We start from the raw sequence: 45,669 nt of genomic DNA on the forward strand, positions 1-45,669 counted from the left end.
GCCGCCGAGCTGGGAAAACGCGCTTCGGAGCCGTGGGCAAACGGCCCCGAAGCGCCCTCATGCCTATCACCACAGGTCAGCCCGCAGATTCCCCACCGCCGCATGCCCACCGACTGTCGAACCCCGGTGCACCTGCCCCAGCACTGGCCCTGGACACAACGGTGGCTGGCGATCTGGGACGGAGTCTTCCAGCAGGCACACGCGCCCCCGGTAGCCGCCTGACAGTCCACCGCCGCACAGGCCGACCGGAGACCCCATGTGGAAACGCTGGGCAGACCAGCGAACTCCTCATGCCCCCTCGGCGCCCAGACCCAGCAGCCACCCCGACCAGCGATCGGGCCAAACGCTCCACGGATCGAGGCGTAGTCGGTCTCGGCCAGGGATCGCTGGTTGAACGCGGCCGCCTCGGCCTGCCACTGCGTGGTGAGCCGGGTGATCGAGGCCGGCGACAGCCCGGCACCGGAGCCGAGGAAACTGCTCCAGCGCCGGCGCGAAGTCGCCGGGGGACAGTCCGTGCAGGTAGAGCAGCGGCAGCACCTCCGAGACCTTCGGCGACTTCCGGGACCACGCGGGCAGGATCGCCGAGGAGAACCGCTTCCGCTGCCCGGTGGCCTCGTCGACCCGCTTGTCGTTGACCCGCGGCGCGCACACCGGGATCGCGCCCGCCGCCGTGGTCACCTCCCGCGGCTCGTGATGACCGTTGCGGACCACCAGCCGATGGCCGTGCTCGTCGACCTCCTCGCGGAACGCCTCGACGTACGCGGCGACCTCAGCCTCCAACGCCGCGGCCAGCATCTGCCGCGCGCCGTCACGCACGATCTCGTCAAGCAACGACCCACCGGCCGGCTCGTTGGACGCCGCGGCGTCGTGGACTACTTTGAGCATGGGTGCACCTTCCCGAGCCGGCGCGCCAACGCCGACCCTGATCAGACTGTTACTGGGCTTCGATCTTGCTCGGGAGGTGCGCCCGCTTCATGTCACCTCGCCGAGAGCCATCCACAGGTTCTGATCATTTGCTCGTCTGGATCTGGAGCAGGGCACGCGTCCTTGGGGCGAAGAAGTCGTTTCCTTGGTCGTCGATGACGACGAAGGCGGGGAAGTTGTCGACCCGGATCTTCCACACGGCCTCCATGCCGAGGTGTTTGTAGTCGATGACTTCGACGCTCTTGATGCAGTCCTGGGCCAGCCGCGCGGCGGGGCCTCCGATGGATCCGAGGTAGAAGCCCCCGTGTCGGCGGCAGGCGTTCGCCACCGTCTGAGACCGATTGCCCTTGGCGAGCATGACCAGCGATCCACCGGCCGCCTGGAACTCCTCCACGTAGGTGTCCATGCGCCCTGCCGTGGTGGGACCGAATGATCCCGCGGCCATCCCGTTCGGTGTCTTGGCGGGGCCGGCGTAGTAGACGGGGTGGTCGCGTAGATATCCCGGCAGCGGTTCGCCTGCCTTCAAGCGGGCGCTGATCTCGGCGTGCGCGAGGTCGCGCGCGACGACGAGTTCACCAGACAACGACAGTCTGGTTCCAACGGCCAGTCCCGACAGCTTGGCTCGGATCTGGGTCATAGGCGCTGAAACATCCACCGCCACGACCTCCCCGACGAGGTGGGCATCGGTCACCTCGGGCAGGAACCGAGAGGGGTCCTCCTCAAGCTTCTCCAGGAATACGCCCTCGGCCGTGATGCGACCAAGGATCTGCCGATCTGCCGAGCATGAGACCGCGATCGCCACGGGGCAGGAGCCTCCGTGTCGCGGGAGCCGAACTACTCGCACGTCGTGACAGAAGTACTTGCCGCCGAATTGTGCGCCAATGCCGAGTTGGCGAGTGATGGAGAGGATCTGTTCTTCCAGGTGGAGGTCGCGGAAGCCGTGGCCTGAGGGTGAGCCCGAGGTGGGCAGTGTGTCCAGGTACCGGGCAGAGGCCAGCTTCGCGGTCTTGAGCGCGTACTCGGCGGAGGTGCCGCCAATGACGACTGCCAGATGGTACGGAGGGCAGGCCGCGGTTCCGAGAGCACTGATCCGCTCGGTGAGGAAGGAGAGAAGTCTCTGCTCGTCCAGGAGTGCTCGGGTCTCCTGGAACAGGAAGCTCTTGTTCGCGCTGCCGCCGCCCTTGGCCATGAACAGGAACTCGTAGGTGTCGTGGCCCTCGGCCAGGATCTCGATCTGTGCAGGCAGGTTGTTGCCCGTGTTGACTTCGCGGTAAGTGGTCAGCGGCGCGAGCTGTGAGTAGCGAAGGTTGAGCGTCTTGTAGGCGTGGTGGATGCCCCGGCTGAGATGGCGCGCGTCCCGTCCGTCGGTGAGCACACGGGACCCCCGCTGCCCGAACACGATCGCAGTGCCGGTGTCTTGGCACATCGGCAGGATGCCCTGGGCCGAGATCGCGGCGTTGCGGAGAAGGTCTGTGGCGACGTACTTGTCGTTCGTGCTGGCCTCAGGATCGTCGAGGATACTCCGCAACTGCTCCAGGTGCGAGGTGCGCAGCTGATGGGAAACACGGGTGAACGCGACGTCGGCGAGCCGGGTGAGGGTGAGGTCCGACACCTTCAGGAGTGTGTCCCCATAGCGATCGACCACCTCCGGTGGCGGTGCGTCGATGGCGACGAACTCCACCGTATCCTTGCCTCTGGGCAGGATCGGCGTGTAGTCGAAGTCCGGGTCGTCGTAGTCGGGCCTCGTAGCGAGTGGTCCAGGTTCAGTCGCCATCGAACGTCCTGTCGTTCTTGCCGTGCCGGTCCAGGATCGACTGGGCGCGGATGACGACCGGCGCATCCACCATCTGCCCGGCCACGGCCGTCACGCCCTGTGAGGCGTCCAGTACCGCGACGGCCCAGGCGACCTCCTCCTCGGTGGGGAGGAAGGCGACCTGAGTGGGTGCGACCTGGCTGGGATGGACGCAGAGTTTGCCACCGAACCCCAGCTCGCGTGCATGCGTGAGGTCTGCATTGAGCGCCTCGCTCTCGGTCAGTCGCGTGGTGACGCCGTCGATCGGCGCGGGCAGCCCGGCGGCCGCGCTGGCGTAGACCAGCTGAGAGCGAGCGAACTGTAGCGCGGGTTGTGACGCCGGATCCACTCCGATGTTGGCGGCGAAGTCGACGTTGCCGAAGACCAGGCCGGCAACTCCGGTGGCCGCGATCTCGTGGGCAGCCGCGAGCCCGAGCGGAGTCTCGATCAGGGCCAAGGTGGGGGAGTCACACGAGCTCACGAAGCGGCTGACATCGCCCGCGTCCTCACACTTCGGTAGCAGGACGAAGCTGGCACGCCCGGAGACCATGCGCAGGTCCGGTTCATGCCAGGCGGTGCCGACGCCATTGACTCTGACGATGGCTTCGCGCCCGCTAGCCAGCCAAGCCGCGGTGGACTGGCGGGCGCCTTGCTTCGAGGCCTCGGCCACTGCGTCCTCGAGGTCGACGATCACGTGGTCGGCGCCGGCGGCGGACGCCTTCGTGAAGCGGTCAGGTCGATCACCCGGTACGAAGAGGAGAGCTCCGCTCGGCGCGGACGGATCGGTTGTCAAAGAGGGCCACCTTCGGGATAGGCATGAATCCATGAAGTATGCATGATCTGTTGCTGTCACGCATAGTGTCGGCTAGCGTGGTGGCCACTACAAGGGTCGAAGGAGCATCGAGATGATTGACCTGCAGGGCTGGGTCGCGATCGTGACCGGCGGTGCGAGCGGCATTGGGCAAGCCCCGCGGAGCGGTTGGCCGAGTTCGGGGCCGGTGTTGTGATCGCGGACCCGGATCTCGAGGGCGCCCAGCGGGTGGTCAAGCCGATCGAAGCTGCCGGAGGAAGCGCCGACGTCGTTCGCGACGACGGACGTCACCCAGATCGTTGCCGTTGCGCGGGAGCGGTGCGGCTGCGATGTGCTGTCCTGGAACGCCGAGGCACCGGTGGTGGCGTGGACCTGCCGTTCGGCGGCTGGAAGGGCAGCGGGGCCGGCCGTGAGAAGGGGTTCGAGCGCCTGGCTGGCTACAGTCAGACCAAGGCCATCGCGGTGGGGACGCGATGACCGGGCTGCCACTGGCCGGCGTCACCGTTGTCTCGTGTGAGCAGGCGGTGGCTGCGCCGTTCGCCACTCGTCAGCTGGCGGACCTCGGGGCACGTGTCATCAAGGTCGAGCGTCCCGGCAGCGGAGACTTCGCGCGAGGCTACGACGAGACGGTCCTTGGCATGTCCAGCCACTTCGTCTGGCTCAACCGCTCGAAGGAGAGCATCGCCCTCGACCTCAAGCAGCCGCCAGCACTGGACGTCATGCACCGGCTCATCGACCGCGCCGACGTGTTCGTCCAGAACCTCGCGCCTGGTGCTGCCGAGCGGCTGGGCCTAGGAGCCGACGCGCTTCGGGCGCGCGATCCGCGGCTCATCACCTGCTCGATCACGGGCTACGGCACCAGTGGGCCCTACCGCCATGCGAAGGCCTACGACCTGCTGATCCAGTCGGAGACCGGACTGGTCTCAGTCACCGGAAGCGACGATGCACCCGCCAAGAGCGGTATCCCAGCGGCCGATATCGGCGCCGGCATGTACGGGTTCGCAGGGATTCTGTCCGCCCTCTATGACCGGGAACGCACAGGCGAGGGCACCAAGCTGGACATCAGCCTCTTCGACTCACTCATCGAGTGGATGGGCTACCCGCTGTACTACACGCGATACGGCGGAGAGGCACCCAACCGCACCGGCACCAGCCACGCGGCCATCGCTCCGTACGGCACCTACGCCTGCGCCGATGGCCAGAAGTACGTGCTGTCCATCCAGAACGAGCGAGAGTGGAAGGCGTTCTGTGACGTCGTGCTCGACATGCCCGAACTGGCAGAAGACTCGCGCTTTGACACCGGCAGCCGCCGAGTGAGCAATCGCGTCGAGCTCGATACCCTCATCAACCAGCAGCTGTCTCGGATCGACGGGGCCACCTTCGCTGAGCGACTCAACAGTGCACGCATCGCCAACGCGCGACAGCGCGAGGTCGCCGACGTCATCGACCATCCCCAGCTCACCGCGCGCCATCGGTGGCGCGAAATCGGAACGCCTGCCGGCCCCATCCAGGCGACGCTGCCCGCGATCACCGTCGAGGGCCGCGAACCGCGAATGGAACCGATCCCCAGCGTCGGCCAACACACCCACGACCTGCTCGAAGAACTGGGGTACAACGCCGTCGACATCCGTGCTCTCGAGAGGGATGGGACGTTCTGAACAAACACCAGAGCATCGCCGGGTATAATCTGCCCGGATGGTGCCTCATCAAGGCGGACGAAGCGATAACCGTGGTAAACACTGCGACCAAGCGGGACGTGATTGTCGATGAGCTGCGACGGCTCATCGTCTCGGGCGAGCTCGAACGCGGGAGTCGCCTGCCGCAGGACGAGCTCGCCAAGAGGTTCAACAGCAGCATTACCCCGGTGCGCGAGGCGCTGCGCGTCCTAGAGGCAGAAGGTCTCGTCGTATCAGCGCCGCATCGTGGGACCCGGGTTGCAGGGATCGACCTTGACCGGGTGAAGGCGACCTATATCGTGCGTCGTCTGACTGAGAGTTATGCCATGCGTCGTGCCGCCACCCGCTTTAGCCTCCGCGATATCAAGCGGGCACAGGAACTACTTCTCAAGATCGAGGATGCGGCTGCCGCCGGCAACGAGCTTTGCGTTCGGCAGGCGAATCGCGATTTTCACTTCTACTTCTATGATCGTAGCGGAATCCCTGGGCTGTCGGACCACCTCGCCTTGCTATGGGCGTCATTCCCGTGGGATCTCGTGATCGGCGCACCCGACCGTGCTGAAGCCTCCAGGAAGGAGCATCACGCCATACTCGAGGCGGTGCGCGCTGGCGATCCGGACAGGGCTGCCGCAGCCGTCGAGACGCACATCGCTCACGGGTTCCTCCCGATCGCTCGCCGCATTAGCGGCGAGGATGTGTTGGATCCATTCGATCCGGACACCGACTGAAGGCGGCTGCAAGAGTGGCGGAGACGACAGATCGGTGGAGCTTCTATCGCGAGTGGATAGAAGCTCAGGGCGATGTTGTCTTCGAACGTCTGGTCGATCTGCTTACGGAACGCGTTCCGAGGATGGTGCCCGATGACGTCGATCGGGCTCTACTGAGGGCATCTGTCATGTCACATCTGCCGTCGTTCCGGAGCTTTGGTTTGGTGGCTCGCCCTCAGAGGTGGGCGATACCGAAGCCGGCTCGCGCGCTCGTCATCGCTCAGGCGGACAGCGGCGCACCGCTGGAGTCGCTGCTGATGGCATACGAGATCGGCAAGGTCGAGATCTGGAAGGCGTTCCTGGAAGCCGTGCGGGCGAAGTCCCACGAGGCGCTGCCCGCGGACTTCCGGCTGGCGTTGCTCGAGGTCGTCATGAGTTGGACCTCCGACTACGTCCAGGACATCACCGCGCAGGTCGTCGAGATCTACTCCACGAGAACGGCTCATCTGAGCAACCGCGAGGGTGCCCGAGTCCGGGAAACGCTGGACAATTTCATCGCTGGAGACATTGACGTCGCGCATGCTGAGGAACTCCTCGGATACTCGATCGCCAGCTGTGCCCACGTCGCCTTTGTCGTCGCTACCGCGCCGGACCTTCCGGCCGGTCGATTGGACGCTGCGGTCTCCCATGTTGCGAGCATGCTGGGCGGTCCATTCCTGGCGATGGCCCTGGGTGCCCGGTCGGCGTTGGTGTGGGTCACGGTGCGCGAAGGTTCCTGGACAGCATTCGGGTCACGCCTGCCGTCGCGTCCACCCGAGGGGGCCATGGTCGCACTCAGCAGTGAGCAGTATGGCGCCGTCGGGTTCCGACGTGTTCGGGAGGAGGCACTCAGTGCCGCGCCTCTGCTGGAGGCCAATCCATCCGCATCGCCGCTGTGCTTCCCTGATGTCGAGGCCGAGACGCTGGCGCTTCAGGACCACCAGGCAGCGCGACGGTTGGTTCATCGGCAACTCGGCGCTCTACTCCACCAGTGGCCGGCCGGTCTCGACCTGATCCAGACAGTCCAGGTCTTCTTGGAAACCGGAGCCAGCCCGACGCGGACCGCCCGCCAGCTCCACTTGCATCCAAACACGGTGACGCAACGGCTCAAGAAGTTCGAGAAGGTCCGCGGTCGGCCGACCGAAGTCGGAGACCTTCCGCTCTGGCTCGCGCTGAGGCTTGCGCCTATGGTTCGCCTCGACCACGCGGCTGACGACTTCTGACCGGCGAGCTGTACGGAACCTGTCAACCCTTCTGAGACACGTTCTTGGGCAAACTACTGAGCCGGTTCGTCTTGTTCTCGGGCTTGTTGATCCAGGCGGTTTCGGGCAGTTTCGGCGGCTCGGGTGGCTTGCGGACGATCCGCTCCGGGCTGGCCTGGTAGGCGGCGTCCAGGACCCGCCCGCGGGCCTCGCGGATCGCGTGCGCGCGGCCGTAGTGGACGTCGGCGGGAGCATGTAGTCCGATCCCGAATGGCGGTGCTCGTGGGCGTACCAGCGGAAGAACCGGTCCGGTTCGGCTCGATCGAGGACGCCCGGGTGTTCTGCGAACTGCGCCTCGGAGTAGGGGTTGTCGTTGGCAGCAGTGCGGCCGGCTGTGGGACTTGGTCACGCCCAGGCCGGCGAGCAGGAACGCCACCGGTTTGGAGGCCATCGAGACCCTGTTGGTCATTTGATGCTCGGATGAGATCTGTGGTGGTCGTTGCCGTGTGCTGGTCAGGTTCGGGGTTTGGGATGATCGTGTCGCGGTCTGCTTTCCCTCCTCGTCTCGGCCGTAGGATCGGTGGCGCAATGTCGTTGCATCCCCAGCCGTGGCCCGAGCCCGCGGAAGAGATCACCCGAGCGGTCCTGGCCATGTATGGCGGGCGGCGGGCGCCGCTGCCGATCGCGGTGCGCGACGAGTTGGGTGAGTTGTTCGCCGATGCCGAGTTCGCCGCGGCGTTCGCCGATCGGGGTCCGGAGGGCTGGTCGCCGGGACGGCTGGCCCTGGTGACCGTGTTCCAAGCGGCGGAGAACCTTACCGATCGGCAGGCCGCGGAGGCGGTTCGGGACAAGATCTCGTGGAAGTACGCCCTGGGTCTGTCGCTTACTGATGCCGGCTTCGACTACACGATCCTGACGGAGTTTCGCACCCGGCTGGTTGAGCACGGTCTGGAGGCCCGGGTGTTGGACCTGCTCGTGGCACGGCTGGTCGACAAGGGACTGCTGAAGTCCCGGGGCAGGCAGCGCACCGATTCGACCCACATCATCGCGGCGGTGCGGCAACTCAACCAGATCGAGCTGATCGGCGAGACGGTCCGGGCCTGCGTGGAAGCCCTCGCGGTCGCTGATCCCGACTGGGTGACCGCGCGGTTGGACGCCGGATGGCAGCGCCGCTACGGCACGCGGGTGGATTCCTGGCGGATGCCGGCGTCGAAGACGAAGCGCGCCGCGTTGGGCGCCGACTACGCCCGCGATGGGGTGGCATTGCTGGCTGCGGTGTGGGACGCGTCCACGCCGTCGTGGCTGGCGCAGTTGCCCGCCGTGGGGGTCCTGCAACGGGTCCTGATCCAGAACGTGGTGACCGGGGTGGATCGTGGTGGGCGGGAGGTGATTCGCTTGCGGGAGGCCGACACAGACGGGCTCCCGTCCGGTAGACATCGAATCGTCTCGCCGTATGACATCGACGCCCGCTGGGGCGGCAAACGCGACCTGACCTGGTGCGGGTACAAGCTGCACGTCAGCGAGTCCTGCGACGCCGAGGCACCGGCCGGCCCGGCCGACCACGTGCCGGACACCCCACCCAACTTGATCACGAACGTGGCCACCACCGACGCGTCCATGCCGGATGTGGCGATGACCGAGCCCATTCACCACGACCTGGCCCGGCGGAGCCTGCTGCCCGACGAACACTACGTCGACTCCGGCTACCCGTCGGCGGACCTCCTCGTATCCAGCCTGACCGACTTCGGGGTCCGGCTGGTCACCCCGATGCTCGCCGACACATCGCCCCAGGCCCGCGCCGGGGAAGGCTTCCACCGCGGCGGGTTCACCATCGACTGGGGCGCCCGCGCGGTCACCTGCCCGACCGGTCAGTCCAGCGTCTCCTGGTCCCCGGCCAACCAGCGCGGCACCGAGGTCATCGTGGTCAAGTTCGCCGGCGAGGTCTGCCAAGCATGTCCGGTCAAAGCCAAGTGCACCACCGCGACCCAGGGTGGCCGGCAGTTGACATTACGACCCCGACCGGTCCAGCAGGCCCTCGACACGGCCAGAGCCGAACAGGCCACCACCGGCTGGCAACGCCGCTACGCCCGCAGGGCCGGGGTCGAATCCACCATCGCCCAAGCGACCAAGGTCACCGACATCCGCCGTGCCCGCTACCGAGGACTGCCCAAGACCCGCCTCGATCACAACGTCAAGGCCGCCGCCTGTCAAGCCCCGGATTTGATGGAGAGTTGGTTAGCTGGTTTTCAGGGGTGCGGTGACCGGGTGGGTCATCGCGTGGAGTGCCTCGTGTTCGGCGGGTGGGACGTGGCCGAGTTCGCCGTGCAGCCTGCGGTTGTTGTACCAGTCGATGTACTCGACGGTGGCCATCTCCAGGTCGTCGAGTCCGCGCCAGGGGCCCTTGTTGCGGACGAGTTCGGCCTTGTAGAGGGAGTTGAACGCCTCGGCCATCGCATTGTCGTACGAGTCGCCCTTGGAAGCCGACAGAGGCGACGGCGCCGGCCTCGGCGAGCCGCTGGGTGTAGCGGATTGCTCGGTACTGGACTCCCCGGTCGGAATGATGAACGAGTCCGCCCAGGTCAGCGCCTTGATTCTCGCGGCGCCACATCGCCATCTTCAACGCGTCGAGAGCCAGATCTGTGTAGAGCGACGTGGACACCTGCCAGCCGACGATCATGCGGGAGAACACGTCGAGGACGAACGCCGCGTACACCCAGCCCACGCTGGTGCGCACGTAGGTCAGGTCGGCGACCCACAGCTGGTTCGGACGTTCGGCGGTGAAGTCCCGTCTGACCAGGTCGCCAGGGCGGCTGGTCTCGGCCGCGGGGCGGGTCGTGCGTGGTGACTTGTCGCGCAGCAGCCCACGCAGCCCGGACTCACGCATCAGCCGCTCGACGGTGCACCGGGCCACCCGCACGCCGCGTCGGTGCAGCTCGTGCCAGATCTTGCGGGCGCCGTAGACGCCGTAGTTGGTGCGGGCATCGCTGGTGTTCCTTCCAGGTTTCGATGTCTCCATCAAACCCGGTGCGGAACAAGATCCGCACACCCGACGCGGCTGACCGGTGGACCTGGCTGATCATCGCCTGCCACACCCAACTACGCCTCGCACGCGGACTCGCCACCGACCTCCGCCGACCCTGGGAACGACCCGCCGACCCGGACCGACTCACCCCAGCCCGGGTCCGCCGCGGGTTTCGCCACATCCACCCGAAGACCACCCACCCCGCCAGCGCACCGAAACCCGGCAAGGCCGGACCCGGACGGCCACCAGGCTCGAAGAACCGACAACCCGCGCCCAGCTACGACGTCGGGACCGTGAAACGCGCCATATCCATCACCGAACAACGAAAGCAGACGGGTTAAACGCCAAGCCCAGCAGCAACTGGGGAGATTAAAAAAGCGCCATCAGCCCTCCTACCGTCCCAGCAAACCGAGCGCGGCCTCCACGATGGAGGAAGCGTCGATGCCGTGCAGCCGGTGGGCGTCGGCAAGGTCACTGGACTGCCCGAACTCCTCGACTCCAAGACACCTGATCGGGTCACCGCGCACGCCAGCCAGGAAGGAGAGTGTGTGCGGGTGCCCGTCGACCACGGTGACCAGCGGTGCGGGGTGTCGGCACGGGAAGAGTTCCTCCAGCAGGTCGGGACCGCCGGTCGCCTGCCGGTGGGCGCGTCGCTGGAGACAGCGGAATGCGAGGTCGGGACTGGTGAGGCAGACGACGCCAGCATCGAATCCCTTCTCCCGGAGGGTGGCGGCGGCCGCGACCACCTCCGGGAGGATGGCTCCGACTCCCACGAGGGTTACCTCGTCCGAGGTGGCAGGGCGCCCGCTGAGCCGGTACCCCCCTCGCACGACTTGTCGACGCCTTCGCTCGCGCAACAGCGGGTCCTCCGGGACCGCGGCGATCACCGGATCGATGGGTCGGGTCGACAGACGGAAGTACGCCGACGTTCCCCCCGCCAGACCCACCTGCGACATCGCGTGCAGGAAGGTCCATTCGAGGTCCTGGGCCGATGCTGGCTCCCAGGCCACGCACCCGGGCTGAGCGATGCCGATCACCGGCGTCGTGATCGACTGGTGCGCGCCACCCTCCGGTGCCAAGGTGATGCCCGACGGCGTCCCCACCAGGATCGACTGTCCGCCGGCGTACATGCCGTATGACCACGGCTCCAGCGCCCGGGTGACGAAGGGATCGTAGAGCGTGCCGATGGGAATCAAGCGCTCGCCCCAACGGCTCCACGTCGCTCCCAGCTCGCCCAGCAGGCAGACCAGATTGACCTCCGCGATGCCGAGCTCGATGTGCCGCCCCTGGCTGAGCTCCTGCCACTTCAGGAGCCGCTCCACGTCGTCAGCGAACCAGTCGCGTCGGTCGGCGGGGGACCACACCCCGCACTTGTTGATCCAGCCACCGAGGTTGGTGGAGGAGGCGACGTCCGGGCTGCAGGTCACCACGCGGCTCGCGAGCTCGGGCTGGTCCCGCGCCAGGTCGGAGAGCAGCCTGCCCAGCGCGGCCTGGGTGGACGTGGGCCGGCGGTGCGGACGGCCCAGCTCGTCGGGCACCGTTACGACGCAGCGTCCTGGCCGCGGGGTGCTCTCCTGTCTGCGGAGAGCCGCGCCGCGCCGTCGGCACAGCTCGGCCTCGTCCGAGTCCGCAGGGAACAGCTCCCAAGGCGCACCCGGGTCCGTGCCGCACCTCTTGGCGAGCTCGCGCATCTGGTCCCCGGTGAGGAGAGCGGAATGATTGCCGGGATGGCCTTCGGTCGGCAGCCCGTGCCCCTTGATCGTGTAGGCGAAGATCACGGTGGGCCGCTGCGACGACGCCGCTTGGTAGGTGTCGAGGAGCAGGGACATGTCGTGGCCGCCCAGGTCCCGGATAAGCTCGCCGAGCGCTTTCGGTCCGAGCGAGTCCACGAGGTGTCTCAGTGCCGGGCTGGCCTGATCGCCCGGCAGCCGCTGCGCGACCTGGTCCGGTGCCGACCGCAGGAGACGCTGGTACTCCTCGTTGGGCATGGTCTCCAGTCGCTGACGCAGGTCAGCGCCGCCCGGGCGCTCGAACACCTCCTGGATGCGGTGTCCCCACTTGAGGGTGATGACCTCCCAGCCCGCCGCCGAGAACATGCCGCGGAGTCGGTCGATCTGGATGTCGGGGATGACGCGGTCCAGGGACTGTCGGTTCAGGTCCACGATCCACAGCAGTTCTCCGAGTCCACTGACCATGGGGTCCACCAGGGCTTCCCACACGGCGCCTTCGTCGAGCTCCGCGTCGCCGAGCAGACTCACGAAACGCCGGGTGACCCGTGGGGAGTCGAAGTGCGAGTCGAGGTAGCGGCGCGCCAGGGTCGCCCACAGCGGCGCCGTTGCTCCGATGCCCACTGAACCGGTCGAGAAGTCGACGGTGTCGGGATCCTTGGTCCGGCTGGGATAGCTCTGCAGACCTCCCAGCGCCCGCAGCGAGCGGAGGTACTCCTCGTCGAGTTCACCGAGCAGGTAGTTGATCGCGTGCAGCACCGGGGATGCATGGGGCTTCACCGAGACCCGATCGTGTGCGGTGAGCTCGTGGAACCACAGCGACACCATGATGTCGACCATCGAAGCCGACGAGGCCTGGTGCCCGCCGACTTTGAGGCCGCCCGCGCCCGGGCGGGCATGGTTGGCGACGTCGACGATCGCCGTGGCCAGCCACAGCACCCGCGCCGCCACCGCGCGCAGGATGGCCGGGTCCGGTCGCGAGGTACCGCCGACGGGTACGGCGCCGTTGTGGGATGAAGTCAGCACTCGTGCTCCCTGCGCCCCGGTCATCGGACGTAGCACGCTGACTGGTGCACCGGTTCGCCGGTGAGGACCTCGGGCACGCGCTCGCTGCACTGGGGCTGAGCGTGGGGGCACCGCGTGTGGAACCGGCACCCCGGAGGTGGCGAGGCAGGGCTCGGCAGCTCCCCCTGCAGGACCGTGAACCCACGGCTGCGCTGCTCCCGCGGGTCCACGGAGGGGATCGCGTCGAGCAGACACTCGGTGTAGGGGTGACTCGCCTGCCCGTAGACCTCGTGCGACGGCCCCGACTCCACGATGCGCCCCAGATACATCACCATGGTGCGGTGGGCTACGCGGCGCACCAGACCGAGATCGTGGGCGATGAACAGGTAGCCGAGGTTCAGCTCCTCCTGGAGGTCCATCAGCAGGTTCATCACCTGGGCCCGGACGCTGACGTCGAGCGCGCTCACCGGCTCGTCGCAGATCAGGAACCGCGGTTCGACCGCGAGCGCGCGAGCGATGGCGACGCGCTGCCGCTGCCCCCCGGACAGCGCTGACGGGCCGCGCTGGAGTGCGCTCTTGGGGAGCCCGACCAGGTGGAGCAGTTCGGAGGCTCGTGCTGCCCTGGTACGTCGCGGGTGGCCGACCACCGACAGCGCTTCCTCGAGTGTCTGTCCCACGGTCAGCCGTGGGCTCAGGCTGGCGTAGGGGTCCTGGAAGACGTACTGGACCTCGCGGCGGTACCGGCGCAGGGTTCGCCCGCGGGCGTTGGTGACGTCGGTGTCACCCCACACGATGGATCCGGACGTCGCGCGCTCGAGTCCGATGATCGACCGAGCCAGGCTGGACTTGCCGCAACCTGACTCGCCGACGAGACCGACGACCTCGCCGGGGCGGACCGAGAACGAGACATGATCGACCGCCCGGACCGTCTTGCGGGATCTGGCCCCGCCGAACTCGACCACCAGGTCGGTGACGGTGAGGGTACTCATCTTCGACTCACTTTCTCCGGGGCGGAGATGTCTGGGGGCTCGGCCCAGCACGCCACTTGGTGCTCGGCGGCCGGGGATTCGAACGGCACGAGCGCAGGGATGGCCGAGCACCGGTCGTGGGCCAGTTCGCAGCGCGCGGCAAAGGCGCAGCCCGAAGGGAGGTCGGCCATGTCCGGAGGCAGGCCCGGCAGGGTGACGAACCTGGTACCCGGCTCGACGTCCGCGCCGGGAATGGCAGCGAGGAGTCCGCGGGTGTAGGGATGCCGGGGGTTGGTCAGGACATCCACGACCGGGCCGAACTCAACCACCTTGCCCGCATACACCACCGCGACGTCGTCGGCCATGCCTGCCACGACGCCCACGTCGTGGGTGATGAGCACGATCGACATCCCGTGCCGTCGCTGCAGGCGCTGGAGCAGGTCCAGGACCTGCGCCTGCATGGTGACGTCGAGTGCCGTGGTCGGCTCGTCGGCGATGAGCACGCGTGGCTCATTCGCGATAGCCATGGCCACCAGGGCGCGCTGGCGCATCCCACCGGAGAGCTCGTGGGGATAGAGGTCGTAGCGGTGCTCGGCCTCCGAGATGCCCACCTCGACGAAGAAGTCCTGCACCCGGCGGCGTACCTCAGCCTTGTTCATCTTGGGGTGCGTGCGCCGCACCGCGTCTGCCACCTGGGGCCCGACCTTGCGGGCCGGATTGAACGCCGTCAGCGGATCCTGGAAGACCATCCCGATCTGCGTGCCGCGGATCCGTCGATGACGCACCTCGTTGAGCTCCATGAGGTTCTGGCCTTCCAGCCAGGCCTCGCCGTCGCACTCCGCGACGACCCCGGCGGGCCACAGGCCGGTCAGTGACAGGGCGCTGACGGTCTTGCCGCAGCCGCTTTCGCCCACCAGAGCCAGGGTCTTACCCGGTGCCAGGTGCCAGGAGACGTCATCGACCACCTGGACGCTGTCGTTGCGGGTGTGCAGCCGGACCGACAGGTGACGGATGTCGAGCACGGGGTTGGCACTCATCGCGTCCTCCCGAAGTAGGCGTCGGTAAGTTCGTCGACCCTGTCCACCCGCCGGCCTACGCCCAGTGGCGGCAGCTTCGCGATGCGGCGGCGCAGCGTCCGACGACTGATGTTGCGGGGCAGGGAGTCGAGCGCGAGCGCCTCGCCGAGCAGGTTCAGGCCGACGATCGTCAATGTGAGCGCGAGGCCGGGGAGCACCACGAGCATCGGGTACTGCTCCAGGGTGAGCAGACCGTCCACGAGCATCTGCCCCCACTCCGCACCCGGGGGCTGCAGCCCCAGTCCAAGGAAGCTGAAGGTTGCTACTGCCAGCGCGACGAACCCGGCATCGCCGCTGGCGAACACCAGGGTCGGGGCGACCGCGGGAGGCAGCAGGTGCCGCACCAGCACCGTGAGGGGCGGCACGCCGATCAGCCGGGTCGCCTCGATGTGTGGCTGTTGGCGAAGCGAGACGACCGCCACGCGGGTCAGCCGGGCGTACGCCGGCCACCAGCACAGAGTCAGCGCGAGGATCATGTTGTAGTACCCGGGGCCCCGAGCGCCGAGCACCGCCAGCGCCATCACGAGCGAGGGAACCGACAGCCCGACGTCGGTGAGCCGCATGAGGACTTCGTCGACGATGCCCCCGGTCGCGCCGGCGACCACGCCGATGACGGCGCCGATCAGGATCGAGAGGCCGAGCACGAGGGCGATGGCAACCAGGCTGGTACGAGCCGCGGTCAGCAGCCGGCTGAGCTCGTCGCGGCCCAGCGAGTCTGTTCCCAGCCAGTGCTCGCCACTGAACGATTGCCGGACGCTGGCGAGATCGACTTGGTTCGGGTCGTACGGCGCAAGCCAGGGGCCGACCACGCCGATCACGACGAACAGCCCCACGGCGACCAGCGCTGGCAACGGCACCCGGCGCAGCTGACGCGTAATCCGCGCCCCGGAGCGGGCCCGGGAACCCTCGGAAAGCACGATTTCCGATTCAGCCTCGGCAAGACTCACGTCGCGACTCCTTCGAACTGCCGCCTGATCCGCGGATCGAGGCGCGCCTGGATGATGTCGACCAGGGTGTTCAGCACCACGAACGCCAGGAGGAACACGAGCAGACTGCTTTGGAGGACAGGGATGTCACGGAACTTCACCGCCTCGTAGAAGTAGCTGCCGACGCCCTGCCAGGCGAAGACGGTCTCGATCACCACGGCCCCGGGCACCATCTGCCCGGTCTGCGTGGCGAGCACGCCCAGCACGGATGGTCCGATGTTGGGCAGGGCGTCCTTGACGAGCACCTGTCGCCGGGTGAAGCCCTTGCTGAAACCGGTCACGGCGAATGGTTCGGCCATGGCTCGTTCCAGGCCGACTCGGACCACGCGGCTGAACACGCCGGCGGGCCCGGTCCCGAGCGCGATCCAGGGGAGGATCCACGAAGCCGGACCGGAGAGGCCGAACGTCGGCACGACGCCGAGCTTCAGCCCGAAGAAGAGGATGAGCAGCGCGGCCAGGTAGAAGCTCGGGATGGAGGCGCCCAGCAACGCCAGCCCGCGGCCGATCCGGTCGATCCAGGAGTCGGGGTAAAGTGCCCCGAGCATTCCCAGCAGTCCCCCGACGAGTCCGGCGAAGACAGCCGCTCCGCTCACCAGGAGCAGGGTCTGGCCGGCGCGGTCCACGAGCTCGGGCGTGATCGGGAGGTTGCGCTGGAGTGAGGCGCCCAGGTCACCCTGCAGCGCGTGCCACACCCAGTCGGCGTACCTGACGGGGAGCGGCCGGTCCATGCCCAGCTCGTGCGCCATCCGTGCGACGTCCTCCGAGGTCGCACCCGGCCCCGACCGCCGCTCCGCGACGAGGACCGTCACGTCGCCCGGAGCGAGGTTGATCAGGAGGAACCCGGTGACTGACCCCAGGAACATCAGGAACAGGGCCGTGAGGAGGCGTCGTGCCACGAGCCTCCTCATGACTTCTCGATCCAGATGCCCTCAAGGGGGAACTCGTAGTCGGTCGAGGCCGGGCGCACGTCGTGGACGCGGGATCCCACCGCCCAGATGCGGTCCTGGACGAGCAAGGGACCGAAGCCTTGCACCTTGTCCAGGTACTGGTTGAGGGCCTGGTACGCCGCCTTGCGGTCCTCGTCCGACTGGGCTGCGAGTGCCTTGTTGATCAGGGGGTCGAACTCGGGGTTGCGGTAGATCTTGCCGTCGACTCCCGACTCCACGGTCGAGAGCATGAGGGCCTTGAGGGTGTTGTTCGGGTCGTACGGCGCGCCGTAGGTGGTGGTGAGGGCCATGTCGTACTGGCGCTTGGGGATGCGGTCGTGTGAGGTGGCGTGGTCGAGGTCGGCGAGTTCCACCTTGATGCCGACGTCTGCGAGCTGCGCCTGGATGGCCTCACCGACCTCGCGCGCCGCGGGGAGCCGCTCCTTGCTGATCAGCATCTCCAGCTTGAGCGCTTTCCCGTCCTTCTCCCGGACGTGGTCGTGGTCTCCGGTCCACCCTGCGTCCTCCAGGACCTGACGGGCCTGGTCGGGGTCGGCCGTCGGAGCATCCTTCGCGAACGAGTGCGGCACGGCCGCTGGGAACAGGGACCCGATGGGCTTGGCACGGCCGAGGTAGATCGCCTTGGCGATCGAGACCCGGTCGATTGCCAGGTTCACCGCCTTGCGCACCGCGAGGTCGTGCATGACCCGGTCCTGGTCATCGTTGAAGGCGATGAGGAGGGAGATGTCGCCGGGCGTGGCAATGACCCGCGTGTCCCCGCCACTCAGCTGCTCGGCATCGTGCGGCGACAAGGGAGCGCTCATGGCGCCACCGATCATGTCGACCTCGCCGACGCGCAGGGCGGTGAGCCTGCCCATCGCGTCCGGGATGACGTTGAGCTCGACCTTGGCGACCTGGGGCTCCTTCCCCCAGTAGTGCGGGTTACGCACGAAGACGGTCTTGCTGCGGCTGTTCGACTTCAGGATGAAGGGACCGGTGCCCACCGGGTCGCCGCGGTACTTCCCGTTCGGTCCTGCCGCCTTGGGGCTGAAGAAGCGCACGGGGCGCACGATCGAGAGCTCCTGGAGCAGCCCCGGAAACGGCTTGGCCAGGGTAAGCCGCACTGTCATGTCGTCGAGAGCCTTGATGCCGCTGATCACTTCCGTGGCTTCGAGGAAGTCGAAGCGCGAGTTCCCCACCCACTGCTTCAGGCCGAAGATCGCCGCCTCCGCATTCCACGGGGCGCCGTCGGTGAACGTCACGTTGGGCCGGAGGTGGAAGTCGTAGTCGAGACCGTCCTCGGACACCGTCCAGGACTTCGCCAGAGCCGGTTCGGTCTTCCCTCCGTCGCCGTAGCGGACGAGCGGCTCGAACATCATCGCCTGGGCTTGCCAGAGCGCGTCGAAGGCATTGGGGTTCAGGTTGTCCCCCACCGGCGTGGAGATGGCGATGCGCAGGGTCGCATCGGGGTCGGGCTCGCCGGACCCGGAGCCGCCGGAGCCGTTGGCGCCGCAGGCGGCCAGGAACCATGTGGCGACCGCCAGCGATAGCAAGGAGAGCCGGGTAGTGCTATGGATCTTCATGGGTGTTCCCTTCACAGGATTTGACGTGAATCTAATGAGCGGAAGGGTGCTTGTCTAGAGCCTGTTGAAGAACGTGTCGGGGCGGCCCGGGAGGGGTCAGCGTGTCGCGGTGACATGAGGAAGGGCCTTCGGTACGAGGACTGGTGACGAAACCACCCCGATGACGAAGGCCCAACAGTGTCTCGACGACGATCCCGAGCCTGGCGCCGAGGGTGACCGGTCTGCCACTGTACGCGCCGTCGACCCATACCATCCGGATCCGGCGGAAGCAGGCCGCCAGGTCGCCAAGCTTGCCGGGCAGGTCGGGTTCAAGGTCCTTCCCCGCAGATGGGTGGTCGAGAGATCCCTGTCGTGGATCAACCGCTGCCGTCGCACCGTGCGTGACTATGAGCGACTCCCCGAACACCACGCTGCCATGGTCCAGTGGGCCATGGTCATCATCATGACCCGGCGACTGGCCCGGCCACCAGACCTCAACCCTCGCGCCGTCGATCACCATGAAGGCCGCCTGACAAGATCAATTCGATGACTGACGAATCCTTGGCATCTTCTGGCGGCCCATGATTAGATACGTCTCGTGAGAAAACTCAATGTCGACCGAGCGCCGCTGGTGACCGACGTGACCGTGAGCACGACGGCGGAGCTCCTCATGCGCATGTACTCCTATGCGCACACGCTCCGTGGGGACTTCGTGCCCGCAGCGTCGCAGATTGCTCCGGCACCCGAAGGTCATGAAGAGGCACTTTCCTGGTTCTTCGGCGACGACTTCGCTCTGGGCGGCAACCTCGCGGTCCACGCTTTCATCCAGGGATGGCACGACTCGCACAGCCTGCTCCTGGGACTGCGACAGTCCAGCGACGCCGAGGTGGTGAGCGGCTTGCTCCGACCCCCGTCGGCGACTCCTGCCGAGATCCGCAGGCGCAACCACCTGGTGAGTCGGATCTGTGCAGGCCGAACCGATGGCGTGAACGACCTAATCGCCCAGTGCGTCGCCGAGGGCTTCGAGCGAGAGACCCTCAGCCGGGTCCTGACCTCTCCCCAGCAGGCGGTGAGCCAGCTCGTTGCCCTGGTCGAGGCCGCGGCCCAGCTTTTCTCCGACGAGGTCGAGGTGCAGGAGCGCCTGACGAGGACCGTGCACGAGATCGAGGCGGTGCTCGAGAGCACACCGGACCTGCACGGTGAGCTCGCCCAGGTCACGGGTGGCTGGACCATCAAGGACGCCGAGGGCTACCACATCCAACTCGTCCCCAATGAGGCTATCCGTCCTTTCATGCTCCAGCGCGTGGTCCTCGGAGATTGCGCGATCGTCGTCTTCGCCCCGCCTGGCCCCCAAGGTCGCTCACTGGCCGAGGTCGCGGAGGCGTTCAAGACATTGGGCAACATCCAACGACTCACCATCCTGCGCAACCTCGTGGCCCTCCCGGCCACGGGACAGGATCTGGCGCAGCTGCTCGACCTGTCCGAGGCGACCATCCACCATCACACCTCGGCACTGCGCAGTGCCGGCCTCATCACGAGCGAACGTGAAGGGGTGCGCGTCTACCACCACGCATCGAGCGAGGCGCTGATCGATCTCCTGCAGGATCTTCGCCGGGTGGTGTTCGACCGGTGAACAAGGACGTGCCAGACAGCCCGCAACTGGTCCAGCTGCTCGCGTCATGGGACGCCCAGCAGGATGCCTACGTGCCACAGCGCAATCGCCGGTTCCACGTGATCGCCGAGGTGGTCCAGGCCGCGTGCGGCCCGCGCCCGACGATCCTCGACCTGGGTTGTGGCACGGGCACCCTCCTGCACATGATCGGCCAGAAAGTGCCGGAAAGCACACTGGTGGGGCTCGACAGCGACCCCGTGCTGCTGCGGCTCGCGCGGACCCGACTCGGGCATGCGGCCCGACTCCTCGACAGCGACCTCCTCACCGGCGCGTGGCTGGGGGACGCGGAGTCGTTCGCGCCCTACGACGCCATCGTCTCCACCACTGCTCTGCACTGGCTCGGCGAGGAAAGCCTCGCGGCGGCGTACCGCTGGAGCGCCCAGCTGCTGCGCCCCGACGGGATCTTCATCAATGCCGACACCATGCCCGCCGCATTGGGTCGGATCGGCAGGATCCTGACCGTGCTGGCGGGGACGCCGACCACGGACCTGTGGTCCTCCTGGTGGCGCGCAGCGGAGATGTCGTCGGACCTGGCGCCCGAGTTCGCCGAGCGAGCGGAGCGCGGTGCCCGGCGGCCGCCCGAGTTCTTGCCGCCAGCCGAGTGGCATGTGACGGCGCTCAGCGAGGCTGGGTTGGACGACGCCATGTTGATCTGGCGTGACGCACACGAGGCGGCGGTAGCGGCGATGGCTTCGAACCCCGCGATGGAAGGGACTGTCCTATGAGCGAGCTGAGCTGCCCGCGATGCGGCCGGGACGGGAGTGGGTTCGCGGGCTGCACCCACTGTCGGCAGGAGGGCGTCCCGGTCAATCTCAGGCCACCGCTGGCCGACCTCCGCGGCAAGCGACTCGATGCCTTCCCCGGGGGTGTCTGGGGCTGGCCCGACGCACTCGCCTGCAGCGACGCTCCGGTGGTGACCTTGGGCGAAGGAGACACCCCGGTGGTGCAGATCGCTGCGGAGGGCGGGGACCTGTTCGTCAAGCTGGAGAGCCTGAACCCGACTGGTTCCCACAAGGATCGCGGGATGGCCGCGGGCGTCAGCGCCGCGGTCCGGCATGGTGCGGAGACGGTCGTCCTGGCGTCCAGCGGAAACGCCGGGGTCTCTGCTGCGGCCTACGCGGCCCAAGCCGGGATCACCTGTGTGGTCACCTCCTCGGAAGGCCTGCTGCCGTACTTTAAGTCGCAGATGCTCGCGTACGGCGCCAAGCTGGCCGTCTTCGAAGATCCAGCACTCCGAACCCGGATGACGGGTCACGCCGTCGAGAACCTGGGCTGGTATCCCCTCGCGAACTTCGTCCTGCCAGCCGTGGGAGGCAATCCGTTCGCCAACGAAGGCTTCAAGTCCATCGCGTACGAGTTGGCGCGTGACCTGCCCGACGCCGAGTACGTCGTGGTGCCGACCTGCCGGGCAGACCTGCTGTCAGGTATTCACCGTGGATACTGCGAGCTCGAGGCGGCGGGCCTGATCCCCCGTGCCCCGAGGCTCGTCGCCGCCGAGACCGCCACCGGCGCCGCCTTCGTTGCGGCCATGGCGCTCGACGAGAGGCACGCCCAGGAGCGCGCCGAGGTCGAGAGGCAACCATCGCCAGCGTTCTCGATCGGCAGCGACAACGCGACCTGGCAGGGCCTGGACGCCTTGTGGGCGAGCGGCGGCTCGGCGCTAGCGGTCGACCCGCCGACCTTTATGGCTGAGCAAGCTGCGTTGGCTCGCGGCGGCGTTCTCCTCGAGGCATCCAGTGCCGTGGCGGTCGCTGTTGCTCGTCAGATCGTAGCGGCCACCGGATCATGCGTGGTTGCGATCGGGACTGCGAGCGGCGTGAAAGACCCACCCGTCCCACCCAAGGACGACCTTGACGTCACGGCTGCCCCCTCGCTGGCGCAACTCGCCCAACTCGGCCTGCCGCATGACCAGTGAGCCACCGGCCCCAACGAGTTTCGGGCCGCATCCCACCGATCGCGAAAGCAGCGAATCCGGGTGGACGCGATGGCCCGGCAAAGAAGGGTGAGGTTCCCCCCGGGATGTGGACACCGGGTTATGCCGCGATCTGGTGCAGCGTAGCCGATGTGAGGGTCTGTTCGTAGTGGGCGGGGCTGAGCTTGGCGTTTAACCCCGTCTGCTTTCGTTGTTCGGTGATGGATATGGCGCGTTTCACGGTCTTCCCGACGTCGTAGCTGGGCGCGGGTTGTCGGTTCTTCGAGCCTGGTGGCCGTCCGGGTCCGGCCTTGCCGGGTTTCGGTGCGCTGGCGGGGTGGGTGGTCTTCGGGTGGATGTGGCGAAACCCGCGGCGGACCCGGGCTGGGGTGAGTCGGTCCGGGTCGGCGGGTCGTTCCCAGGGTCGGCGGAGGTCCTGGGCGAGGCCGCGGGCGAGGCGTAGCTGGGTGTGGCATCTCACTCGGCATCGCCGTGCTGGGCAGCGTCGGCACCGGCTTCTACGCAGCGCAGCTCACGCGCGACGCCGTACCCGACCAGGTGCTCACCCAAGCCGTGGCAGCCGCCGGGATGAGCATCCCCGATGCCGCAGCTACGGCGGAAGCCCTTCCCAGCAACCTGGGCATCGACCTGTTCGACGCGGCCCGGATCGCCTTCACCGGCGGCCTGCACGTCACCGCCGCGACCAGTGCGGTGCTCCTCGCCGTCATGTGCACCGTCGCCGTGTGGGCGCTCCGGCAAGGCCGCCATCCCCAAGAAGGCGCCTGATTCACATAGTTTGCGGGTGATGCCCGTTTAGGTGTCTCGCCAGGTTGGGGTGTTTCGTGTCCGGACAATTGGGGACAGCTCATGGACGTGTTCGTAGGCGCCTGATGATCGTGTCGCCGGTTTGGCGGGGCCGATTTGTCGTGGCGACCTGTGCAGGAGGATGATCGACCAGCCTCGCGTGTCGGGTTGTGCCCTTCGGTGAGCGGTTACCGGTTGGGGCGCTTGGTGCAGCGCTCGCTCTCCTTTCGGGGGCGAGCCCGTGCGGTCAGCGTCGCTCCGGGTGGGCGCGTCCGACGGCACCCGCCCTGCCCCACCGCCCGGGGATGTCGAGCAGTTCGATCCGGCCCATGCCCGAGGGCACGGCCGGTCTGGCCACCAGGTGCTCGCCGCGTGGCTCCATGCCGAGCATGGTCCGCAGCAGCAACAGGGGAGTTCCGGTGGACCACGCCTGTGGGCTGCACGCCGTGGGGTACAGCACGGGATATCTGGTCAGCGTCCGCTCGTATCCGCCGAACGCCTCGGGGAGCCGCCCGTCGAAGTGTTCCGCGGCGTCGATGATTCCCTCGGCGATGCGGCCGGCCTCCTGGTGGAATCCGTAGCGGCGCAGCCCCCAGGCGATGAAGGAGTTGTCGAACGGCCACACGGTGCCGACGTGGTAGCCGATCGGGTTGTAGCGTCCCTCGCCGGTGCCGAGCGTCCGCACCCCCCAGCCGGAGAACAGTTGGGGGCCGAGCAGGTGTTGGGCGATCTTCGGTGCCCGGGATTCGTCGACGATGCCGCTCCACAGTAGGTGGCCGATGTTGGAGGAGAGTGCGTCGACCTGGCGGCCGTCGCCGTCGAGGGCGAGTGCGTAGTACTCGCCGTCGGAGATCCAGAAGTCGCGGTTGAAGCGTTCCTTGAGGTCGGCGGCTTCCCGTTCGAGGCGGTCGGCGTACGCGGGGTCGTGCCAGAACTCGCGGGCCAGCCTGGCGCCGCGGATCTTGGCGTCGTACGCGTAGCCCTGCAGCTCACAGGTCGCCCGGGGCAGGCTGGGCAGCCGGCCGTCCCGGAACGAGATGGAGTCCCAGGAGTCCTTCCAGCACTGGTTTTCCAGCCCGGTCCGCTCGTTGCGGCGCTGGTACCAGACGTAGCCGTCGCCCATGATGTCGCCGTACTCGTCGATCCAGTGCAGGGCGGCTCTCCCGGCACGTTCGAGAGACCGGACCAGGGTGGCGTCGCCGGTCCACCGCTCGTACTCGTCGAGCAGGATGACGAAGAGAGGAGTGGAGTCGGCGCTACCGTAGTACGGCGAGTGTGGCTGCTCCTCGAATGCGGTCGTCTCCCCGTACCGCAGCTCGTGGAGGATCTTCCCGGGCTCCTCCTCGCGGAAGTCGTGCAGGACAGCCCCCTGTCGCACGGTGAGCATGCGTAGCGTCGTGGCGGCGAGGTCGGGCGCGAACGGCAGTGCCTGGATGCTGGTGAGGATGCTGTCCCGGCCGAAGATCGCCATGAACCACGGTAGACCGGCGGCGGGGATGGCGTGTCCGCGGCCGGTCAGCGGTGCGTAAAGCAGCGCGGAGAGGTCGGCCAGGCTGCGTCGGTAGGTCATTCCCAACGTGGGGGAGTCGCAGGTGAGGCGGGGTGCCTGCGCGAGCCAGCCGGCCAGGTCCTGCCGGATCTGCGCTCGGGATCGACCGGGTCTGCCCTCCAGGCTCTCCCGAAGGTCGCGCCCGCCCAGGCCCAGCGCCTGCACGTGCAGGTCGGTGGTCCATTGACCGTGCGGTTCGAGTCGAACGTGGTATGTCAGCCCCTGTTCGTCGACTCGGGCCGGCACGGTGGACGAGACCAGGGTCTCCCGGCGGAACGCTTCCCGCTGATAGCCGAGACGTAGGCGCCCGCCGTCGACCTGGGTGTAGTACGTCCCGCTCTTGTTCCGCACGTCCTTGATCTCGAAGAGGTCGGCGAAGTCGCTGTCGACGTCGATCCGGATCCGCAGGTCGACGGGCTTGGGTTCGTGGTTGATCACGGTCAGTTGCTCCGTGAAGCTTCCGCCGATGGAGCGGTCGCGAATGGCCGAAACACCGATGTCGACGAGTGGAGCGGGGAGGGTCGGGACGACGACCATGCGGCTCTCGAAGTACTCGACCTCCTCGACGGTGAGCGCGTTGACCCGCTCGTCGTTGATGGACAGGATCCATTTCGACAGGAATCGGGTGTCGAACGAGAAGAACCCGGTCGGGATGGTGGGGGACGCGTCGATGTCGCCCGTCTCCTCACTGACGACGAACGTGTTGCCGTCCAGCAGCCGGACGAGGCCGTCGCTCATGCCGCACGTCTCCGTTCGCGGCCGAAGTCCCGAGGGTGATGGGCTCCGGGCGGCGCCGGCATGAGCCGAACGAAGAGGCGGGCCAGCCGGACATCACCCGGCGTCGTGATTTCGTTGCGCAACCATGACGGGTACATCTGTGACTGGCCAGCCAAGATCCGGTCGAAGGTCGCCCGGCTGCCATGGAAGACACAGTCGGCCTTGCCTCCATCCCGAGAGACGCTGATATCGCCCCGTTCAATGGCCACGAACCAGCGGTCGACGCCCTGCTCGTGGGTGAGGTCGAACCGTATGGTCCCGGTGGCGTCCTCGAGGAGGGTTTCGTGCCCGCGACGGGCGAGGGATTGGAAGAAGCTCGTGGTGGGATTCGACATGTCCGCCTCCCTCCGATGCGTGCCGAGCCCGGATGAGCCGCGTACCCACCCTGACCCGGAACAAGGCCCTGCCGCATCACCCGGATCGGGTGGATTTGCCCGCGCCGCTCGCGGCCGCAGTCCAGGTTCATCCGTTCCGGGTGAGGCCGACCCACCCTGATGCGAATGATGCTGCTCTTGGTCCGGCGGATTGCTACGGGGGTGGTGCCATGTCGGAGGCGACCAGGAAGTTCTTCGAGGCGCTCGAACGACACGGCCACGAACGCCTGCTGAAGAAGACGAACGGCACCATACGGTTCGACCTCGAGCGTGACCACGAGGTCGACCACTGGTTCGTGGAGATCCGCGGCGGCGTCGTCCGGGTGTCACAGCAGAACCGTGCCGCCGACACCGTCATCCGCTCCGACGACGCCTTCTTCGACCGGATGGTCCGCGGCGAAGCCAAACCGCACCCGGCGTGGCTGAGGAACGACATAACGTTCAAAGGACAAATCCGGCTCGTCAGCTTGCTGGAGCGGCTCTTCGCGCCGCCGCCCAACGCGCGTCACCCGCGGATCGCCGCCCGGGACCGGGGGAGGCAGGGATGAAGACCGATCTCGTCAGAATCCTGGACGGCAACATCTTCGTGTTGAGCGACGGCAGCGGCGACATAGAGGCGACGCCCAACGTCCCGACCGGCTACTTCTCATTCGACACCCGGTTCCTCTCGCTGTGGCGACTGACCATCAACGGGGAACGGGTGAGCACACTGGCGATGGACGACCCGTCGTACTTCGAGGCGCGGTTCTTCCTGGTGCCCGGGGCCCCGACACACTACGTCGACGCCAAGGTCTCGGTGATCCGCGAACGGGCGGTGGCCGGCAGCTTCGAGGAGCGGTTGACAGTGCTCAACCATTCCGGGGGACCGGCCGAGTTCACCGTCCGGGTGGACGCCGGCTCTGACTTCAGCTCCGTGTTCATGGTCAGACAAGAACGCACGCCGGCCGGCCGGCTCTACCAACGCGTCGAGAACGGTCGCCTGCACCTCGGCTACGTGCGGGAGAAGTTCCGGCTAGAAACGGTGATCTCCACGACCGAGCCGGCGCAGGTCGACGAACAGGGGCTGACCTACCACATCCGGATCGAACCCCACGGGCAGTGGACCACCATGCTGCACGTCCGGGGGCTGGTGCTGCATCCCGACGGTCAGGACATGCGAAAACACCTGACTCCCCCCCGCCAGCAACGCGACACGGCAAGGCTCCAACACGACCTGCGGCAGTGGCTCGACAAGGCTCCGCAGCTGCACTGCGACTGGAAGCCACTGGAGCGGACCTACCAGCGCAGCCTGGTCGACCTTGCCGCGCTGCGGTTCTCGCCGCTGGCGCTACCGACCGAACCGCTGCCCGCGGCGGGCCTGCCGTGGAACGCCACCCTCACCGGCCGCGACCCCATCCTCACCAGCCTGCAGGTCCTGCCGTTCACACCGGACATGGCCGTCAACACCCTGCGGATGCTCGGCATCGACCAGGGCAGCGTGCTCGACGACTTCCGCGACGAGGAGCCGGGCAAGATCCTGCGCGAGTTCCGCTACGGCGAGCTGACCGCGTTTGAAGAAAATCCCACATCGCCCTACTTCGGCGCCGCCGACAGCACCCCGCTCTACGTCATCCTGCTCGACGAGTACGAGCGGTGGACGGGGGACGCCGCGGTGGTGCGCGAATTCGAGGACGAGGCGCGCGCGGCGCTGCACTGGATCGACGAGTACGGCGACATCATGGGCGACGGCTACGTCTGGTACCAACGCCGCAACGAGCGGACCGGGCTGGAGAACCAGTGCTGGAAGGAATCCCCGACGGCCATCTCGTTCCGGGACGGCCGGCTGCCCAGCCTGCCCCGGGCGACCTGTGAGCTGCAGGGCTACGCGTACGACGCCAAGATCCGCGGCGCGCGGCTGGCCCGCGAGTTCTGGCACGACCCCGCGTACGCCGACCGCCTCGAACGGGAAGCCGCCGACCTCAAGGAACGCTTCAACCGCGACTTCTGGATCTCCGACGGCGAGTACTACGCACTCGCCCTCGACGGCGACGGCCGCCAGGTCGACGCACTCTCCTCCAACATCGGCCACCTACTGTGGAGCGGCATCGTCGACGAATCCCGGGCACCGAAGATCGCCGAACACCTGCTCGGCCCCCGCCTCTTTTCCGGCTGGGGCGTACGCACCCTCGCGCAGGGGGAGGGGCAGTACAACCCGCTCGGCTACCACGTCGGCACCGTCTGGCCATTCGACAACGCCTTCATCGCCTGGGGGCTACGCCGCTACGGATTCCACCAGGAAGCCGGGCAGATCGCCGAGGGAATCATCGACGCGTCCCGGCACTTCCAGGGTCGACTTCCGGAAGCCTTCGGCGGCTACGACCGCGAGTTGACCCGGCACCCCGTCCAGGAACCCGCGGCGAACAGCCCACAGGCCCTGGCCACCGCAGCGCCCCTGCTGCTGATACGCACGCTGCTCGGCCTCGAGCCCTACGGCGATGATCTGGTGGTCACGCCGGCACTGCCCGAACGGTTCGGTCGCATCGAACTGCTCGACATCCCCGGACGGTGGGGCCGCGTCGACGCCATCGGCAGCGTGACATCCCAGGAGGCGAACGCGGCCGACAGATGAGCGTGGCGGCGTTGCCGCCGACCGATGCCAAGCACGACTACCTACGGCCACGTGAAAACTTGGCTCAACTGTCAAAATCCCTGAAACCAAGCGAACGCTAGCCCCGAACCAGCGCCAAGATTCACCACCTGGTACCTCGGCTCCCAGCAGCGTGGATGAGGTTTTCGGCAGGGGCAGGGCTGGCGAGCGCCCACCGCTGCTGTTCTGGGTCGCGAGTGCCGGTGGGCTGCCGGCGGTGCTCGCCTTCCTCGGCGCCACCGGTGCGGTTCATGGTGCCCTGTCCCGGGCCGACCTGTTCCTGCTCGCGGCGGTCGTGCTCTGCGGACTGGGATACGCCGAGGGCGGCGCGCTCGCCCGCGAGCTGGGCGGCGCCCGTACGATCTGTTGGGCGTTGCTGCTCGGCGAGACCGTCACCACGGCCTCGATCGCGGCGGCGTTGGTGGTGCTGGCCTGCGTCGTACTGATCCAACGCACCCGCAACAGCGGGCAGGCGTCCGAAGTGGGAAAGGCCTGACCCCGTACGTACCCGCCCGCTTCTCCGCCCTTGCCTGTGCACCTGGGCTGCTACCGGGCGACCGGCGGCGGCCGGGGCTATCCGTGTTCAGCCACCCGGTCCGGCTGCTCGCGCTGGGCGATGCCGTCGGCGGCGCCGAAGTAGCCGCCGAGCATCGCCTGGGCGGTCCGCCGGACGTCCAGATCCGAGGGGAGGAAGTGCGCGGAGTGCAGGGCCTCGTTGGTCTCCGTACCGACGAACAGCATGGCCGAGGGCAGCCGCTCGGAGAAGAAGGAGAAGTCGTCGGCGCCCAACGACCGCAGGGTAGTCGAGACCGAGATGCCCTGACCGGTTAGGTGCTCCGAGATCCGGCCGACCAGGGCGGGATCGTTCTCCAGCACCGGCTCCCCCTTGGTGATCACCACTTCGGCGTCGCAGCGATGGGCCCGCGCGACGTGCCGCGCGACGTCGGCCACCCGCTTGTGGACGAGCGTACGGGTGTTGGACTTGAGCGCCCGAATGGTGCCGGTCGCGCGCGCACTGCCCGGGATCACGTTCGCGGCGGTGCCGGCGGAGACCGACGAAACGCCGACCACCACCGAGTGCATGGGGTCGACCGAGCGGCTGACGATGCTCTGCAGCGCGACCACGATCTCCGACATCGCCAGCACCGGGTCGGCGGTCAGATGCGGATAGGCCGCGTGCCCGGAAGCGCCCTGGACCCGGATCTCGAACTCGTCGGCGGAGGCGTTCACGCCACCGGGCACACACGCCACTACGCCCGGGGCCAACGCCGGTTGCAGGTGCGCCCCGATCATCGCGACGCATTCCTCGACATCGAGCACACCGTGTGCGGCGATGTCCCGGGCGCCCGACGGGTACGTCTCCTCCCGCGGTTGCAGCACGACAAGTAGAGGCGTGGGGGCGCCCACCTCGTGGAGCACGCGCGCCACGGCGACCACGGCCGCCAGGTGCACATCGTGGCCGCAGGCGTGCATGACCCCCGGACGCTGGGACGCCCAGGGCACGCCGGTCAGCTCCACCACGGGCAGGGCATCCATCTCGCCGCGGAGGCCGACGCAGGGTCCGGGCCCGCCGACGCGGACGACGGCACCGGTATCCGCGACCTTGGTCGGAGTACTCGTCGCAGGCAGCACCGAAAGGACCATGTCGCGGGTTATCGACTCGTCACCGGAAAGGTTGGGCTGGCGGTGCAGCCGCTGCCGGAGTTCGAGGGCGGCCGGTAGGTGGCGATCGAGCGATTTCCAGATCTCGTGATAGTTACTCATCATCGGCCAGCCCGTATACGCGCTCGGCGTTGCTCCGGCCGATCATGGTCGCCACCCGGATCGCATCGGTGGTCGACCACTCGCCGGCGGCTACCCACTCGGCGAGTACGGCGGTGATGCCTCGACGCCACAGCCGTGCGCCGAGGAAGTGCAGTTCGGGTGGGCCCCAGGCATCGGACGAGTAGAGAATCTTGGCGAAGGGGGCCAGCTCCAGGCTCTCCCGGATCACCGCGGCGCTGGCCGCGCCGGTGTAGTTCACGGTGAGCCCGACATCCAGGTAAACATGCGGAAAGGCGTGGGCCAGAAAACCGGCGTTCCGGTGGAACGGGTAGCAATGCAGCAACATGAGCTTGGTGCCGGTCGGCTCGACCGCCTTGATCCAGCGGGTCAGCAGCAGCGGATCACAACGGTGCAGTTCGAGATCCGGGTCGCCGTACCCCGCGTGCAGTTGGAGCGGCAGGCCGGTACGCACCCCTTCCCAGAGCAACATGCGCAGCAGGACTGGATCGTCGACTCGGAACGGGCCGCTGGCCGCCGCGGTGGCGAGCCACCGGCCGGCGGCCTGGCGGATCTCGCTCTCCGAGGGGCAGTCGGGTTCGAAGTCGAACCCGTAGCGGTACGCGACGATCGACTTAAGGCCGACCACGCCGGGCTGCGCCTCGGTCAACGCCGTGACGAAGTCCCGGTGCAGGGTACTGGCGGTCGCCCCGGCCGCGACGGTTTCAAGCAGGGTCTCCAGCCGGAGTATCTCGCCGACCCGGCCGGTCACCTGATTGCGCAGCTGGTCCAGCGGGAGCAGCCGGCCGCCGTCCCATCCGGAGTCGACCAGCCAGTGGTCGACGCCAGCTCCACCGAGGAAGCGCCGGACGAGTTCCGCTTCCGGAAACGAGGTACGGCGGGTCCAGTACTCGTCGGCGGTGGCGTCCGGGTCGAGCCCGAGCCGGGCACCGCAGTGCCGGCGGATGGCGAAACCGACCTGCGAGTCGAACTGGGTCGTGCCGGCGGGGGCCGGGCGGTCCGACTCGGTGATGAGCTGCTCGAAATCGGCTCGGTCCGGGCTGGTCGCCAGCACCGAATGCACATGGTGGTCGATGAGCTGGATGGCGTCTAGCCGCTCGGCGAGTTCAGTAGACATCGGCGACCCGGTTGCACAGCTCGCGCTGGTCGTGGCCGGCGACCCGGGCCAGCTCCGCCTGTTTGACGGCCAGGTACGTCTCCCGCAGATCCGGGTGGAACCAGCCGGCGACAGTACGGTCGGCGGTCAGCTCCGCCAAGGCCTCCGAAAGGCTCTCCGGCAGCGCGGGCACCCCGACGAGTTCGGTCTCGGTAACCTCCTCCGGCCAGACCCGCGGCGTCTCGTAGCCGGCCTGGATGCCGTGCAGCCCGGCCCGGACGAGCGCCCCGATCACCAACCAGGGGTTGGCGGTGGCGTCGGCGGCGCGATACTCCAGGTTGAACTGCTCGGCCGGGACACCGTCGCCGATGGTGCTGGTCGGGCAGATCCGCAGCAGCGCCTCCCGATTGTGCTCGGCGAGGAAGATCCCGCCGGCGCTCCACCGGTGCGGCTTGAGCCGCAGGTACGACGACGGGCTGCCCGCCGTGATCGCGACAAGCGCCCGGGCGTGGGCCAGCATGCCGGCGGCGAACTTGCCGCCGATGGTGGATAGGCGGCCCGGCTGGTCGGGCGCGAAAAGTACCGGTTGGCCGGTCGCGGCATCACGCAGGGAGAGATGTACGTGTACGCCATTGCCGCTGCCGTCGGGATCCGGCAGCGGCGCGAAGGTGACCCGGCGTCCGTGCCGTGCGGCGAGGTCACGTACCACTTCCTTGAGCAGGATCGCGCGGTCGGCGGCGACCAGGGCGTCGCTCGGCCGCAGCGTGATCTCGAACTGATCGGCCCCGAACTCTGGCAGCCAGGTCTCCGGCTCCAGCCCGATCTGGCCGAGCAGCGTCACCAGGTTCGAGCCGAAGGGTTCCGCGCTGCGATACCGGGTGAAGGAGAACGGTGCGCTGCCCGCCGCCCCGGGGAGCATGAACTCGTGCTCGAACGAAGCCACGACCTCCAGTCCGGTGGCGTCCTTCAGATCGGCCAGGGCCGTCCGGGCGAAGGTGCGGGGGCAGCACGACCACCGCGTACCGTCCGGCAGCACCTGATCGGCGAGGTACATCAGGACCCCGGGCGCGTCGGCCGCTGCGGGAATCTCGATCCCGGACGACGCGTCGGGCAGCAGCCGCAGGTCACCGGTTGAGCCGAAGACGTTTGGTGCCAGGTCGCCGAAAGCGGTGAGCGCGAGATCCGCGGGAACCCATCCCACGCCCCGTTTCAGGACGGCGTCGTGTGCGTCGCGGGGAACAGCGCGTCCACGGGCGTGCCCGGTCAGATCACTGGTCGCGACGAACACTGTGGGCGCTGTGGTCATCATCCACCTCTTCATATTGGCGAGTCGGGCCGCCGTGTGCCCTTGAGCGGGCGGCGTCGGGGGCCGTCAGCGCTCAGGACAGTTGATACAACAGTTACAGTTCGGTGTCAACAAGCAAGACCGAAACACGGGTTTCATGTCGTGCTGGCATGCGGGTTACAGAAACCTGGATTCATGGTATTGCCGTAAGGAACGTTTCGCCCTACGGTGGCTGTGTCCGAGGAGCGGAAGAGGTAACACGATGACCAGAGCGGTACGGTTCGGGAACATCGCGGAGGCGGAGAGACTCGCCCGGCGCAAACTTCCGAAGGCGGTTTGGCTGGCGGTCAAGGCCGGCAACGAGCAGGGCTGGACCCTGGACGAGAACCTGGGCGCCTTCAATGAACTCGGGTTCTCGCCGCGGGTCTTCGACCGCCCGACCAGCTTCGACCTGCGGACCACGGTGCTCGGGATCAACGTAGAGTTCCCTGTCCTGGTGTCGCCGGTGGGAGCGCAGGCGATCCACCCCGACGGGGAGACCGGGGTTGCCCGAGCCGCCGCCCGCGCCGGCACCGCCATGGGGCTGAGCTCATGGGCATCCGACTCGATCACCGACGTCGCACGAGCCAACCCGAACACCATCTTCCAGCTTTACTGGGTCGGCACCAAAGACCAGATCGAGTCCCGCGTCGAGGCCGCCCGCGCCGCCGGCGCCAAAGCCCTGATCGTCACACTGGACTGGTCGTTCACCCCCCGCCGTGACTGGGGCGTGCCGCCGTCGCCCCCGTCGAACTTGGACCTGAAGACCATGGCGGTCCTGGCGCCACACGCCCTGTCTCGCCCGTTCTGGTTCGGTTCCTACCTGCTTCGCGGCCGGATCCCCGAACTCAAGGTGCCGAACCTCTTCGAAGCCGACCGGACTGTCCCGTACTTCGGCAAGGCCTGGGCGGACTTCGCGGCGACACCACCGCCCACCTGGCAGGACATCAAGTGGCTCCGCGAGCTGTGGGGCGGCCCCTTCATGGTGAAGGGAATCAACACGATCCGGGACGCCAAACTCAGCATCGACCTCGGCGCGGACGCGATCTCCCTGTCCAACCACGGCGGCAACAACATCGACGGCAGCCCGTCGCCGCTGCGCTATCTCCCCTCGGTGGTCGAGGCGGTCGGCGATCAGGTCGACATCATGGTTGACGGCGGCATCCGGCGCGGCTCCGACGTGGTGAAGGCGCTCGCGCTCGGCGCCAAGGCGGTCTTCGCTGGTCGGGCGCTGCTCTACGGTCTGGCGGCCGGTGGCACGGAAGGCGCCTACCAGGCCCTGGACATCCTGAAAGCTGGTATCCGGGAGACGCTGTTCGGCATCGGCCACGGCTCGATCAAGGAGCTGAGCCCCGACGACCTGATGGTGCTCAACCGCGACTTTTTCGTCCCGCCGGCCTGCTGACCCGGTCACCGGCCGGAAAGCCAGGTCATCCACCGCACCGCCGTCGACCCCCGGTCCATGGGAAGCGAACGAGGAAAGCAGATGTCGAAGCAGTCTGATCAGGCAAACACCGTCGCGACCTGGGATCGCGCCCGAACCGTCGTGCCCCGTGGGGTTTCCTCGGGACACCGGGTCGGCTGGCAGCAGGTGTTCGTCCGCGCCGCCGGCGCCTACCTCTGGGACGAGGACGGCAACCAGTACATCGACTATCTCAACGCCTGGGGACCGATCGTCCTCGGCCACAGCGATCGCCGCGTCAACCAGGCTGTTTTCGACGCGGTCAACACCTGCGACCTGACCGGGGTGGGACCGCAGCTGGGTGAGTACCAGCTCGCCGAGAAGATCTGTGCGGTGATGCCGTCCGCGGAGAAGGTCGCCTTCTGCACCTCCGGCACCGACGCGACGATGCACGCCGTACACCTGGCCCGCGCGGCGACCGGGCGGCTCAAGGTGCTGAAGTTCCACGGCTCGTACCACGGCTGGAGCGACCACGTCGCGGTCGGCGGTTCCCGCTCCGACCTCTCCAGCGAATCACCGCTGAACACGCCGAACGGCGGTGGCCTGCATCCGGCCGTGGTCGACGACGTGGTGGTCGTCGAGTGGAACGATTTCGACGGCCTCCGCGGGGCATTCGACCGGTACGGCAGCGAGTTGGCGGTCGCGTTTACCGAAGGCTACGTCCACAGCTTCGGCTGCGTTCCGGCGCAGCAGGGCTTCCTCGAACTGCTCCGCGAGCTCTGCACCAGCAACGGCGTCGTGCTGGTGTTCGACGAGGTGAAGACCGGGTTCCGCGCGGCGATCGGCGGCTACCAGTCGATTTGCGGGGTCACCCCGGACCTGACCGCCTTCGGTAAGGCGGTGGCCAACGGCTACTCGCTCGCCGGTCTGGCCGGCTCCAACGACCTGATGGGCCACCTCGGCGCCTACACGAAGACCGAAGCCACCATCGACGGAACCTACAACGGCTCCCCGTACGCCGTCGCCGCCGCCCTCAAGACGCTCGAGATCATGGAATCGGAGAACGTCTTCGCGACGCTCTACGGCCTCGGCACACGGATGCGCAGTGGCATCGAAAAGGCAATTGCCGAGGTCGGGATCGACGCCACGGTGGCCGGCCTCGGCTCCGAATGGTGCGTCTACTTCCGGCGGACGCTGCCGACCAACTTCCGTGAAGCCATGGAATCGAACAAGGAGCAGTACGCGCGTTACCACGCGTCGCTACTCGCCCAAGGCATTTTGGAACCCGCTTTCGTCACCGGCGACCGTCGGCTGAACGCGGCGACCACGGAGAAGGACATCGATCGGACGCTGAACTGCGTTCGGGTCGCCCTTGAGGCGGCTGCCAGCTAGCCGAACTCCCCCCGCGCCCCACTTAACTCCTAGGCAGGACAAATGCTTTCCTCAGCGCGCCCCTTTTCTGGAAGAAAAGCGGCTATTGCCCTGATTTCTGTGGTGGCCTTGACCGCCACCGCAGCCTGTTCCGATTCGTCAACCGATGCCGCAGCCAGCGACGAAATCGTCATCGGTTTCGCCCTGAGCCAGAGCGGCAACATGGCACCCTTCGATGTCGAACCCGGCAATGCCGCCCTGTTGCGCATCAACCAGATCAACGCCAACGGTGGAATCGCCGGCAAGAAGATCCGGGCCATCGTCAAGGACGTCCGCTCCAACCCGGACACGGTCGGTACCGCGGCCACCGAACTCATCGCGGAAAAGGTCAGCCTGATGGTGCTGCCCTGCGACTTCGATCTGAGTGCCCCCGGCGCGACGATCGCCCAACAGTCCCGCATCCCGGCCGTTTCGATCTGCGCGGGCGACCCCAAGATGGCCGATGCCAAAACCATCGGTGACTACGCGTTCTCCGCGAACGCGGGCAGCGATGTGGAGGGCGCATCGGGTGCCGCCTGGGGGTACGAGCAGGGCTGGAAGAGGGCCTACCTGCTGCAGGACGAGAGCATCGAGTACACCAAGTCCGCTGGGCGCTACTTCGAGGCGAAGTTCACCGAGTTGGGCGGCACGATCGTCGGGCGCGACGCCTTTCCCGGCGGCGACAACGTCAACATCAGCAGCCAGGCGCTGCGGCTGAAGAACCTCAGCCCGCGGCCGGACTTCGTCTACGTGGCGAGCTGGAACCCGGGCGCGGCCACCGCGATCCGGCAGCTTCGCGAGGCCGGCATCACCACCCCGGTCATCGGCCCCGCCGCGCTTGACGGCCAGAGCCTGCTCAACATCGTCGGCAACGCCGGGAACATTTACTACACGGCGTTCGCCTGCTACGTCTACTGCACCGGCCAGGACTCGCAGTCGCTGGGCAAGTTCGTGAGCGACTACGAGGCGGCGTACCGCGCCAAGCCCGCGTCGAGCTACGCGCTGCTCGGTTACAACATGGTCATCGCGATCGCCGATGCCCTTTCCCGCAGCGCGTCGCTGAGCGGCAGCGACGTCCGGGCCGCGCTGGTGGCGAGCAACCCGGTGGAGACGCCGATTGGCGACGTAAGGTACTTTTCCACCACCTGCCACAAGATCATCGACATGCCGATGGCGGTCATCAAGGTTGAACAGGGCAAGATGACCTTCGTCGCGCAGCAGCAGGCCGGCTCCGTCCCCAACGTGCAAGACAACAACTCCTGCGCGGGCTGAGCATGTCTTCGGCAACGACACGCCGGTCATCCGTACTGCGGATGACCGGCGGGGGGATCCACTTCGATGGCGTCAAGGCCGTCGACGGAGTCTCGATCACGGTCAACGGCGGTGAGGTCGTCGGGCTCATCGGCCCGAACGGATCGGGCAAGACCACGACGCTCAACCTGATCAGCGGCATGCTCCGGGCGACCATGGGCGCCATCGAGCTCGACGGCGTCGACATCACCCGGATGTCCATGCGCAAGCGGGCCCGGCTCGGCGTGATCCGTACGTTCCAGAGCGGACGAGTCTTCGGCCGGCTCACGGTCGCGGAGAACATCGAGGCCGCCGCGCTCGGCTCGGGGCTGCGCCGGGGCGAGGCGCGCCGGATCACCGCGGAGGTCCTCGACGAGCTCCGGCTCGGTGACGTCGCCGACCGGCACGCCGACAATCTCACCGCGGGTCGTATCCGCACCATCGCCATCGCCCGAGCCCTGGCCGGACGCCCGAAGTTCCTGCTCCTCGACGAGCCGGCGGCCGGGCAGAACGAATCCGAGGCCGTCGAGCTGATCAGCGCGATCAAGGCACTCGCGCAGCAGCGTAACTGCGGGGTGTTGCTCGTCGAACACGACATGTCAGTGGTGATGGGTACCTGTCACCGGCTGCACGTGCTGGACAGCGGCCGGACCGTGGTCGAGGGACCGCCGGGCGAGGTGCGTATCGACCCGCGGGTGATCGAAATCTACTTCGGAAAGCGGCAGTGACATGCTTCTGCAGGTCGACAACGCCTTCGTCCAGTACGGCACGTCAGTCATGGCCGTCCAGGGCCTGTCGCTGCACGTCGGCGAGGGTGAACTGGTCTCCTTGATCGGCCAGAACGGCGCCGGGAAGAGCACGATCCTCAAGGCCATCATGGGCCTGGTCCCACTCCACTCCGGCACCATCACCTTCGGCGGAGAGCGGGTCACACCCCGGACCTTCTCCACCATCAACAACCGGATCTCCTACGTGCCCGAGGATCGTGGCATCTTCGCCAGCCTCACAGTGGGCGAGAACCTGAAGCTTGGTGGCACCGTCCGCAAGGACAGAAAGGAGTTCAGCAAGGACCTGGAGCGCGAACTCGACCGCTTCCCGGTCCTGCGGAAGTACTGGGGCAAAGGGGCCAGCCTGCTCTCCGGCGGGGAACAGCAGCAACTGGCGATTGCCCGAGCTCTGCTGCTGCGACCCCGGTTGCTGCTGCTGGATGAACCGACGCTGGGGCTCGCCCCGATCATGGTGGATCTCATCTTCGACGTCATCGCGCAGCTCCGCGCAGAAGGCATGACCATCCTGATGGTTGAGCAGAACGCGGTCCGCACGCTCGAGGTGGCCGACCGGTCGTACATCGTCCAGGCACCGGGCCGGGTCCTCGGCTCCGGCACCGCGGGCGAGCTTGGCTCGATCGGGTCGGTCGTCGACTACCTCGGCTTCTCTCCTTCGGAAATTGAGTGATTCGCAATGGACTTCCAGTTCGTGGTAGCGATGCTCGGGCTCGGTGCCCTGTACGCGCTCCTGACGATCGGCGTGGCACTGCTGTTCGGGATCCTCGGCTTGATGAACTTCGCCTACGGTGAGGTCACCATGGCTGCCGGCTTCGCCATGTACTTCTTCCGGGATCAGCCCTGGCCGGTGGCGGTCGGGATGGCCATCCTGATCGCCGTGGTGGTGGCCGTACTCAGCGAGAAGCTAGCCTTCAAACCACTGCGCAACGCCGATCCGGTGACCCTGATGATCGCGTCGTTCGCGGTGAGCCTTGCCCTGCAGAGCCTGGCCCGGATGACGGTCCTCCCCCGGACGGAAGGCGTTCCCCCCAACGAGTTCCTGAGCCGCCGGATCTCCCTGCTCGGCGCAGAGGTCAGCATGCTGGACCTGCTCACCGTCGCGCTCTGCGGCACCGCGATGCTCGCCTTGGCCGTCCTGCTCAACCGCACCACACTGGGCATCCAGCTCAGGGCGGCGGCGGAGAACTTCCAGATGGCCAGGATTCTCGGGGTCAAGGCGAACCTGGTCGTCCCGAGCGCCTTTGTGATCACCGGGGGGCTGGCCGCGATCGGCGCGGCGGTGCTGGTGTGGCGCCAGGGCGCGGTCTCGGCCGAGATGGGGCTGCAGCCGATGCTGATCGCGGTTATCAGCGCGGTGGTCGGCGGCATGAGCAGCCTGCGCGGTGCGGCCCTCGGGGGGTTCCTGCTCGGCGCGGCGACGTCGATCCTTGAGGCGCTGCTGCCGACCGGGCTGATCGCGTTCCGGGACGCCTTCCTCTTCACCGCGGTCATCGCGGTGCTCGTGGTCCGGCCGAGCGGTCTCCTCTCCGGCGCGAAGGTCCGAGTGTCATGACCGCAGCCCGTATCTGGCGTTGGTGGCAGACACCCATCCTGCTCGCCGCCCTGCTCATGGTCACGGCTGGCGTCGGCGGAGTCGGCGGCGTCGCAATCTCGCGGGTGGCCACGCTTACCCTGATCTCGGTGGTCTTTGTCGCGGGTCTGTCGATCTTCTCGGGGAACTCCGGCATCATGTCGTTCGGCCACGTCGCGTTCATGGCGATCGGCGCGTACACGACCGCGTACCTGACCATCCCGACCGGGCTCAAGGCGGCGTTGTTCAGCGATCTGCCGGGGTCACTGCGCTTTCTGGCGGAGGTGCAGACCGGGTTCATCCCCGCGGTCATCATCAGCGGCGTGGCGGCCACCGTGCTCGGCGCGGTGACCGCGCCGGTGGTGGCCCGGCTCACCGGACTGCAGTCGGGCATCGCCACGCTGGCCCTGCTGATCGTCGTATTCAACGTCCTGAACAGCTGGACCGACGTGACCCGAGGTTCGTCCAGCATGATCGGCATCCCGCAGCACACCACGCTGCCGCTCGTCCTGGCCATTGCGGTGCTGGCGGTCGTGGTGGCGTGGGCGCACCGGACGTCGCGCAGTGGCCTGCAGCTCCAAGCGTCCCGGGAGGACTACTGGGCGGCGACCGCATCCGGCATCGCGGTCGGTCGGCATCGGGCCATCGCCTGGTTCCTCAGCTCGTTCCTGTGCGGGGTCGCCGGTTCGCTCTACGCCGGATTCCTCGCCACGTTCAACGTGCGATCATTCTTCCTGACCGCGACGTTCGCCTTCGTGGTCATGGTAGTGATCGGCGGATACCTCTCCCTCAGCGGCGCGGTGATCGGCAGCCTCGCGGTCAGCGTGCTTCAGGAAGGGCTACGCCGGCTCCAGGACGTGCAGATCGCTGGCGCGGCGCTGCCGGCCGGCGTGGCGGACCTGATCCTCTCGGCGATCTTGCTGGTGGTGCTGGTCAAAGCGCCGTACGGCCTGCTTGGGGTCCGGGAACTGCGGCTGCCGCGCCGCGCCGGCCGGGCCGGTACGGCTGCCCCCGCGCAAACACCCGCACCGGAAAAGGCGAAACTGGAGGTCTGACCGAAAGCCCAACGGGCTGGCCACCGATGGCGGCCAGCCCGTTATTCGGGTTCGAGGACCGATTCGACGAGCTCCAGGCGCTCCTTGCCGGCATCGCCCAGCCGCTCGGCGGCTGCGGCGACGACGCTCTCGGTGAGCGCCATCGCCGCGACCAGAGAATCGAAGGCGGAGGCCGACTCGACCCGGGTGGGCAGCACCACCTTGGCGGTCTTCGCCACCGGGGACAGCCAGTTGTCGGTCATCAGGCAGACCGTCGCCCCCCGCTCGGCCATCCCTTCCGCGAAATGCAGGTTCGCCTCGGTGTAACGCCGGTAGTCGAACATCAGGAAGACGATACTGGGGCTGGCGTCGGCGATCGTGGTCCACCGCTCCATCTCGTTCGGACCGACCAGCTGGACGCCGCCACGGAGCAGGCGCAAATGCAGGGCCAAGTACTCCGCGAGCACCCGGCTGAACCGGCCGCCGGCGACCCGGACCTGCCGGTTCGGGTCGCACAGCAGCTTGACCAGCTTGTTGAACTCCGACTCCGGGACCTCGGCGTACGACAGCTCCAGCATCTTGGCGAACGCGGCCTGGGTTTCCCGCAGGATCCCGCGCGGTGACGCGTGGGTCTTTTCCGCGTACTGCTTCAACGGCGACCCCAGCTCGCCGTGAAGCTCGTGCACCAGAGCCCGCTGGAAGGCGGGGAAGCCGGCAAAGCCGAGCCGGGTGACGAAGCGGACCACGGTAGGTGCGCTCACCCCGGCTGCCTTCGCCAGATCGGCGACGGTGGTCAGTCCGGCGGTCGGGTACTGCGCCAGCAGGGCTCTGGCGACCTTGCGCTCGCCGTTGCTCAACCCGTCCATCGCGCCCAGAAGCAGCTTGCGCACCGAAGCGTAGCCACCGGGGATCTCACTCATGCGATAAACCTATCGATCATCGGATGTCCTTGACACTGCGGATCACCGTCTGGCTACGACATATGCGGGTACCGGTAGCTGGTCGGGGGCACAAAGGTCTCCTTGATGGACCGAGGGCTGATCCATCTCAGCAAGTTCGACGCGGCACCGGCTTTGTCGTTGGTGCCGGACGCCCGGCCGCCGCCGAACGGCTGCTGGCCCACCACGGCACCGGTCGGCTTGTCGTTGACATAGAAGTTGCCGGCGCTGTAGCGCAGCCGCTCGGTCGCCCGGGCGATCACCTCCCGGTCCGTGGCGATGATTGCCCCGGTCAGCGCGTACGGCGAAGTGCTGTCGATCAGGTCCAGCACCGGGTCGAACTCCGCGTCGTCGTAGACGTAGACGGAGAGGATCGGGCCGAAGAACTCGGTGGCGAAGTACTCGTGCCGCGGGGTGCCGATCTTCAAGATCGTTGGGCGGACAAACAGCCCCACGGAATCGTCGTAGGTACCGCCGGCGAGCACTTCGACATCCGGGTCGGCATGCGCCGCGTCGATGACCGCGCGGTGCCGGGCGAACGCCCGTTCGTCGATGACGGCTCCGAGGAAGTTGCCGAAGTCGGTCACGTCACCCTGCCTGATCTCCTCGGTCTCCTTGATCAGCTCCGGGTTGAGCCGCTCCCACACACTTCGGGCGATGTACGCGCGCGAAGCCGCAGAACACTTCTGGCCCTGGTACTCGAAGGCGCCGCGGATCAGTGCGGTACGTGCGACGGCAACGTCTGCCGAGGGCGCAACCAGGACGAAGTCCTTGCCGCCGGTCTCGCCGACGAGCCGGGGGTAGGTCCGGTACGTGGCGAGGTTCTGGCCCACCGCCTGCCAGAGCCGCTGAAACGTAGTGGTCGAGCCGGTGAAGTGGATGCCGGCCAGGTCGCGGTCGTTCAGTACGACGTCGGAGACCACGAGGCCGTCGCCGGCAAGCATATTGATGACGCCCGGCGGCAACCCCGCCTCGGTGAGGAGCTCCATCACGAACTGAGCCGCGACCTGCTGGGTGGGGGACGGCTTCCACACCACCGTGTTTCCCATCAGCGCCGGTGCCGTCGGCAGGTTGCCGGCGATCGCGGTGAAGTTGAACGGCGTGATGGCGTACACGAAACCTTCGAGCGGGCGGTGGTCGGTGCGGTTCCACACCCCTTCGCCGTTGGCTACCGGCTGCTCGGCCAGGACCTGCCGGGCGAAGTGTACGTTGAACCGCCAGAAGTCGATCAACTCGCAGGCGGCGTCGATCTCGGCCTGGTAGCAGGTCTTCGACTGCCCGAGCATGGTGGCTGCGACCAGCCGGGCCCGCCACGGTCCGGAGAGCAGCTCCGCCGCCCTGAGGAACACCGCTGCCCGATCGTCGAACGAGAGGGCTCGCCAGCCCGGGGCGGCCCGCTTCGCGGCGGCGACCGCGGCCCGCGCCTCCGCCTCGGTGGCGTTACGCAGTACGCCCAGCACGCTCTTGCGCGCGTGCGGCTGCCGCACTTCGATCGCCGTACCGGTCCCGGTGACCGCTACCCCTTCGATGAAGTGCGGCAACTCCATGGGTGCAGCCGCCAGGTCGCGCAGGGCGTCTTCGAGCTGCCGCCGTTGCGGGCTGCCCGGCGCGTAGTCGAAGACCGGTTCGTTGCGCGGGGTGGGCACTTGGGTGATGCCGTCCATCGGGTCGTTCCTCGCGTGTGGGCGGCCGATACTCGTCCGCGTTGACGTAATTCCTGTTACATGCTAACCATAGCGTGCCAAGTTTGGAAAACTCGTTAGCTAGGGAAGGTGGACTCATGGAGCACCCGCGGCAGGCAGGTCAGCGATGAGCGGCGCCCCAACCGTGGCCGCGCCCGCATCCGAGCAGCACATCGCCCAGACGGAGCGGTACGCCGCGCACAACTACCACCCCCTGCCGGTCGTCATAGCGGAAGGCGACGGCGCCTGGGTTACCGACGTCGAGGGCCGGCGATACCTCGACTGCCTCGCCGGCTATTCGGCGCTCAACTTCGGCCACCGCCCGGCCCGGCTCATCCAGCGGGCACACCAGCAGCTCGACCGGCTCACCCTGACCAGCCGAGCCTTCTACAACGACCAACTCGGACCGTTCGCCGAAGCTTTGGCGAACCTGACGGGCAAGCAGATGGTGCTGCCCATGAACAGCGGTGCGGAGGCCGTCGAGACGGCGATCAAGGTAAGCCGCAAGTGGGGCTACCAGGTCAAGGGCGTAGCGCCGGGCGCCGCCAAGATCCTGACGATGCACGGCAACTTCCACGGGCGGACCACCACCATCGTCAGCTTCTCTGACGATGGCGTGGCGACCGCGGATTACGGGCCATTCACCCCCGGCTTCCGGTCGGTTCCGTACGGTGACATCGACGCGGTGGCTCAGGCCATCGACGAGAACGTGGTGGCCGTACTCTTCGAGCCAGTCCAGGGCGAAGGCGGCGTAGTGCTGCCGCCGGACGGCTTCCTGCGGAACCTACGCACCCTGTGCACGCAGCACGGCGTACTAATGGTCGCCGACGAAATCCAGGCCGGCCTTGCCCGGACCGGGCGTACCTTCGCCTGCGACCACGAGGATGTCGTACCCGACATCTACATCCTCGGCAAGGCGCTCGGTGGCGGCATCTACCCGATTTCCGCAATCGCCGCGGACACCGACATCCTCGGTGTGGTGACGCCGGGTTCGCATGGCTCGACCTTCGGCGGCAACCCGCTCGCGGCGGCGATCGGCACCGAGGTGGTTGCCACGCTACAGACCGGCGAATTCCAGCGCCGGGCCCGCATTCTCGGCGAGCGCTTGGCGGCGGGGTTGGCGCCACTGGTCGGCTCTGGAGTGATCGCCGTCCGGGTCCGGGGTCTCTGGGCCGGCGTCGACATCGACCCGGCCCTGCTGACCGGCCGCCAGGTTTGTGAGCGTCTGCTGGCGCGCGGCGTGCTGGCCAAGGACACCCACGGTTCAACCATCCGGCTCGCGCCGCCACTCGTCGTCACCGAGCAGGACATCGATCACCTGGTGGCCGCGCTGACCCACGTCATCGGCTCCGCCCGCGCTACGGCCATCGTCGCAGCAACCCGCTGATCGCCGGGGCACGTCACACCAGTCCGGAATCGACCCCCCGGCGGACGGCAGCCGCTTTTCGAGCTAGCGCGGGTGCCACCAATCGAGTGGAAGGAAAACCAATGTCACGCATCATTGTCGTCGGCGCCGGTAGCGCCGGCTGCGTCGCCGCCGCCAAGCTGGCGAGCAACACCGACCATCAGGTGCTCCTGCTCGAAGCGGGCCCGGACTGGAAAGGCTCGGTGACCGAGAAGGCACTCGCCTCGGTCAACTGGCTCGACGCGATGGGGGCGCCGGAGGCCTTCTACCCCGATCTTCTGGCCACCCGATTGACCGGGGCGAAGCTCAGCCAGTACCACCGGGGCCGGGGCGTTGGCGGATCGGCGTCGGTCAACGCCATGCTGGCCCTTCCCGGCCTGCCACGCGACTACGACCGCTGGGCCGGCGAATACGGCCTAACTGAGTGGTCGTGGCAGTCCGTGGCGCCCTGGTTCGACAAGCTGAAACCCGGACTGATCGCCTCGGACCGGGCCGGATACTCAATCATCGACGCCGCCCTCGTCGACGCCGCGACCACCTTCGGCCTGCCGAACGACGTCGACACCTACACCCCAGACGACGGCGGCGGGGCGCTCTGGCGGAATGCCACCCCCGCAGCCCGCCACTCCAGCCTCGAGGCATATCTCGAACCGGTCCGCGACCTACCGAACCTGCAGGTGCGGCCGGACAGCAAGGTGGATCGCCTCGAACTCCGCGACGGCTCGGTCACCGGGGTCTTCCTCTCCGACGGCGCCCACCTGGCCGCGGACGAGGTCGTCCTCTGCGCCGGCACCTTCGAGACACCGGCGATCCTGTTGCGCACCGAGGGCTACGAGCGGGCCGGCGTCGGCAAGGGCCTGCAGGACCACCCGGCCGCCTCGGTCTTCCTCTCACTCAAGCCGGAATTCCGCACCGGTGACCCGGCCGCCCCATGTATCGGCGCGGTCCTGCGCCTCTCCTCCAGTGTCGGCACCGGTGACATCCACCTGCTGCCGATGTACGGCACGCTGGGCGAGACCAACCCGCCATACCAGGGGCTGATCATGGCCGCGGTCATGGCGGTGACCTCCACCGGCGAGGTCCGGCTCAACCCCGACCACCCGCAAGGTCCGCCGATGATCGCAGAGAACATGCTCTCCACCGCCCAGGATCAGCTGGTCATGCGCGAGGCGATGACCTACGTCGAACAGGTACTCAACACCCGCCCCTTCACCGACATGGTCGAGGCCGCCTTCGTCGACGCCACCGGCACCCCGCTCTCCGCCCTCCGGGACGACGCCTTCTACCGGCAGTGGCTGCGGACCTCAGTCGGTGACTACTTCCACGCCGTGGGTACGGCCCGAATGGGCGCGGCTGAAGATCCACTCACGGTCGTGGACCAGCAGGGCCGGGTGCACGGGCTACGTGGGGTACGAGTGATCGACGCATCGATCATGCCGGAGGTACCGAGCGCCAACACCCACCTCCCGGTGGTCATGGTCGCAGAGCGGCTGAGCGAGGTGCTACTCACGGATCTCGCGAGCCCGGCGGACAAGCCGAAGTAACCGCCGCCGCGCCCGGCCTCGCCCGCAGGTTCCACGACGAGGTCCGGGCGCGACTGCCGTCGGTGCGCTCACGAACTCCAGCCGCCCGCTGACTTGCAGGCCCGAGACCGCTGCAGGCTACAGGGCTATCGGCGCACAGGACCAGCTTGTTTTTTAACCTTCGGCTCTCTGGCCTGATGTTTCGCGCTGTCGTGGGTGGACACGAAGACGGCCTTCGGTGATCATGTCGTCTCGCCAAAGAAGAACATGACTCACAACCGAAGGCCGTGA

Annotated in this window: 37 protein-coding genes and 4 pseudogenes; 23 read left to right on the forward strand and 18 right to left on the reverse strand. The window is 67.6% G+C overall.

What is annotated here, in order from left to right:
• Positions 1-362: 362 nt before the first annotated feature.
• From ABGB16_RS23615 to ABGB16_RS23625, 3 genes and pseudogenes are all read right to left on the reverse strand, one after another.
• Positions 363-885, reverse strand: a pseudogene (locus ABGB16_RS23615) (transposase); the annotation flags it as partial.
• Between the two features lie 124 nt (positions 886-1,009).
• A complete protein-coding gene (locus tag ABGB16_RS23620; RefSeq protein WP_347670281.1) occupies positions 1,010-2,698 on the reverse strand; it encodes a FumA C-terminus/TtdB family hydratase beta subunit in 1,689 nt (562 codons plus the stop codon).
• On the reverse strand, positions 2,688-3,509 hold the full coding sequence (locus ABGB16_RS23625; protein ID WP_347670282.1) for a CoA ester lyase: 822 nt from the start codon (positions 3,507-3,509) through the stop codon (positions 2,688-2,690). The genes ABGB16_RS23620 and ABGB16_RS23625 overlap by 11 nt, the downstream gene beginning before the upstream one ends.
• A 186-nt stretch (positions 3,510-3,695) precedes the next feature.
• Between ABGB16_RS23625 and ABGB16_RS23630 the strand changes: the two genes are divergently transcribed.
• The 4 genes from ABGB16_RS23630 to ABGB16_RS23645 all read left to right on the forward strand — a co-directional run bounded on the left by ABGB16_RS23630 (position 3,696) and on the right by ABGB16_RS23645 (position 7,172).
• Complete coding sequence (locus ABGB16_RS23630; protein ID WP_347670283.1) at positions 3,696-4,004, forward strand: hypothetical protein; 309 nt, start codon at positions 3,696-3,698, stop codon at positions 4,002-4,004.
• Entirely contained in the window at positions 4,001-5,185 is a 1,185-nt protein-coding gene (locus ABGB16_RS23635) for a CaiB/BaiF CoA-transferase family protein (protein ID WP_347670284.1), read from the forward strand. The genes ABGB16_RS23630 and ABGB16_RS23635 overlap by 4 nt, the downstream gene beginning before the upstream one ends.
• Before the next feature lie 98 nt (positions 5,186-5,283).
• On the forward strand, positions 5,284-5,931 hold the full coding sequence (locus ABGB16_RS23640) for a GntR family transcriptional regulator (protein WP_347670285.1): 648 nt from the start codon (positions 5,284-5,286) through the stop codon (positions 5,929-5,931).
• A 14-nt stretch (positions 5,932-5,945) separates the two neighbouring features.
• A complete protein-coding gene (locus ABGB16_RS23645) occupies positions 5,946-7,172 on the forward strand; it encodes a helix-turn-helix domain-containing protein (protein WP_347670286.1) in 1,227 nt (408 codons plus the stop codon).
• Between the two features lie 22 nt (positions 7,173-7,194).
• Here the strand turns inward: ABGB16_RS23645 and ABGB16_RS23650 are convergent.
• Positions 7,195-7,605, reverse strand: a pseudogene (locus tag ABGB16_RS23650) (IS3 family transposase); the annotation flags it as partial.
• A 134-nt stretch (positions 7,606-7,739) separates the two neighbouring features.
• Here ABGB16_RS23650 and ABGB16_RS23655 point away from each other — a divergent pair.
• Complete coding sequence (locus ABGB16_RS23655; protein WP_347670287.1) at positions 7,740-9,932, forward strand: IS1182 family transposase; 2,193 nt, start codon at positions 7,740-7,742, stop codon at positions 9,930-9,932.
• Between the two features lie 252 nt (positions 9,933-10,184).
• A pseudogene (locus tag ABGB16_RS23660) lies at positions 10,185-10,514 on the forward strand (transposase); the annotation flags it as partial.
• Between the two features lie 51 nt (positions 10,515-10,565).
• On the opposite strand, the gene ABGB16_RS23665 reads toward ABGB16_RS23660, so the two are convergent.
• From ABGB16_RS23665 to ABGB16_RS23690, 6 genes are all read right to left on the reverse strand, one after another.
• The gene (locus tag ABGB16_RS23665) at positions 10,566-12,863 is read right to left on the reverse strand and encodes a pyruvate dehydrogenase (protein ID WP_347670316.1); all 2,298 of its coding nucleotides are present in this window, start codon (positions 12,861-12,863) and stop codon (positions 10,566-10,568) included.
• An 83-nt stretch (positions 12,864-12,946) separates the two neighbouring features.
• Positions 12,947-13,894 carry an ABC transporter ATP-binding protein gene (locus ABGB16_RS23670; protein ID WP_347670288.1) on the reverse strand — a complete coding sequence of 316 codons (948 nt, stop codon included), beginning with the start codon at positions 13,892-13,894 and terminating at the stop codon, positions 12,947-12,949.
• Positions 13,891-14,910, reverse strand: a complete 1,020-nt coding sequence (locus ABGB16_RS23675) for an ABC transporter ATP-binding protein (protein WP_347670289.1) — start codon at positions 14,908-14,910, stop codon at positions 13,891-13,893. The genes ABGB16_RS23670 and ABGB16_RS23675 overlap by 4 nt, the downstream gene beginning before the upstream one ends.
• Positions 14,907-15,896 carry an ABC transporter permease subunit gene (locus ABGB16_RS23680; protein WP_347670290.1) on the reverse strand — a complete coding sequence of 330 codons (990 nt, stop codon included), beginning with the start codon at positions 15,894-15,896 and terminating at the stop codon, positions 14,907-14,909. The genes ABGB16_RS23675 and ABGB16_RS23680 overlap by 4 nt, the downstream gene beginning before the upstream one ends.
• Positions 15,893-16,831: an ABC transporter permease gene (locus ABGB16_RS23685; RefSeq protein WP_347670291.1), complete on the reverse strand. Its 939-nt coding sequence runs from the start codon at positions 16,829-16,831 to the stop codon at positions 15,893-15,895. Before ABGB16_RS23685 ends, ABGB16_RS23680 begins: the two co-directional genes overlap by 4 nt.
• A gap of 8 nt (positions 16,832-16,839) precedes the next feature.
• A complete protein-coding gene (locus tag ABGB16_RS23690; protein ID WP_347670292.1) occupies positions 16,840-18,444 on the reverse strand; it encodes an ABC transporter substrate-binding protein in 1,605 nt (534 codons plus the stop codon).
• Between the two features lie 160 nt (positions 18,445-18,604).
• Here ABGB16_RS23690 and ABGB16_RS23695 point away from each other — a divergent pair, with 160 nt between their 5' ends.
• Genes ABGB16_RS23695 through ABGB16_RS23710 form a run of 4 tightly spaced genes read left to right on the forward strand, consistent with a single transcriptional unit; the run spans position 18,605 to position 22,010 of the window.
• Positions 18,605-18,973 (forward strand): transposase, encoded by a 369-nt coding sequence (locus ABGB16_RS23695; protein WP_347670293.1) that lies wholly within the window; start codon positions 18,605-18,607, stop codon positions 18,971-18,973.
• Between the two features lie 48 nt (positions 18,974-19,021).
• Entirely contained in the window at positions 19,022-20,056 is a 1,035-nt protein-coding gene (locus ABGB16_RS23700) for a metalloregulator ArsR/SmtB family transcription factor (RefSeq protein WP_347670294.1), read from the forward strand.
• A complete protein-coding gene (locus ABGB16_RS23705; protein WP_347670295.1) occupies positions 20,053-20,820 on the forward strand; it encodes a methyltransferase in 768 nt (255 codons plus the stop codon). Before ABGB16_RS23700 ends, ABGB16_RS23705 begins: the two co-directional genes overlap by 4 nt.
• The gene (locus tag ABGB16_RS23710; RefSeq protein ID WP_347670296.1) at positions 20,817-22,010 is read left to right on the forward strand and encodes a pyridoxal-phosphate dependent enzyme; all 1,194 of its coding nucleotides are present in this window, start codon (positions 20,817-20,819) and stop codon (positions 22,008-22,010) included. The genes ABGB16_RS23705 and ABGB16_RS23710 overlap by 4 nt, the downstream gene beginning before the upstream one ends.
• A 118-nt stretch (positions 22,011-22,128) precedes the next feature.
• Here the strand turns inward: ABGB16_RS23710 and ABGB16_RS23715 are convergent.
• A pseudogene (locus ABGB16_RS23715) lies at positions 22,129-22,479 on the reverse strand (hypothetical protein); the annotation flags it as partial.
• Between the two features lie 20 nt (positions 22,480-22,499).
• Here ABGB16_RS23715 and ABGB16_RS23720 point away from each other — a divergent pair.
• Positions 22,500-22,793: a hypothetical protein gene (locus ABGB16_RS23720; RefSeq protein WP_347670297.1), complete on the forward strand. Its 294-nt coding sequence runs from the start codon at positions 22,500-22,502 to the stop codon at positions 22,791-22,793.
• Between the two features lie 265 nt (positions 22,794-23,058).
• On the opposite strand, the gene ABGB16_RS23725 is transcribed toward ABGB16_RS23720, so the two are convergent.
• Entirely contained in the window at positions 23,059-25,098 is a 2,040-nt protein-coding gene (locus ABGB16_RS23725) for a glycogen debranching N-terminal domain-containing protein (RefSeq protein ID WP_347670298.1), read from the reverse strand.
• Positions 25,095-25,472 (reverse strand): SCP2 sterol-binding domain-containing protein, encoded by a 378-nt coding sequence (locus ABGB16_RS23730; protein WP_347670299.1) that lies wholly within the window; start codon positions 25,470-25,472, stop codon positions 25,095-25,097. Before ABGB16_RS23730 ends, ABGB16_RS23725 begins: the two co-directional genes overlap by 4 nt.
• A 209-nt stretch (positions 25,473-25,681) precedes the next feature.
• Between ABGB16_RS23730 and ABGB16_RS23735 the strand changes: the two genes are divergently transcribed.
• From ABGB16_RS23735 to ABGB16_RS23745, 3 genes are all read left to right on the forward strand, one after another.
• The gene (locus tag ABGB16_RS23735) at positions 25,682-26,059 is read left to right on the forward strand and encodes an SCP2 sterol-binding domain-containing protein (RefSeq protein ID WP_168215481.1); all 378 of its coding nucleotides are present in this window, start codon (positions 25,682-25,684) and stop codon (positions 26,057-26,059) included.
• Positions 26,056-28,119, forward strand: coding sequence for a glycogen debranching N-terminal domain-containing protein (locus ABGB16_RS23740; RefSeq protein ID WP_347670300.1), 2,064 nt, complete (start codon positions 26,056-26,058; stop codon positions 28,117-28,119). Before ABGB16_RS23735 ends, ABGB16_RS23740 begins: the two co-directional genes overlap by 4 nt.
• 151 nt (positions 28,120-28,270) lie before the next feature.
• On the forward strand, positions 28,271-28,633 hold the full coding sequence (locus ABGB16_RS23745; RefSeq protein ID WP_347670301.1) for a hypothetical protein: 363 nt from the start codon (positions 28,271-28,273) through the stop codon (positions 28,631-28,633).
• 77 nt (positions 28,634-28,710) lie between these two features.
• On the opposite strand, the gene ABGB16_RS23750 is transcribed toward ABGB16_RS23745, so the two are convergent.
• Genes ABGB16_RS23750 through ABGB16_RS23760 form a run of 3 tightly spaced genes read right to left on the reverse strand, consistent with a single transcriptional unit; the run spans position 28,711 to position 32,324 of the window.
• Complete coding sequence (locus ABGB16_RS23750; RefSeq protein ID WP_347670302.1) at positions 28,711-29,904, reverse strand: M20 family metallopeptidase; 1,194 nt, start codon at positions 29,902-29,904, stop codon at positions 28,711-28,713.
• Positions 29,894-31,036, reverse strand: coding sequence for an amidohydrolase family protein (locus ABGB16_RS23755; protein ID WP_347670303.1), 1,143 nt, complete (start codon positions 31,034-31,036; stop codon positions 29,894-29,896). Before ABGB16_RS23755 ends, ABGB16_RS23750 begins: the two co-directional genes overlap by 11 nt.
• Complete coding sequence (locus ABGB16_RS23760; protein WP_347670304.1) at positions 31,026-32,324, reverse strand: glutamine synthetase family protein; 1,299 nt, start codon at positions 32,322-32,324, stop codon at positions 31,026-31,028. The genes ABGB16_RS23755 and ABGB16_RS23760 overlap by 11 nt, the downstream gene beginning before the upstream one ends.
• A 238-nt stretch (positions 32,325-32,562) precedes the next feature.
• On the opposite strand from ABGB16_RS23760, the gene mftD reads away from it, so the two are divergent.
• From mftD to ABGB16_RS23795, 7 genes are all read left to right on the forward strand, one after another.
• Positions 32,563-33,744 (forward strand): pre-mycofactocin synthase MftD, encoded by a 1,182-nt coding sequence (gene mftD, locus ABGB16_RS23765; protein WP_347670305.1) that lies wholly within the window; start codon positions 32,563-32,565, stop codon positions 33,742-33,744.
• 186 nt (positions 33,745-33,930) lie between these two features.
• Positions 33,931-35,133 (forward strand): aminotransferase class III-fold pyridoxal phosphate-dependent enzyme, encoded by a 1,203-nt coding sequence (locus tag ABGB16_RS23770; RefSeq protein WP_347670306.1) that lies wholly within the window; start codon positions 33,931-33,933, stop codon positions 35,131-35,133.
• 99 nt (positions 35,134-35,232) lie between these two features.
• Positions 35,233-36,423 (forward strand): ABC transporter substrate-binding protein, encoded by a 1,191-nt coding sequence (locus ABGB16_RS23775; RefSeq protein WP_347670307.1) that lies wholly within the window; start codon positions 35,233-35,235, stop codon positions 36,421-36,423.
• 41 nt (positions 36,424-36,464) lie between these two features.
• Positions 36,465-37,169, forward strand: a complete 705-nt coding sequence (locus tag ABGB16_RS23780; protein WP_347670308.1) for an ABC transporter ATP-binding protein — start codon at positions 36,465-36,467, stop codon at positions 37,167-37,169.
• 1 nt (position 37,170) lies between these two features.
• On the forward strand, positions 37,171-37,896 hold the full coding sequence (locus ABGB16_RS23785) for an ATP-binding cassette domain-containing protein (protein ID WP_347670309.1): 726 nt from the start codon (positions 37,171-37,173) through the stop codon (positions 37,894-37,896).
• A gap of 6 nt (positions 37,897-37,902) precedes the next feature.
• Positions 37,903-38,778, forward strand: a complete 876-nt coding sequence (locus tag ABGB16_RS23790) for a branched-chain amino acid ABC transporter permease (protein ID WP_347670310.1) — start codon at positions 37,903-37,905, stop codon at positions 38,776-38,778.
• Complete coding sequence (locus ABGB16_RS23795) at positions 38,775-39,851, forward strand: branched-chain amino acid ABC transporter permease (RefSeq protein ID WP_347670311.1); 1,077 nt, start codon at positions 38,775-38,777, stop codon at positions 39,849-39,851. The genes ABGB16_RS23790 and ABGB16_RS23795 overlap by 4 nt, the downstream gene beginning before the upstream one ends.
• A gap of 41 nt (positions 39,852-39,892) precedes the next feature.
• On the opposite strand, the gene ABGB16_RS23800 is transcribed toward ABGB16_RS23795, so the two are convergent.
• Both ABGB16_RS23800 and pruA read right to left on the reverse strand, forming a co-directional pair.
• The gene (locus ABGB16_RS23800; RefSeq protein ID WP_347670312.1) at positions 39,893-40,750 is read right to left on the reverse strand and encodes a MurR/RpiR family transcriptional regulator; all 858 of its coding nucleotides are present in this window, start codon (positions 40,748-40,750) and stop codon (positions 39,893-39,895) included.
• A 53-nt stretch (positions 40,751-40,803) separates the two neighbouring features.
• Positions 40,804-42,432 (reverse strand): L-glutamate gamma-semialdehyde dehydrogenase, encoded by a 1,629-nt coding sequence (gene pruA / locus ABGB16_RS23805; RefSeq protein ID WP_347670313.1) that lies wholly within the window; start codon positions 42,430-42,432, stop codon positions 40,804-40,806.
• A 145-nt stretch (positions 42,433-42,577) separates the two neighbouring features.
• On the opposite strand from pruA, the gene rocD reads away from it, so the two are divergent.
• Together rocD and ABGB16_RS23815 are read left to right on the forward strand one after the other, a co-directional pair.
• Positions 42,578-43,837: an ornithine--oxo-acid transaminase gene (rocD, locus tag ABGB16_RS23810; RefSeq protein ID WP_347670314.1), complete on the forward strand. Its 1,260-nt coding sequence runs from the start codon at positions 42,578-42,580 to the stop codon at positions 43,835-43,837.
• A gap of 101 nt (positions 43,838-43,938) precedes the next feature.
• Positions 43,939-45,399, forward strand: coding sequence for a GMC family oxidoreductase (locus ABGB16_RS23815; RefSeq protein WP_347670315.1), 1,461 nt, complete (start codon positions 43,939-43,941; stop codon positions 45,397-45,399).
• Positions 45,400-45,669: the final 270 nt, after the last annotated feature.

Source organism: Micromonospora sp. B11E3, from assembly GCF_039871625.1.
Lineage (GTDB): Bacteria > Actinomycetota > Actinomycetes > Mycobacteriales > Micromonosporaceae > Micromonospora.

Coding starts and splice junctions, on each gene's coding strand:
- ABGB16_RS23690 (WP_347670292.1), bottom strand. CDS start 18,444: ATGAAGATCCATAGCACTACCCGGCTCTCCTTGCTATCGCTGGCGGTC.
- ABGB16_RS23725 (WP_347670298.1), bottom strand. CDS start 25,098: ATGAGCGACGGCCTCGTCCGGCTGCTGGACGGCAACACGTTCGTCGTC.
- ABGB16_RS23740 (WP_347670300.1), top strand. CDS start 26,056: ATGAAGACCGATCTCGTCAGAATCCTGGACGGCAACATCTTCGTGTTG.
- ABGB16_RS23790 (WP_347670310.1), top strand. CDS start 37,903: ATGGACTTCCAGTTCGTGGTAGCGATGCTCGGGCTCGGTGCCCTGTAC.
- ABGB16_RS23620 (WP_347670281.1), bottom strand. CDS start 2,698: ATGGCGACTGAACCTGGACCACTCGCTACGAGGCCCGACTACGACGAC.
- ABGB16_RS23800 (WP_347670312.1), bottom strand. CDS start 40,750: ATGAGTGAGATCCCCGGTGGCTACGCTTCGGTGCGCAAGCTGCTTCTG.
- ABGB16_RS23785 (WP_347670309.1), top strand. CDS start 37,171: ATGCTTCTGCAGGTCGACAACGCCTTCGTCCAGTACGGCACGTCAGTC.
- ABGB16_RS23655 (WP_347670287.1), top strand. CDS start 7,740: ATGTCGTTGCATCCCCAGCCGTGGCCCGAGCCCGCGGAAGAGATCACC.
- ABGB16_RS23780 (WP_347670308.1), top strand. CDS start 36,465: ATGACCGGCGGGGGGATCCACTTCGATGGCGTCAAGGCCGTCGACGGA.
- mftD (WP_347670305.1), top strand. CDS start 32,563: ATGACCAGAGCGGTACGGTTCGGGAACATCGCGGAGGCGGAGAGACTC.
- rocD (WP_347670314.1), top strand. CDS start 42,578: ATGAGCGGCGCCCCAACCGTGGCCGCGCCCGCATCCGAGCAGCACATC.
- ABGB16_RS23760 (WP_347670304.1), bottom strand. CDS start 32,324: ATGATGACCACAGCGCCCACAGTGTTCGTCGCGACCAGTGATCTGACC.
- ABGB16_RS23750 (WP_347670302.1), bottom strand. CDS start 29,904: ATGATGAGTAACTATCACGAGATCTGGAAATCGCTCGATCGCCACCTA.
- ABGB16_RS23710 (WP_347670296.1), top strand. CDS start 20,817: ATGAGCGAGCTGAGCTGCCCGCGATGCGGCCGGGACGGGAGTGGGTTC.
- pruA (WP_347670313.1), bottom strand. CDS start 42,432: ATGGACGGCATCACCCAAGTGCCCACCCCGCGCAACGAACCGGTCTTC.
- ABGB16_RS23730 (WP_347670299.1), bottom strand. CDS start 25,472: ATGTCGAATCCCACCACGAGCTTCTTCCAATCCCTCGCCCGTCGCGGG.
- ABGB16_RS23755 (WP_347670303.1), bottom strand. CDS start 31,036: ATGTCTACTGAACTCGCCGAGCGGCTAGACGCCATCCAGCTCATCGAC.
- ABGB16_RS23815 (WP_347670315.1), top strand. CDS start 43,939: ATGTCACGCATCATTGTCGTCGGCGCCGGTAGCGCCGGCTGCGTCGCC.
- ABGB16_RS23635 (WP_347670284.1), top strand. CDS start 4,001: ATGACCGGGCTGCCACTGGCCGGCGTCACCGTTGTCTCGTGTGAGCAG.
- ABGB16_RS23695 (WP_347670293.1), top strand. CDS start 18,605: ATGACGAAGGCCCAACAGTGTCTCGACGACGATCCCGAGCCTGGCGCC.
- ABGB16_RS23795 (WP_347670311.1), top strand. CDS start 38,775: ATGACCGCAGCCCGTATCTGGCGTTGGTGGCAGACACCCATCCTGCTC.
- ABGB16_RS23670 (WP_347670288.1), bottom strand. CDS start 13,894: ATGAGTACCCTCACCGTCACCGACCTGGTGGTCGAGTTCGGCGGGGCC.
- ABGB16_RS23735 (WP_168215481.1), top strand. CDS start 25,682: ATGTCGGAGGCGACCAGGAAGTTCTTCGAGGCGCTCGAACGACACGGC.
- ABGB16_RS23675 (WP_347670289.1), bottom strand. CDS start 14,910: ATGAGTGCCAACCCCGTGCTCGACATCCGTCACCTGTCGGTCCGGCTG.